This window comes from Paenibacillus haidiansis (genome assembly GCF_036553665.1).
Lineage (GTDB): Bacteria > Bacillota > Bacilli > Paenibacillales > Paenibacillaceae > Fontibacillus > Fontibacillus haidiansis.
In genome coordinates, this window is record NZ_JAZHPZ010000005.1 from 57,672 (window position 1) to 115,342 (window position 57,671).

Consider the following 57,671-nt stretch of genomic DNA (forward strand, 5'->3'; position numbering starts at 1 on the left):
CACGAGTTAATCCATTATTTGTTATCATTGGCAACTGAAGAAAATGATATTGTGCTAGACTTTTTTTCTGGATCAGCAACGACAGCCCACGCAGTAATGCAACTTAATGCAGAAGACCAAGGGAATCGTAGATTCATTATGGTTCAACTTCCTGAAAAAACGACCGAAACCTCCGAGGCTTATAAAGCGGGCTATGTAACCATATGCGAAATCGGCAAAGAACGCATCCGCCGTGCTGCAAAGAAGATCAAAGAAGAAACTGGAGCGAACATAGACTATGGCTTCCGTGTATACCGACTAGACTCTAGCAACATGAAAGACATCTATTACACGCCTGACCGACTTGGCCAAATGAATCTGGATGATATGGCGTCGAACATTAAAGAAGACCGTACTGGGGAAGACTTGCTGATTCAAGTGATGCTGGAGTGTGGACTAGAGCTTTCATTGCCGATGGAATCCAAAGTAATCGAAGGTAAGACCGTCCACTACGTTGCAGGCAACTCCTTAATCGCTTGCTTTGATGACGAGGTGTCCGAGTCGGTTATCAAGAAGATTGCAGAGGATCAACCGCTTCGCGTTGTTTTCCGTGACAGTTCGTTCCGGGATGATTCTGCTCGAATCAATGTTGAAGAACTGTTCAAGCTACTCTCCCCAAGCACTGAAATTCAAGTGCTGTAAGGAGGGTGATCAGCGATGAAGATTAAATTCAAACACCAGCAGTTCCAATTGGATGCAGTAAAGAGCATTGTTGACGTATTTCAAGGACAGCCCAACGAATCCTCTCGCTTCACGCTTGATAAGGGTCGCCGACAAAAGAGTGTGGAAGTCGGCGATCTCTTTCAACAAACAAGCGGTAATGATTCGGAATATGGGTTCAAGAACAATCCTATCAAGCTAGTCGATCATGAAGTTCTGAGCAATATTCAAGCGGTACAACGCCAGAATGGGCTGAAATTATCGGAGCGGCTTGAGGGCAAGTACAATCTGACGGTTGAAATGGAAACTGGTACGGGTAAAACCTATACGTATATTCGGACGATGTTTGAATTGTACAAAAAGTACGGTTGGAGCAAATTCATCATCGTTGTTCCGTCGATTGCGATCCGTGAAGGTGTTCTGAAGACGTTTCAGATTACCGAAGACCACTTCATGGCGGAGTATGGATCGAAGGCACGTTACTTCGTTTATAATTCCAAGCAACTGCATCATATCGAGAAGTTCGCAAGTGACGCTGGCATTAACGTGATGATTATTAACGCTCAAGCGTTTAATGCGAGAGGTAAGGATGCAAGAAGAATTACGATGGAGCTGGATGACTTTGCATCCCGCAAGCCAATCGATGTAATCGCAAGCACCAATCCCATACTCATCATCGATGAGCCACAATCCGTCGAAGGTCAGAAGACGAAAGAGGCATTGAAGGATTTCAAAGCGTTGTTTACGCTGCGATATTCGGCAACTCATCGGGAAGACTACAACAAAGTCTATCGCCTCGATGCTCTGGATGCCTACAACATGAAACTGGTTAAGAAAATTAGCGTGAAAGGCATCTCAGTCAAAGGATCAAGTGGTACGAACAGTTACGTGTACCTCGAAGGCATTGATGTCAGCGACAAGCATGCTCCCGTTGCTAGACTAGAGTATGAAAAACGAACCAAAACCGGATTAACCAAAGTATCCAAGAAGATCGTCACAGGCGATGACCTCTATCAATTGTCCGAGAACTTGGAGCAGTATAAAGGTTACAAGGTATCCGAGATCAACGGACAGAATAACAGTATCAGCTTTATTAATGGAGTCACGCTGTTCGCCGGAGATGTGCAGGGTGATGTCAGCGAGCTTCATTTCCGGAGAATCCAGATTCGAGAGACGCTGAAATCTCACTTCGAGAAGGAGCGGGTGCTGTTTGATAAAGGGATTAAAGTACTCTCGCTATTCTTCATCGACGAAGTTGCCAAGTATCGAAAGTACGATAAAGACGGCAATGAACTGAACGGTGATTACGCGGATATTTTTGAAGAAGAGTACATGGAACTCCTGAATGAACAACTGTCATTGTTCGCAGATGACCCCTATGTTCAATATTTGAATACCATTCGAGTAAAAGATACGCATAAAGGGTACTTCTCCATCGACAAAAAGAGCAATCGGTTCGTTGATTCCAAAGTGTCTGCCAGAGAAACCGACTCCGATGATGCGGATGCATACGACCTGATTATGCGACAGAAGGAGCAACTTCTCAGCTTTGAGGAACCAACGCGGTTTATTTTCTCCCACTCGGCGTTGAAGGAAGGCTGGGACAACCCGAACGTTTTCCAGATTTGTACGCTCAAGCACAGTGATTCTACGATCAAGAAACGTCAAGAAGTTGGACGTGGATTGAGACTCTGCGTGAACAAGAATGGTGAACGGATCGATTCCAGTATTCCAGGCATTGACGTTCACGAGATCAATGCACTAACCGTTGTCGCAAGTGAATCCTATGAGCAATTTGCCAAGCAACTTCAGGGCGAGATTGCCGCGACTTTGTCGGATCGTCCACGCAAGGCAGACAATAGCTTCTTCTTGGAAAAAGTCCTTGTGAACGCCCGCGGCGAACAATTAAAGATCGATGAGCGACTCGCAACCAAGTTGCAAAACGCCTTCATCCGTAATGGCTATACCGATGATGACTACAATCTGACGGATGTCTATTTTGCAGCCGTAGAAGAACAAACCGTTAAACTGCCCGACGAGCTGAACGCACATCAAGAGCAGCTTATTGAACTGGTTAAAACGATCTATGTTGAAGGTAAGTCGGATATGACGAACGATGACCGAAAAAATACAGTTCCGAATATCACGGTAAACAGCAACTTCCATAAGAAAGAATTCAAGGAATTGTGGAGCCGGATCAATAAGAGATCGGTTTACACGGTTCAGTTCGATTCGGAAGAGTTGGTGCGGAAGAGCATCATGGCGATTGATATGAGCTTGGACGTGCCTTCCATTCGTTATTCCATCAAGCATGGGGAAATGAATGAGATCGAATCGCGTGAGCAATTGAAGCAGGGAGAAGCGTTCGTAATTCGAGAAACGGACGCAGACTATGTTCATCAAGCTGCGGCATCGAAGATCAAGTACGACTTAATCGGCAAGCTAATGGATGAAACGAAGCTCACCAGAAAAACGATTGTGGCCATCATGAAAGGCATCAAACAAGCGAAGTTCAAGCTGTTCCAGAAGAATCCTGAGGAGTTTATACTTCGGGCGTCCAGACTGATCAATGAGCAGAAGGCGACGACGATCATTGAATCCATAACGTATGATGTGATCAATGATACGTTCGATACCGATGTGTTCACGAAGAACACGTTGAAGGGACAGCTTGGGCAAAACGCGATAGCGGTTGAGAAGCACATTTACGACTATGTGGTGACGGATTCCAAGATCGAGCGGGCTTTTGCGAAAGAGCTGGATACGAGCAATGAAGTACACATTTACGCTAAGTTGCCGCGGGGCTTCTACATCCCTACTCCAGTTGGTGACTACAATCCAGACTGGGCAATTGTATTCAAAGAAGGCGACGTGAAGCACATATACTTTATTGCCGAGACGAAAGGTTCGTTGGACTCTATGGAGCTGCGTGAAGTCGAGAAAGCGAAGATTGAATGTGCACGACGGCATTTTGCCAAGCTGAACTCTGATCAACTGAAGTACGATGTAGTAAATAGCTATGAGAAGTTGATGGAGATTGTGAAGGGATAGATATTTATAAATTATCGCCGTACTCCGACTTGTTGGTGGAGAGCGGCGAATTTTTTATTTACGAATTAACTTAACATAGGTTAAGATTAGGTGGAAAATGTTTCTTGTAATTGTCATCTTATTTCTGTTGGTTAAGTATAAATGGGAGAGGATACTATGTCTGACGGTGGTAATAATGGTAATTGGGGAGACCACTATCCGGTGTCTTGCCCTCCTGGAAGTGCAAAGTCAAAAGATGTAACCCCGGTTTATAGATTAACATTAAACAATCCTCCACTGGATGAGGATTTTTATAGTCATAAAGAGGCAAATCTCCGCTATCCGCCAGATAAAGAATGTGAAGCCTGTGCAATCTCGGTGTTTACAGATCTAGATCAGATAAAAAAGGCTAAGAAGAAGATTGCTTTGTTCAAGAATAGAGGCCATATCATTGAAGGCCAAATAGTTAGTGAAACAGGCGTCGTCTCAGAACCAGATCATAAATCCCATATTAACTGGTGGGTCTATAGTGGGATTGATGTAAAAAAGTATTTTAAGGATAATTCCTAAGTTAGGGATGGTTTCTATGGATTATATTCTTCCTTTCCCTATTGGGGCCGTTAAAATTATTAACGTATTCGAGTATTACGACGGCCCTAAGGTGTTTGCTTGTGAAAGCATAACAGGACAAAAATACATGGTAAATTGGATCGATACAACCTCCAATAGCGACACATGGTTTTATGTGCCTGTGAGTGGAACGAGGTACCTTCTTATTCTGAATGGGAAGGTCTCTTTACGTGACTGCATTCTTCATTCGGAAAATAACTTGGTATTGGAAGTCCGGACACCAAAAGGACAAGATAATACTGTAGAGATCAATTTTAGAGAATTGAGTAGTATCGTTGAGGAGGAACTACCTGATCCCGATTCATTCTTAGAACTAGATCAGCAAGCACCAACTCTCCCTCCTCGAGAGGACACAACTATGACGGCTACTCGATCTGGAAGAGATGTTCTCGATATATCCTTGAATGTTAGTGACCAACATAGTAACGAAATCGATGCAGAACTATTAGGTGAAGTTCTGATTACTACACAAAATTTGGCTTACTACGTAGGATCTAACACTACAAGCAGCCGCGGACCTGTTGCAAGGGATATTATTAACGCAAATAAGTTGAAGGCAAGCGGTTTTTTTGCAGCATCCTTTGGAGTCCGTTTGAAGTCTGATACAGTACAAGGGCTCTTTGGTGATACTGATGCATCTAGTACTTTGGAAAAACTAATGGAACTCTTTGAGGCAACTCCTGAGGAAGAAAAGTTTAGAACAGTTGTCAAAGGACTCAGTATTAGAGCAATAAAGTCATATTACACATTATTAAATAAGTTAGATAATGAAGATACAAGGATTAAAGTTGAGTGGGCATCTCCTAATCAGAAATACAAGGAAGCTTTACTTGACTCTGGAAATATTAAAAAGGCAATAGACATTCTTATCAAAGAAACAAAAACGGAAATAAAGCAGATTGAGGTAAAAGGTATATTGGTTGGAGTAAATACTGATTCAAATAAGTTTTATTTACATGCAGAAGACGATGAGCACATTAGTGGCAATATTGGTGACGGTTTGAGAGATCAACAGTTTGTGGTCCCTGTTAAAGTGAAAGCAGTAGTTGAACAAAAGACAGAGATTCATGTATTTACCGAAGAAGAAAAGACTACCTACACCTTAATAACACTTGAGTAATCAATAAAAAGACACCCCCATTTCCCAATCGAAGGAAGTGGGGGTGTTGTAGTTAGTTTACCCTATCAATAGATACGGTGAACCGTATCATAAGTAGCGGCAAGTTTTTGGATTTAATGCAATCTATCCATTGTACTCGCTGGCATTTCTTATCCATTGGGGGACGTTGAACCCACAGCGGTTGCACTCTGCTCGCGTCATCGGCTAGCCTTGAATGCGGTTGCGACGACGAGGACTCCAGCGATAAGAGTGACGACGCTTGCCACCTGCAGCGCGGATTCGGCTCCGGTAGTGAAGGAGTCGATGATAGCGATTTGCTGAGCGGGAGCCGTAGTGACGGCTTCGGCTACCGTACGCGGAATCGGATCATCGTGTTGAAGGCTTGCCGGAAGATGCCGGGTGAAGCTCTCGGTCAATACGGTGCCGACAATCGCGACGCCGAGGGCGCTGCCAAGTTCCCGAGTTGCGGATTGAAGCCCTCCTGCGACCCCAGCTTGTTCGGCGGGCAGCGCCGCCGTGAGTTCGGCTGTCAGGCATGGGAGAGCGAGAGCAAAGCCAATCCCGATGAGGACGAGCCAGGCCGCGTAGGCGAGATAAGGCTGGTGTAAGGCAGAGGCTAGGCCGAACAGTCCGACACCGATGGAGAGGAAGGCAGCCGACAGCGTTGCGGGAATACCGACGCGCCTCACCAGGTCGGGAACATATCGAGCGACAAGCAGCATGGGCACCGTCATAGGAACAATCGCGAGCCCGGCTTGCAGGACGGAGTACCCGCGGCCGTACTGCAGGAGCGAAGCGTTGAGGTAGAACAAGCCAAAGCTGCCGAAAAACATTATAAGCATACCCAGGCTGACGGTGCTGATCAGGGGGATGCGGAACAGGCGAGGGTCGAGCAAGGGGTGACGAACTCGCAGTTCGACCACGACCCATGCAGAGCCGAGCAAGACACTGGCTCCGAACGCGGCGATGTCGATGGCACTGCTCCAACCGCTCTCCGGCCCCTCGATGATGCCGATTAAGAGAGCAATGGTTGCTGCGACGAGCAAGGCGGTGCCGGCAGGGTCAAGGCCGCGTGGGCTTCGGCTGCTGCGTTGTACGGCAAGAGCTGTCCAGATCGCGCAGAGAAGCGCAACTGGCACGATGGCCTCGAACAGGGTTCGCCATGATCCTGTAGTCAGCAAAGCCGCGCCGGCGATGTTGCCGACGAGCCCGCCTATGCCGGTGGTCGCGCCCCAGATGGCAAGGGCTCGGCCGCGCCGTTCGGTTGAGGTCGCGTGAACCAGCACTCCCACGCAGTTCGGAAGCGTCAGCGCCGCTCCGACGCCGGTGATCGCGCGGCCGAGGAGTAGGATGGCCACGTTCGCCGAGACGCCTGAGATCGCCGCGCCGGCCGCGAACGTGACGAGCCCAGCGATCAGCACACCCTTGCGTCCAAACCGGTCGCCAGCCGCGCCGCCCGGGATGACCAGGCAGGCGAACACGACGACATAAGCGTCAACGATCCACAGCAGCTCCGAGGAGCTCGGGTGCAGTCCGCTGGCCGCGAGCATTGGAGCAGCCAGATTGATAGCGGCGACGAGGCTCACGACCAGGATGGTGCATGCACACACGCAGGCCAGAACCAGCTTCTGATGCCAGGAAGAAGTCGCGGCATCAGGGGACCTTGTCTTTGGGGTACTCATTGGTGTCCTGCCCCTGTGTACGCACCAGCCATGATGTCATTTACCAATGTTGGTCCGGAAGGTTCCCAAGCGAGTAGTTTGCGGGTGCTCTCACTGGAGCCGTTCATGGAAAGTTTGAAGAAGCTGCCGACAAATCCAAAGTGAGCGCTGGCGTCCTCGTGTGCGACCGATATTACCGGGATGCCGAGGATGCTACCGATGGCTTCGGCAATCGTCCGGGTGGAGACAGCCTCCTCCGCGACCGCATGCAGGCGCGATCCGGCGGGCGCCTTCTCAAGTCCGAATCGGATGAGCTTGGCGGCATCAGAACGATGTACCGCGGACCAAGCGTGGGAGCCGTCCCCGATGTACCCGGACACACCCTGCTTACGCGCGGCGTTCACCAGGAAGTTGATGAAGCCCCAGTCTCCGGCCCCGTGAACCGTCGGCGCGAACCGGGCGATGATGGTTCGCACGCCGCGACCGACATAGTCGAGAGCAAGATTCTCTGCGCCTCCCCGGGCAGAGTCCGGACCCAAAGCTGGCGACGGGTCCGTCTCCAGTACCGATCGCCCCTGAACCAGACCGGACATGCCGTTGGCGACCACGAAAGGCCGGTCAGTACCGACGAGGGCTTCGGCGAGAGTCTCGACTGCGGCCCGTTCGGCGCGATCCGACTCCGACGGATTCGCCCAGTCGTGCTTGTTCGCCAGGTGGACAACAGCTTCGGCCTCGGTCGCTCCGCGGCGAAGAGAGTCGAGGTCGTCAAGATCCCCGCGCAGAGCCGTTGCGCCTTTCGCCTCGAGCGACGCTGCAGAACCATCCGACCGAGCCAATCCGACGACCTTGTGACCCGCTATCAGCAGCTCATCGACGGTGGCTGATCCGATCCACCCTGTTGCTCCAGTGACAAATACTTTCATCTGAATAACCTCCTTGCAGCCCTTTTGCGGGCTGCATCTATTATTTTTGCGGTTACTCGTATCGTCAGAGTGAAAGACGACGTCTGCCCCTTTACAATAACGAGACACCGTGTAACTTAATATACTAAAAACGATACATTGTGTCCAGTAATTAATTTTGAAGCAGGAAAAACGGTGGTGGGTTTGGATTAAGGGGCGATTTCACCGTAGTTTCTAGCCCTCTTAGGGCATCAATTGAAATAGCAGGCGACCGAACTGGCACAAGACGCCTGATGCGGCCTCGCCCAAGTTTCGAGTCACCGTGGAACGAAAATGCAATACATACGAGGCACAGTGTCCATATTTATATTTAAAATAGACAAGGAGCACGATCTCCGTGTATAGTTGAGGCATGAATATGGACAAAGAACACTATCATGGCGGTCGTCCCCGAAGCGAGCAAGCGAGGGCGGCTATTCTGAATGCGGCTGACGATCTCTTGGTCGAGGTCGGTTATGCGGCAATGACGATGAAGGGCATCTCCGAGAAGGCTGGAGTATCCCGGCAGACCGTGTATCGTTGGTGGTCCAATAAAGCGGAGATTCTGTTCGAGGCCAGCGTGGCCGATGCGGAGGAGGAACTAGCGATTAGCCCGACAGGGACTCCCTTGGACGACCTCGCGGCCTACCTGGAAGCGCTTGTGCGCTTCCTAGCGTACTCACCGGCAGGCGCTGCCTATCGGGCGCTCCTCGGCGAAGCGCAGCATGATTCCGCCGTAGCGGAGCTGCTCTCCGCGAAGGATCCGCTCGGCGACAGCGCACGGCTCGTGATCGCTCGTGCGCTCGGGAAGGACACGCTGCCAGTCCCGCTCGATCAGGCTACTGCCTTGCTGATCGGCCCGAGCTTCTTCTGGATTTTGAGCGGACGCGATCCCGTTCAGCTTGTCCCGCGGCAACTGGCCGAGGACTTCATACGCGATCTCCAGTCGCGACAGTCGCGGTGAGAGGGGCTTTTCTCGGAGCCCACCCAAATTTCATTAAATAAGTTGAAATGCAGAAAGACGCCCGAGAGGGCGTCTTTCGTTTTTATGATGACACAGTTAAACCTACCACAAGTGATTCCACCTTGCGTTTGCCGCCGTGCAAATATTACAAAAGGCGAATGTAAAGTGCCTTGGCGCAGAATTTCGCCTAAGTGATGATACGCCGAACCGTATCACAAGTAGGGCGAAATTCTTGACCTTAACCGCACAAGGGAACAGGCAAGGATTCAGTATGGAGAGAAAGATTTGGAGCGAGTTAAATTCCTCATGAAAAAGCCATTTGATCGGATGGCTTTTTTTGTTGTACCGTACGAGATATCTGTATGCGACTTAACGTCTTCGCGTATGTTCTTCAAACTCTAACCTGACATCTTATTGTCCAGTTTTAACGGATATACTGAAAACTAGGGGTGAGCGGATGCAAATCAGCAGATTATTTCAAGTCGTTTATATTTTATTGGAAAAGGGGGCTGTTACGGCCCCAGAGTTGGCTGAGCGGTTCGAAGTGTCTGTCAGAACGATTTATAGAGACGTTGAGGTTTTAAGCCAGGCTGGAGTTCCCATCTATACCAGCCAAGGCAAAGGAGGCGGCATTTCCCTTTCAGACAGGTTTGTCCTGAACAAATCTTTGCTTTCGGACAAGGAGCAGGATGAGATACTCTTTGCCTTACAAAGTTTGTCCATGGTCCAATTTCCTGATTCGGACGAGGTTCTCTCGAAGCTGAGCAGCTTGTTCAGGAAGAACAGCACCAACTGGATTGAGGTGGATTTCTCCTCCTGGGGAAGCGGGCAAAAACAAAAAGAGCTATATGGCCTGCTGAAACAGGCCATTCTGGAGCATAAAGTGATTTCGTTTACCTACTTGAGCGCGGCCGGAGAACAAAAAAACCGGAGAGGCGTTCCAGTGAAACTGCTTTTTAAGAATAGAGCCTGGTACGTTGAGGCCTATAGTTTCGAACAAAATGCTCTAAGAACCTTTAAGATTAACAGGATGTCGAATGTACAGCTTTTAGACGGAGACGAAGGTAAGCTCTTAGAGATTCAACAGGATTGGATGGAGGCTGCCGGGACTTCTCGTGCAGAAGTTAGGGTTAACGAAACGCCTAGAATCCCTCTGGTATTAAAAATAGAACCGGCGGGAGCCTATCGCATCGTGGATGAGTTTAAGGAAGAGAACATTTTGAAACAGGAAGACGGGTCTTTCCGGGTCACATCAGATATGCCTTCCGGAGAATGGCTTTATCAGTATCTTCTTTCATATGGAGATTTACTGGAAGTTATTGAACCGGCGTCTGTGAGGCTGGAGATGAAAAATCGCACGACCAAAATGGCCGAAAAATATTTTAGATAACTGGACACGCAGCTGTCAGGTTCTGTTGTTTAAACTAGCCTTGTATTCAAAACATACTAAGGAGGATTCAGCAGAACGATGGAAAACAGCCCGTACTTATTGGATATGAGCAAAGAATTTGCAGGTAAACGAGCCCTGGTGACCGGCGGAACTCGAGGAATCGGCAGGGCGATCGTCCAACGTCTGCATGCAGGAGGAGCTGAAGTGATAGCTGTGGCAAGATCGCTGCCCGAAGCATTTCCGGAGGGGGTAGGGTTCATTCAGGCCGATGTCAGCCTCCCAGAAGGTGTGGATCATATGATTCAGGAAACGATTCGAATGTTCGGCGGTCCGGATATTTTGATTAACAATGTGGGAGGTTCCTCAACCAGCACGGCAGGGGCTTTAGCTATAACAGATGAGGATTGGCAGACGACGTTTAACGCCAACCTGTTCTCATCCGTCCGTCTCGACCGTGGATTTCTGCCTTACATGGTTGAACAGCAAAGCGGAGTGATTATTCATATATCCTCTATTCAGCGTCAATTGCCGGGCAACATGACCATGCCTTATTCGGCAGCTAAAGCTGCGCTCGTTAACTACAGCAAGAACATCGCGACCCAATTCGGCCCTATGGGGATAAGAATCAACGCATTGGCACCGGGATTTACCGAAACGGAATCGGCGGAACGGTTAATCGAGAGAATGGCTGAACAAGCCGGAACGGACTATTTAGCTGCCCGCCAGCAGTTATTGGATGAGCTTGGCGGTATTCCTCTCGGCCGGCCGGCCAAACCTGAGGAGATTGCCGAGCTTGCCGCCTTCCTTGCTTCAAGCAGAGCCTCTTATATTACGGGCTGTGAGTATGTCATTGACGGCGGAACCATCCGCACAGTTTAACGAAATTACAAAGGAGTTGATCTTATGGAGCCTAGTCTACTTCCGCAAGTTATACAAGATTTTATAGCCGCTGCCAATAAACCCGATCCGGAGGCTTATGTCGACTGCTTTTCAGAAGATGCTCTTGTCCTCGATGAAGGTAAAGAATGGGCAGGCAAAGCTGCTATAAAAAAGTGGAGTGGCGAACATCACTTTGGTGCTAACATAACGCTTGAACTCCAACAGCATAAACAGCATGAGGAAGAAATCGTGGTGGTTTTTAAGGTTGACGGGGATTTCGATAAAACCGGCCTCCCGGATCCTCTTTATTTGGATTTTTATTTTCAGATTCGCCGCCTTAAGATTAAGCAGCTGACGATACGACTGTCTAAAGGATGGAACAATTAGAAGAACGCTAACCAGATAAGGGACGAGGTAAACCTAAAAATGATAGTAAATCACTTGATATTAAAGCTGAAAGACCGGAGTCCGAAGCATATCGAGCAAGTTCAAACCGTTCTGCTGAGCATGAGAGGGAAATAGACGTTCTTCTCGATGTTCAGGCTGAAGCTAATATTCGACCTGGCCCTTCCGCATATGATTTAATCCTGATCACCAAGTTTGCATCCTTAGAGGACATGGATGAATATTGCTGCAATGGGTGCTTGACTGGGGAGCGGGCGTAACCGTGTTGGAACCCGAATCATTCCGAAATCGGATTCGTGAGGAAGCCCAAAGAATTCTAGAACGCTACTGACATAATGTTGTCAGTAGCGTCTTTTTATAATTGGATATGTAAATGTAAAGGAGATGATATCTTGTGAATTTCGCTTCTGTACGCATCATTACTGACGACGTAGATCGTCTCGTCGAGTTCTATGAGAAAGTCATGGGGGTTTCTGCGGAGCGACCCGCGCCCGTATTTGCCGAACTCGTTGTGCCATCATGCACGCTTGCCATCGGCCACTCCCAGACGGCGCAGCTATTCGGCACCGGTTCCGTAGTGGGCGCCAATAATCGCACTGTCATTATTGAGTTCCGGGTCGACGATGTCGAAGCCGAATATGTGCGCTTGAAGCCATTTGTCGATAATTGGGTAATGGAACCGACCATGATGCCGTGGGGGAACCGTTCTATGCTGTTCCGCGATCCCGACGGCAACCTTCTTAACCTCTTCGAGCCGGTGACCGAGGATGCGATTAAACGGTTTAGAGGTAGACATTGACGGGCAGTAAAGGCTGGCCTTCAAACTTGCTGTTACAGACATCGCGGTGAGCCGTACCATAAGTAACGGTAAGTATTTTCGGAAGATCCCGCAGCAGACTTGGAAAATGGAGCAGGCCAACACGATCTGCTCTTCCAGGCATTGATTTTTTTGCCAAAATAGGATATTTTAAAAACAGCTTAGTGATAAGCAAGTTCCTGACACGAAGGGAGATGTGTTTTAATGGCTGCTACTTATATGGTGGTTCGGTCTTAAAACTGAATAGCAGGCATATGCGAAAAAGGCGGGGAAACGCCCGTATTATTTGCTATGCCATCCAAAGTAACCTTTCGTGAATATTGCTGTTTGCAGGATACGATGAAGGTCGTATCTTTTTTGCGTCCTGATGCCGCGCGACAGCAGCTTCTTTAGAGGCTGCTTGTCCGTGGCATTTTTGCGTCCAAAAAACAACATTAAAAAGGAGCTAACAAAAAAACATGATGGATTTGAAAACCTATGGCTACACAGAAATAGAAGCAATTTCCGATGGATTATTGCCCGGCAGGGTGACAGAGCTTCGGCGCGAGCGCTTCACGGTTATGACCGAGCGCGGCGAAGTAACGGCGGTGCTCAAAGGAACTTTCTATCACAGCGCGGAAACGCGCGTAGACTTTCCGTGTGTCGGTGATTTTATCCTGCTGCGCTACAACGAGAGCGGAGATTCTCTCATCGTCAAGGTATTACCCCGCCGCTCCAAGTTCTCACGCGCGGATTACTCAGGACATGCCGCAGGTTACACCAAAACCGTACTGGAACAGGTCGTAGCAACCAACTTTGACTATGTATTTATCCTTTCTTCGCTGAATTGGGATTTCAACGTTGCCCGCATCATGCGATACCTGACACAAGCCAGGCAGAGCGGCGGTCAGCCGGTTGTCATTCTGACCAAGGCGGATCTCGTCCCAGACTATAATCACGCGTTAGCAGAAGTCACACAAAGCATCCCTGATGTGCCGGTCCATGCGATCTGTAGTCATACAGGCCTGGGGTTGAGCGAACTCAATCCTTACTTGATGCCAGGTAAAACAGTTGTCTTCCTCGGCATGTCCGGCGTCGGTAAATCATCTTTGCTCAATGCGTTGATAGAGCAGGACGTAATGAAGGTTCAAGCGATTCGGGAGGTCGACAGCCGGGGGCGGCATACGACAACGCACCGTCAACTGTTTATGCTCCCCTCCGGAGCGATGGTGATCGATACGCCGGGTATGCGTGAGCTTGGGCTTTTTGATGCCGACGAAGGCATACGCGCAAGCTTCACGGATGTGGAGGCATGGTTCCCGCAATGCCGATTTACGGATTGCCGCCATCAGGCCGAGCCGGGCTGTGCCGTTCTCGCTGCGCTTGCCGACGGGTCGCTGCCGCGTGAACGGTGGGAGCATTATATGGCTCAACAGAATGAGAAGAAGTTTGTCCAGGATAAAATGGGCTACCTCATCGACAAGAGGGCTCGAAACAAATCGATCGCCATGTGGAGCAAGCAAACAAAGAAAAATGGGGGGTGGAAGAAATGAATATAAAAATCGAAACGCTGATCCATGCCTTGAGCCAACTATTCAAAAAGGATATCATCTCGGCCGACTGGCAAACCATGCCGTTACAGGGCGGAACAGTGGGAAATGTGTACCTGGTAACGGGCATTGCCGAAGTTGCAGGTGGTGAACAATTGCCCTACCGTATCGTGCTGAAAATCCAGAAGCAATGGGAGCGTTACGGGGATCCGGGTTCTTGGCGCCGGGAATATGACCTCTATGCGTCTGACCTCGGAACGACGTTCTCGGATGCCTTCCGCTGGCCGGTATGTTATCACGCCGAGATCAATGCTGAAGAAAATGAATTTCAGCTGTGGCTGGAATATATCGACGGCGTATCCGGTTTACACTTGACCGGTGACATGTATGAACAGGCCGCGCTGGAGTTAGGGCGCTATCAAGGCAAGCTGTATGCGGAGCAGCCCGCTGTCCTGCAGAGCTTGACCAATCTGAGCCATCCAGATCTCATGAAGAATACGTATCTGCGTTACCGGTCATGGCCGGTCGTCTACGATTATATACGCTCGGAGGATTGCGAATTCCCACAGCACCTGCGGCGAATGCTCATCGACATCGATGAGCACGCAGACGAGATATTCGCCCGCATCGAAAAGTTGCCCCTCGTGCTATGCCACCGGGACTTCTGGGTGACCAACCTGATCTATGCCGACGGGACGATGGTACTTATCGACTGGGATACATCCGGATGGGGCTACCTGGGCGAGGATCTCGCAAGCCTGATTGCGGACGAAGCGGATATCGATCACATGGTCGAATACTACCATCGATGTGTCCCCGCATATTACAAAGGCTATTCGGAGTATGCGGATGCACCCCCTATCTCCGATCATTGCGTCTACGAGATGATCCTTCTCGCATTTGGGTACAGGCTTGTTGAGTGGTATCTTCACACTGAGGACGAAGAGGAGAAGAAGGAGCATGTCCGTACGCTCCAAAAAATCTATGAAATGAAGCCCGGTCCTGCACAGAGTTGACTCTAAAAAAGAAACTCCAAAAACCTTGAATGTAGTGGTTTTTTGGAGTTTCTTTCATCGGCGCCCGTAATATCATATTGATGATGGACAATTGGTGCTGATAAAATAGATATATGTCAACCCCAATAAACACTACCAAATTATATATGCCTGCGCTCCGGTCAAAGGCGGTTATACGGCAACGGTTAACTGAACGACTAAACAAAGGTCTGCACCGCAAGTTGACCCTGATCTCCGCACCGGCGGGCTATGGCAAAACGACGTTAGTCTGCGAATGGCTGGCCGGTTGCGAACGACCGGCCGCATGGCTTTCGCTTGAACAGGGAGATACCGAACTTACGCGCTTTTTGACGTATATGATTTCCGCTCTTCAGACCCTATCGGAGAATATAGGAGAAGGCGCGCGCTCTGTACTCCGCTCACCTCAACCGGCACCGACCGTATCCATCCTGACGGCTCTTCTGAATGAACTTTCGACCATTCCGTTTCCTTTCATCCTTGTCCTTGATGATTATCATGCCGCCAGTTCGAGAGAGGTCGACGAAGCTATATGCTTCTTGCTGGACCACCTTCCTACACAGATGCACCTTGTCCTAACGACCCGCGAGAACCCTGCCATATCTCTGCCGCGATTGCGGGCTCGGGATCAATTAACCGAGCTGCGCGCTGCCGATATGAGATTTACTCTTCCCGAAGCCGAAGTCCTCTTCAACCATGTCATGGAACTAAATCTCTCCATGGACCATATAACCGAGTTGCAATCACGTACCGAGGGATGGGCTGCGGGCCTGCGCCTGGCTGCAATTTCTATACAGGAAGACCACGATGCCGGTCGGCTCCTTCAGTCTTTCACGGGCAATCACCATTTTGTGCTGGATTATCTGGCCGAGGAGGTCTTGCAACGGCAGCCTTCAGCTGTACAGGATTTTTTACTGCGAACCTCTATCCTCGACCGAATGTGCGGATCGTTATGTGATGACATGGTTCCCCATCCTGAGATTTCCGGCAATGAAATGTTAATCGGGCTTGATCGTAAAAACTTGTTTGTTGTTCCTCTGGATCGAGAACGACGGTGGTATCGCTACCACCATTTGTTCGCGGATATCCTCCGCAGACGGCTGCTGGAAAGTATGGACGACAGCGATATCTACGAATTGCACCAACGAGCAAGCATTTGGTATGAAGGTCATGGTTTCGAGATCGAGGCGTTTCATCATGCCGTAGAAGCTCGGGACATCACGCGAAGCTCGCGCCTGCTTCAAGGCGGCGGGATGCCGTTGCATCTGCGAGGGGCTGCTGGAATGGCGCTCGATTGGCTAGATTCGTTGCCTTCCAAGGAACTGGATGTAAGACCGGAGTTATGGGTGTATTATGGTTCTGCTCTATTGATTGCCGGTAAACCGACGGGGGTCGAACAGAAGCTCCGAGCGGCAGAAGCTGCATTGGAAGGCATGGAGCAAGACGCCGGCGTCAAGGAACTGATCGGATGGATTGCGGCTACCCGCGCGACATTGGCCTCTTTGATGTTAGCTGATGATCACCAGGGTGCGGAGTCGAATCTACAAGTGGCCGAAGCGGCAATGCAAGTCTCGGGACTCGAAGATAAGACCGATGAACTTGTAGGATTAATTACGCCTCCTTGGAATGCGGGAAAAAATGAAACAGACGGAATAGTCGAAGTTATCGCCCAATCACGTCGTGCGCTTGCCTATTTAAGACCCGATAACCTACCGGCCCGGACGGCATCCGCTTGGATGCTGGGCGTTGCCTGCCAGAGGCGGGGAGATTATGCCGAGGCTTGCGACGCTTATAACGAAGTCATAGCCAATTGCCGAATGCTCGATCATCAGCTGATGGGGGTAACGGCCATTATTGGAATCGCCCAGATTAGAGAAGCAGAAGGGCGTCACGATCTGGCAGCAGAGCGTTACCGGGAGGCTCTAAGGCTTGCTGACGGTCTGCCGCACCCGGCAATCAACGAAGCTCAAACGGGCCTGGAGCGAATGCGCCGCGTCATCGAATCCGGAATGAAGGGCAACCGGATCGAGCCGCTTAGCCAACGGGAAATCGAAGTACTGCAGCTCATCGCCCAGGGACTCTCCAATCGGGAAATCGCAGAGAAGCTCTTCTTGGCATTGGATACGGTGAAAGGCCACAATCGAAGGATTTTTGAGAAGCTCCACGTCCAACGACGCACGGAAGCGATCGCTCGCGCCCGCGAACTCAATTTGATATGAACACTCCAAAACCACACTAAAGTGTCTACGGGCCCGATCCTCTTCGAGCTATACTGCAAGTAATTAGCTGGGAGAGGAGATCAAGCATGAGAAAAATGGAGAGAGTGGTGGGGGTATTATTTTTATTGTCGACGGGCGCATTCTTGGTGGGAAGCGGGATCCTGGATCCTATTTTGCATCGAACGGACTTGCTGGTCAGTGTAGATTCCGATCGAATGAGCATGTTTGCAGGATGGTTCTTGGAGCTAATTAACGCCATTGCGGTTGTGGGGATTGCCATGTTGCTGCAGCCGACGTTAAAGAAATATCATGAGGCGTTTGCGTTCGGGTACTTCGCTTCCCGGGTCATGGAGTCGGCCTTGTTAATGTTAAGTTTAATCGGTCCGCTCATCCTTCTCGCGTTAAATAAACCGTCTACATCCGCAGGAGTTTCCGGTTCCGGTGACTCATACCTGCAAATGTTAGGGAATTTAGCGGTAGAAGCCCACTATTTGCTATTTGATATGGCCATGCTTGTGCTGAGTTTAGGCAGCTTGTTATTTTGTTATATTCTCTATCGATCGAGACTGGTTCCACAATGGTTGTCCATAATCGGCTTGATTGGGTATACGTGCTTGTTAGCAAGCAGTTCTTTGTCCATAGCCGGCCTAGATCTCGGAACGGTTCTTTACATCCCTGGAGCGATATTTGAAATTGTCTTGCCGGTTTGGCTCATAGTGAAGGGATTTAATCCGCATACGCAAGTTTCCGCGAAATAAAATTGGGTTAAGATCCTTTACCGCGTCGATCTGGATCCGATGATTATATAAATATTGAATTTATGTTGGAGAGGAAGGTAAGGGCATGAGAGTAAAATTAGAAGGGATCACTGTTTTGGCGCTTGATGTTCCTAATTTGACTGGCTTTTATCGTGATGTCCTGGGATTTAAGGTTATTATAGAAGAAGAACATTACACGGAATTTGAAAATAATGGCGTTCGTCTAGCCATTTTCTCGGCACCATTAATGGCAGATAACACAAACGGTCACCCTTCTTTTGGGGAAGAGCGTAAAGGGCAAGCCTTTGAGCTTAACTTCGAATGTGATTCTCCTGCGGATGTCTACATGATGTATGATGATTTTGTTTCCAAAGGGGCTACGGGGATAGCAGAGCCGAAGGTCATGTCCTGGGGGCACACTACGGGCTTCTTTGCAGATCCAGAAGGCAACATCCATTCTCTCTTTGCAGTTAACCCCGTAACGGCGGAGAATGCCTAATAAATTCGATGCTGACAGGGATTGATGATTATATTTAAGGCTTCCCTATAATTTAATGGAATTTTTGACAGGAGCCGGGAAGATATTCTGGCCGAAGTTGAGTATGTGAGATATTTATTCGAGCATGGCGGAAGTGTCTCGGACGTCGTCAGCTCTCGGAAGGGGAACTTGCTGGAAGAGATCATTCATAATCACCATACCTTCTTTACCTGCTTACGAGAAACTGATTCCCGATTCGTTGCCTCTGCTTTGTTGGTTTAAAAAGGTGAAATAGGAAGGGCCACCCTGAAAAGGATGGCCTTTAAACTTACCGTTACTGACAGCACAGTGAGCCGTATCATAAATAATTTGCGATTATCAAATTTGGGTCCTTCTAAAATCTGTAAAAATAGGGCATGGAAAGAGAGGAATAACACCTTATGACCCAAGAAGAAGTGCTGAGCGGCGGAAATGTAAACCATATCGTGCGTGTGGGGGATACTGTTCGCCGTCCTACAGGATATTGGAGTCCAAGTGTTCATGAATTACTCAAACATTTGGAGAAACAAGGATTTGATGGGGCTCCAAGATTCCTAGGAATCGATGACTCGGATCGTGAAATATTGACATTTGTTACTGGAGATATTAATCAGCCAGAACTTGAATCGTACACATGGTGGACGGACGAAACACTCGCGGGTTTTGCGCGCCTTTTACGTCAGTTCCATGATACGGCCCGATCCTTCACTCCCAGTAATGAGGCCAAATGGCAGCTTACATTCCGCTTGGCGGTTTCGCGCCTGACTTTTCTTCGGGAAAAATGGAAGTGATGCCATATCAGCGTGAAAAAAATGCTGTAGAGCGCCGCGAGAGAATCCATCTGTTTTTTGAATCTTACGGAATTCCCGCCCCTAACAATTTGCAGGAGTGGATTATTGAACGATTGACTGTACTGTGCGAGACGATGAAAAACTTTGCCGCTAACGGAAACCAAGCCTTTCAAAAAAAGATTGATGAAGGGCAGTTAGCTCACTATGAGAATGAGATTAAATTTGTAAAAGATCATTTCGAGGATTGGGTATAGAATTCGAATCGACGACCGCCGCTTATTACATTTTTCTTAAATAAAACCTCCATTAACACGGAGAGTTTGTCCCGTAACCCACTGCGATTCATTGCTCGCAAGAAAGAGGATCACGCCGGCAATATCCTCGGTTTCCCCGAGTCTTCCGAATGCGTTCATGTTGGCAAGCCCCTGGATTTGTTCGGGTGTTTTGCCAACCGTGAACAGCTCGGTATTTATAGGCCCAGGCGCTACGGCATTAATCGTGATATTTCTCTTTCCAAGCTCTTTGGCCAGTTGACGCGTGAATTGTTCGACGGCTCCTTTGGAGCCTGCATAAAGACTGTAGGCCGGGAACATCTGACCCGCCACCGAAGTGGAGAAGTTGATGATGCGGCCCCCCGGATTCAGATGCTTGGCGGCAAGCTGGCATGAAAAATAGGTCCCTTTGACATTAATCGCGAATAGCTGGTCATAATCCGCTTCCGTAATATCGCCAATCGGTTTGGTAATGATGATCCCTGCGTTATTCACTACAATATCAAGCTTTCCGAACGTTTTAAGCGCTTCTTGATAAAGTTTTTCCAACTCGCTCAAACGGCTGATATCCGCCTGAATCGCTGTTGCTTCTCCGCCGTTTTTTCGAATGTTCCGAACAACCTCGGCCGCCTGATCGGAACGGTTCGCAAAATTGATGACCACCTTGGCGCCATGATGTGCCAAATCCTCGGCTATCGTCTTGCCGATACCTCTGGATGCTCCGGTGACCAAGGCAACTTTGCCGGCAAGTTTCTTTTCCATTGCAATGATCTCCTTTTTTAAAGTATGGATAAGAGAGTGCGTTAAGCAACCGGGTAATCCATAACGACGATTCCTTCAACAAATGGGCCGATGGATCGTAAAAAAATTTGATGCAGGGGGTGTTGAACATAATCCCGGCAAGCCTGTTGATCCTCAAAAGTAACCCGGATTCCCAGCGTAAAGCCCTGCATGTGCTCTTTTTCCTCCGTCATGTTAATTCCGGCGCTAAGATCCACGATCCCCGGAATGTTCCCTTTAAAGTCATGCGCGCGTTTTACCGCATCTTCTTTCTCCGTATCGGAAACATCGGGCTTGAACTTCAATAGCACAATATGCTCAAACATCTTTCTCCCTCCCAGGTTCCCGTTTTATATTTGTTTTCAATTGCTTCATTTGGGAAATTTCCTTCATCCATCCCGCGAAATTTTCGGCTACGAGATCAAGGTGCTTAACGGTAGGCTCATCGGTCAGCTCACCCATCTCATTAAACTTTTCATGAACAAGGCCGATGTATACTTCATTTCCCGGCAACAGCGGTGAGGAAATGCCGGATGCAAACAAGATGTCGCGCAGATGGCCCTGTGCTTTTACCGACCCCAACAAACCCATGGAAGACCCTACAATCCATGAGGGTTTCCCGATCATGACTCGGTCGACGCGGGATAACCAGTCAATGGCATTCGCCATAACGCCGGGAATGGTCGAATTATATTCCGGAGTAACCCATAACACGGCATCGGCAGCAGCGACTTTGCTTTTAAAATCAATAACCGGCTGCGGCGGAACAGACTCGATATCCTGATCGTAAAAGGGGAGATCCCGAATGTTCAGCACATCCAACTGAAAGAGATGCCGATAACGGTTTTGGATATAGCGGGCTAATTTCAAGTTGTATGACTCTTTGCGAATGCTTCCGACAATGGCGGCTACTTTCATTTTCATCACCTCAATGATATGGTCTGAATGGAAAACCGATTTAAAGGATAATCGTTGTCCTATCCATTCTTGCTATTCTCCCTAAGGAGGACATAGACTAGTGTATATGGGTCTGACGAGGTTAGGGAGAGATCCGGTTATCGTAGGATTAGGAATCCTATGTTCATTAAATAGTAGGGGGGGGATGGAGATCATGTCGAACAGATTGGATCGTTATGAGGAATTGTCCCGTTTTTTACGTTCACGCCGTGAAAGAATGACTCCGAGGGAGGCAGGATTGCCGGAATCCGGACGTAGGCGTACACCCGGACTTCGCCGCAGCGAGGTGGCGCTGCTTGCAGACGTAGGATTGGATTGGTACACCTACTTGGAACAAGGCCGTCATATCAACGTATCCGCTGAGGTTCTGGATCGAATAGCAGAAGTGCTCCGGTTAGATGAATCGGAACGGAGGCATTTGTACCATCTTGCCCGTAAGCAAATTCCCTTGAGCGATACGAAACAACCCTCTAAGGTAACGCCGGAACTTCAACGCTTTTTGGATAGTCAAAACCTGTCCCCTTCAAGTGTCATGGATGCACGCATGAATATCATTGCCTGGAATGAGGCCTACTGCGCATTGAATGGGGATCTCTCGGCTATGTCGGATAGGGAACGAAATTTTGTATGGATGACATTTACGTCCTCCCGTTTCCGCTATGTCAAGGGAGACCAATGGGAACTGCATGCCAGGCGGATCGTCGCTAATTTCCATGCCGGGTATGCGCGTCACGGCGACGATCCTTGGTGGTCTGAGCAGTTTGAGGCGCTGTCACAGGCTAGCGGGGAGTTTCGGGAATTTTGGGATTCGCACGAGGTTCTTGATGCCATGGATGCTCCCAAGACACTGCATTGTCCGAATCTAGGAAAATTAAATTTTGATCTTGTATCGTTTCAGTATTTGAACGATCCAAATTTGACCGTTTCCATTCATGTACCTCACCAAGACGGCACGGTGGAAAAAATGCAGCGGCTGGTAATCGATTATCAGAGCCAGCAGACAGAGTCGCTTGAATCTCGAAGAGTTTAGAATGAGGCAACCGGTCTTAGATAATCTTCCTCAGAATGTTTTGAGGAGGATTTTTTCATTTCTATTCAGGCGGACAAACCGGGTTGGATGTTCTAGCCGACACTCTTTGCTCTATCCGTATTAGTAGAATTGATAAACTGGTGTTGGAAACAAAACAACAAATGCGGATTGTAAAAAAATTAACAGTAACGGGATTTTTTTGAGTCACCAATCGTGTTATATGCAGGAGGCGAAAAAATGGAGAACAATTCTTTATTGCGTACGGATAAAGAATTGGCAGAACTATATCAACGGCATGCAGATCTAGTTTATAGGCTTTGCTATATATATTTGAAAAATTCCGTTGATGCAGAAGACGCTGTTCAATCTGTATTTCTAAAGCTGATTAAATCCCAAATGGTTTTCAATGATCACGAGCATGAAAAAGCGTGGTTGACGGTAACCACCAGAAATTACTGTAATGACGTGCTTAAATATTGGTGGAAATCCCGTCGTGTCGATTTGGATGCTTTACCGGAAGTTGCTGATTGGAGTTACGCTAAGCCATCGGGAAATGTGTTGGAAAAACTGCTGTCGCTTCCCGAAAAATACAAAATAGTTCTATATCTTTATTATTTCGAGGAATATTCGGTAAGAGAAATATCAGAGATGTTGGGACAGAAAGAAAGCACGATCCAAACGCAACTATCCAGAGGTCGCAAGCGCCTTAAAATTGACTTGGGAGGGAATTACTTTGAGTAACAAGAATATCAATCAGCTTTTTGAAGTGCTTACCCCTAAAACCGAACAAAAAGAAAAAATGTTTCATAACATTTTAGTGCAAAGCAAGGATGAAAATAAAAAGTACAGAGGATATACTCTTGCGAAACGTTTAAGACCCGCAGTATTGGCTGCCGTGTTGATGGTTTGTTTGGCTACAACCGCTTTTGCAGCGACATATATGGGATTGGATGAAAAGTTTATGAAGTTTCTTAATCCGGTAAATCATGAGCAGGCAGAATATTTGTCAAATGGCGCTTATGTGGTTGATAAACAGGTAAAAAACAAGAATGGAACGCTTAAAATTAAGCAAGTGATCGGTGACAGTAATCTGACCTATATTTTAATGGATTTTTCCGCACCGAAGGGTACGATACTAGACGCAACACGTTACCGCTTTTTGGACTACGACATAACGGACAATCAGGATTATAGGAGCGTAGGGTTTAAAGTGCTTGACGATGGCAACCGGAGTGACAACAAGATTAGTTTAGTAATGACAATCGTGACGAAAAGTTCCATTGCCGGTCAAGACATTCATTTCCAACTCAAAGATCTACAAGCGGCAGATCCTTTCCCAGGTATTTTTACAACGGTCATACCAGGCGTTTGGGGAACAGATTTTAAGCTGGATTTCAAGGAGTACTCTACTCCTTATGAGGTCAATAAAAACATATCCATGTTTGGTTATGGGGCGGTACTCAAAACAATCTCCGTCTCACCGATTTCGGTTTCGTTAAAGATTGAGAGCAGTTCAATGAAAGAGATTAACGAAGCTGCTGGATCATTAAAGGAAATCGGCCCTAATCAGATCTTGGATAACTACCCTATCACGATAAAGTACCAGGACGGTACATCGGAAACGACAAGCCTGTTTAACGGAATACATTTGATGGAGAATGGTACTCAACTATTTACAGTTAAAATGTTTGAAAAAGTGATTAATGACAAGGAAATCGCATCAATCGTCTTTTTTGATAAGGAAATACCGATTAAAAACTGAATCATAGCTATAACGAGTGAGCAAGAATAAACGTACTTGCTCACTCTGTTTGTCTTTTCTTGAAGGTTAGATTTCCTGAACTCTCCGCTACCAGTGTTCGCCTAGTTTGCAGAAGACAGTGGAAAAGATAAGTACAATGCTTTACCAATGATGTGATTAGGGGAGAACCGTATCATAAGTAGGGCTAAATTTTTTGGGACTGGGCTTTCCGTGAGGTCAAATTTGGTAGTCCCCTCTAAAGGCCTTTCGATTCCTTGCAGTCCCAGTTAGCATAGGAATGGAGATCAGAAGACTGATTACGACCGGAACAATAGAGCCCTCAAGTCCAAAGTCGCCCCCCGTGAGAAGTGCGGCACCGTTCACCTTTACAGTAAATAGACCGTGAGCAGCGTGTCCGGAAACAGGAATGCCAAGCAAGCCTTCAATGGCATTCCAAGCAAATGCAATCCCATGGTAAACCATAAGTTCCGCCGCCACAAGAAAGCGGCTCCGAGCAGAACCCCTGCTTCCAGGGCTATGGCGAACGCGCTCCATAATGTTGCTCCTGAATTGCCAAGATGGGCAACTCCAAAAAATAGAGAGGTCACGGCAAGTGCGAGCGTTTTTCCCCCCAATTTATCGATGGCTTGCAACATAAGTCCCCGGAAGATAAGTTCCTCGACAATGGCTGCTCCTAAAGCTGCTTCAATGGAGGAAACCAGAACAAAACTCGTGTCCGTGGAACCTGCCCACTGAAAGGAGTACCCTCCCAGAGCCATAATAATAAAAGCGGATCCCGTGATAAAAAGGGTCCCGATTAGTACGCCCAGAACCGTTTCAATCCCTGCGCGCTGTCTGGATATCTCCGGAGTGGATTGCCGGGCCAGGTATGTCAGCGTGAGCTTATAAACCAAGATGGCAAGAAACCCCGTTATTAGAGTAAAAATAAGGGAAACAATCCCATCTACTTGCGCTGTCAGCTGCCGGAATAACGTATCTATGAGAATAATGCCGATCGCCCCGGCAATCATCCAGACGATGGGAAAGCCCCAAAATGAACTCCAAGCGCTCAACTTTCTTCCAGGATGCAGCAGCCCTTTATTTTTAGCCCTTTTTTTCTTCATGCCTTTCATCGCCTCTTTTACAGTTTGATGCTCTGAGTATAGGCCGAAAAAGTCATAAAGAGACAGTGCGCTTTGGTCATAATTTATTCTATGGCTATATTCAAAAAAGCGGCTTTTCAATGATCCAAAATTCCCGAATCTCGGGCTTTACGGGCGGCCTCCCGCCGCCCTTTTACGTGAAGCTTCGAATAAATCGTCGAAATATAATTTTTAACCGTTCCTTCACTAAGATACAACACCTCGGCAATATCCTGATTAACGCAGGCCGGCAGCCAGCTTATGCAACACTTCTATTTCACGGCCGGAGAGCCCGAATTCATTATTTTTCGGAGGGGTGGTATTGTTGATGTTCTTGATCATTTTACTCGCCATTTCCTGCGTAATTAAAGTCCCACCCGCCTGAACCACCCGTATGCCTGCCGCCAGGTCTCTAGGATGAATGGCTTTGAGGAGATAACCTTCCGCACCATGGCTTAACGCCGCTAACACATATTCTACTTCTTTATAGGAGGTCAGCATGATGATTTTGGTTGCCGGCATTCGCTCTTTAATCAGGGCCGTTGCGGCGACGCCGTCCATGACCGGCATGTTTACATCCATCAACACCATATCCGGTTTAAACTGCTCGCAGCCCTTTAGGGCTTCTTCTCCATTTTTGGCTAAACCGACAATTTCCAAATCCTCTTCCATGGACAGTACGATATGTAAGCTCTCAAGAATTAACTCTTGATCATCCGCAAGCAGCACTTTAATCTTCGCCATGCGGCATCGCTCCTTTCAGCGGGATTTCGCATCGGACCTCGGTTATCATCGGAATTCCCTCCCCGGATGATAGGTGCAGGCTGCCTCCCAACCGCTCAACCCGATGTTTCATCGTGGTCAAGCCGAAACCATAATGGAGCTTGTCGATCGGTTTGCCGTTATTTCGAACGGTTAATTGCAGACGGCTCTCGGAAAATGTAAGCTCCAGATGCAGTTGAGATGCTTTTCCGTGTTTTAGTGCATTTGTAAAAGACTCCTGGATGACCCGCAGGACCGCTTGCCGTACTTCAAAACGTATGGACCGCTCTGTCTCCGGCAGACTCAAAGTCAGGGCTGTACCCGTGTGCTCCCGGAAACGGACCGCAAGGGATTCAACCTGTCGGATCAGACTGGATTCCTCTTCTTCCCCCATCTCGTGTACGATGCTTCTCATTTCGTCCAGATTTGTCTCAGCCAATGCCCTTAAGCGGATTAACCGGTCTTTGGCCTCGGCGGGCTTGCTATCCATAAGGGCAATAGAAGCATCCAGGCTCAGGATGAGTGAGATAAAGGAATGACCCAGCGTATCATGAAGCTCCTTGGACATGCGGTTGCGTTCTTCAAGCAACGTCATTTTCTCGATCTCGGCCGAGTAGTGAGTTAAGAGCTTATTTTGACGCTCCACTTCGGCTGCCAGTTTATTCTTCTGAGCATAGGCATTGGCGACGAAGCTTGCCCACATACCGATGAAGCAGAACAGCAGATTGTCTGTTCCGATACTTAGGGTCTGCTCCCAAGATATTCTTAAGTGGGACTGAAAGGAAAAAGGAATGACAGCGAGTAGGGGAATGATCCAGAGGCTTTGCTTCGTTAATAAGTACCCCATTGCAAGACTCGGCAGCAAATAATCCGCTTTTGAAGTCAGAGCCGGATCAATGACAGAATGCACATAATAAGAACCGCCAAGCAATAGCTCCAGTATGCAAAACCAGACTTTGTTCATTCGGTGCCCAGGAAACCAGAACAGCAAAGGGACGACAAGGGCTATGCTCAGCCAGGTCGCGTTAAATAACGTCCGGTTCGAAAACTCACTTTCTGCCAGAACCCGGGAATACAGCAGAATATAATGGTATAAACGAAGGACAAATATACCCCAATCCATGAAAGATAAGATTTTTTTCATAGCACCATCATACAGGAAATCCAAAAAACTTGGGTGAAGAATAAAAAAAGATCCCTAATACTGCGCCTATGGCTGATAATAAACGGCATCCATTTTCGCTCAAGGCTTATTCATTTCTTTTGCCATCAAATTAGGAAGGAAGTCGGGGAAGTATTTACCGGCGAAACGAAAAAATTTTGAAAAACCAGGTACTACACGTTTTTTGTTTTTTTCCATACCTTTGATTCCATGCTTAACGAGAGTCTTCAAACTCATATTTGGACCCCCTTTCTGTATGTCCGGTTCAAGATTGGTCTCGGCAACGAGAGGGGGGACAAGCTCCATGACGTGAATATTTTTATTCGATTTCTTTAGCTGTATGCGAAGTGCGTCGGTAAACATATGCACGCCTGCCTTGGTTGCGGAATACACAGGCTGAGTTGGCGAAGTAATATAGGACAGGCCAGAGCTTACGGTTACGATCATGGCTTCTCTTTGTTTGGAGAATAGGGGAAGCAATGCTCTTGTCATCCATATGGTCCCTTTTAAATTTGTTTCGACTTCAGAGGTTGCCTGTTCCAAATCAGCGTTTTCTTCCAGCATATGAAATGAACGCATGATGCCTGCTGAGTTGATTAAGATATTTGCCTCTGGATAGTGTTCATGAATGAATGCTGCCATTGAGCGAACAGAATCCGCATTTGAAACGTCACCTTGAAGCCCGACTAGTTCTTTATTATCTTTTGTTATTTTATCGATGGTTTCTTGATTACGACCAATAACAATGACTTTATTGCCGCGTTTCAACAATTCCTTGGCAAAGGCAAGACCAATACCCGAAGTACCGCCTGTGATGATAATTGTATTTTTATTAAGCTCCATATTGATTCTCCTTCGCTAGTTACAACTTTTAATTTTTGTAACTTAGTAATAATATCAAAATATACTGTTCAGTTACAAAAGTCAACATTTGTAACTGAAAGGGTTTGTAGTTATAATGAATGCATGAAAAGTTTAAGCAGAGAACTAATATTGGAAACCGCTCACCGAATGGTGGCTGAACAAGGCATGGAGAAAGTTAATCTCTCAAAAGTCGCAAATGAACTAGGAACGACTCATGCGGCGATCTATAAGTATTTCGCGGGAAAAGAAGAACTATGGACTGCTCTTGCAAGTTCATGGCTTAATCATGAATTGGCAGTACTTTTTCCTTTTAAAACTGAAAATTATTCATCTAGAAGAGAAATCGTTCATGACTGGTTATGGAGCTTAAGCGAATCCAAATACCAATCTTATTTACGTGAGCCGGAAATGTTCAAGTTATATACTACCTATATTGATGGAAATCCAATTGTATGGGCTAGGCACGTTGAAGATTTGGCGGGAAGCTTGAAGGAGGCAAGCAAAATTGAAGACGACGGGTTTTTACATGCCATTCTGTTGGCATTCTCCTGGTTTTCCGCGCCGGCCTTTGCAGAGAAGTGGTTATTGATTGACATTAAAAGAGAATTTGAAGGGGTCTGGAAGCTGGTTGAAGCGGGAATATTAGAATAACCCATTGGGATAGCGGGGGAACATATAATGAACAAAACCGATCGACAACTCGCCATAATGCTTGAGCTGCAACGGAACAGGGTGTTGAGAGCGGAAGATTTGGCGTCTCTATTTGAGACTAGTGTGCGGACAATATATCGGGATATACACGCTCTGAGTGAAATGGGTGTTCCGATCCTTGGTGCTCCCGGGCAAGGTTATTCCCTAATGAAGGGATATTTTCTTCCGCCGGTCGGGTTTTCTGCTGAAGAGGCCGTAGCCTTGCTTATGGGTACTGACTTTATCGAGCAACGGTTGGATGGTGATTATGGAAGTGTAACCAAGGCGGCCCGGCGCAAAATTGAAGCGATCTTGCCGGAACCGGTGCGCGGCGAGTCGACACGCGTTCGGGAAACGATGCGGCTTCTTCATGCCGGTGAGCCGGTTACCAGTTGGAAGGAAAAGGACTATCTCGGACAAGCGAGGCGGGCGATTATGGAACGCCGAAAATTGCGTATTTCGTATCTGAAGAAAATGCCGGAAGCGGACGGCAATCGGAAGAGCGTGCGCGAGGTTGCCCCATACGGATTGGTGCTTGTTCAGGGGAATTGGATTTTGATTGCGCATTGCGACTTGCGGCAGGAAATTCGGCATTTCCGTTTGTCGCGCATGGCGGAGCTTACCGTATTGGAGGAACGCTTTCTCATTCCACATGGGTTTAACCTTAACAACTACCGTCCGCCGGAGGACCGTCATGAACGAGTACTGGTTAAGGCTAATCCCGTAATAGCGGACAAAATCGCGGAGACTTGTCATTTTTATATGGAATCGACTGAGGAGCGAAAGGACGGCCTTTTAGTTCAATTTCTTGTCCGTCAACCGGAAGAATTGTTGCCTTATATCCTCAGCTGGGGCGGCGATGTCGAGGTGTTGGAGCCGGAGTCTTTCCGACTTCGGATACGGGAAGAGGCCGAAAAAATTTTAAAACGCTACTGACACGCTGTTGTCAGCAGCGTTTTTTTATACTGGGATTATATCCAAGAAAGAATAATGAGGAGTTGTTTGATCCATGAAAAGTACAGCGGAAGCATTGCAGGCCTTTGAGGAGAGCGTAGAGCATTATTTGATCGAACTGGAAAGCCTCAATATGGAGCAGCTGACCAAAAAAACGGATGAGCAGGAATGGTCGATTGGTCAAATGTATATGCATTTGATTCAATCGGCACAATTTATGCATTTGCCTAATGTCGAACAATGCTTGGCTGGAAGTGAAGAAACAGTAGACGTCATGGAGGAAAAGACGGAGAAGGGCAAGGAAGCCTTCGAACTTGGAAGCTTTCCGCCCGTTCGGATTCGGGTCCCTGCTTCACCGCAATACACCCCAAAACAGCCGGAGAGCAAGAAGCAACTGACGGAAGGCCTTCGAGGTGTGGTGGAGCGGATGAAACGTACCGAATCAGCCTTGAATAAAGTGTCCGAAAGCAGAAAGATTCTTCATCCTGGATTCGGCGCACTAAACGCCAAGGAGTGGTTTTTGCTTATTGAGATGCATTACAGGCACCATCTATTGCAACTGGAACGTTTGAAAAATTTATATGAAATAGCACGTAAATGACTACAAGGAGGAGGGCAATAACCTTTTCTCCCATTTATCTAAGAAGGCAGGATCGGAGAGTGCTCTAATCCTGCTTTTTTGCGTGTTATATGATGTTTCTATTGTACTAAGCTTTCCAAATCCGGCTGCAATTTATTCCGCAGCGCATACAACATGACAGCCCCAACAAGGAAAGCAACGGCATCGGCAACGACAAGGGACCAGACCACTCCGTGGAAGCCATTCATACGGTTGGCGATAAACAACACAGGAATTAGAGTAATTCCTTGTATAACAGACATAATAAAAGCTGCGGTTTCTTGCGCTGTTGCTTGGAAGATACCCGTAAACAACGTGGTCATTCCTGTGATGAACAAGGATAAGAACGTCACGTGCAGAATGTAGCTGCCCATTTCAATGAGTTGCGGATCATTCGTAAATAAACCAATTAAGTGGTCGGAAGTCAGATAGACAATGACCCCGAACAAGACTGCCAATGCAACAATCGCTTTGATCGTAAATCCAATGGTTTGCTTCATGCGCAATTTATTCGCTGTGAAAGAGAAGGCGACCAATGGCACGATTCCCTCGCATAAGCCCATCAGAACAAACTCCGGAAACTGTAATAAACGCGATGAAATTCCGTAAGCCGCTACGGCCCGATCTCCATAATCAATAAGGAAATGGTTAAAGATGAGCGACATGGCCCCTAAAAAGATACTCATTATAAAGACTGGAACTCCGATTTTGAATACATTGCCGAGAATGTCCTTGTTAGCCTTGAACCATTGGATGGAGACAGTTAAGAATTGACTCTTGAATCCCATATGGAAGGCGTAGAATGCACTCGCGACCAGGCTAGAAATGACCGTAGCCGATGCAACGCCGATGATGCCCCAATGAAAAACGAAGATGACCAGCGCATCGAGTACAATATTCACGACAACACTCAGAATCATACCCACCATCGACGTGATTGCCGCACCCTCCGAGCGTACGATATTCTCCAGCGTGAAGAATAATATGACGAATGGGGAACCCATTAGCATCATCGTGACATAATCCTTCGTGAAGCCGAAGGAGTCGGGCGTTGCCCCCAGACCATGAACAAGGGGATCGATCAACGGGAGGCCTGCGGCTATGACGACTAGACCGAGAAGTAAACTGCTGTAAAAAGCGAAGGAAGATACATGCTTTACATCATCATATTTTTTCTCCCCCAGCAAACGGGAGATGAAGGTACCGCCGCCAATGCCGATCAAGTTGCCTAGCGCCATGATGAACGCAAATAACGGTAAGGTTAGTGCGAGTGCGGTTAACATGGCGGTATTGCCCAGCGTACCAAGGAAATAGGCATTCAAGATGGAATAGATGACGCTCATTGAAGTACCTAACATCATAGGTACAGCAAAGTGAGCTACGGCTTTGGCGATCGGTGCTTTCTCAAAGTAATGGAGGTTCTCTGCATCCATGTGGGTCACCACTTTCTGTGTATATTTTGTCCTTAATCTAACGGTGTTAGTTTGAACCTTACAGTGTTAGATGATATCATGGACCTATAGATCTGTAAAGCACAAACTTACACTGTTAGTTAAAAGGGCGGATAACGATGAAAAAGCAGCAGCCGCAAATTTCCGAGGATAAGATCTTAGAAGCCTCGTGGGAGCTTCTGGGGGACGAGGGGATCGAGAAATTCAGCCTGAGGCGATTGGCCAACCGGCTGGGGATTCAGGCTCCCTCTCTGTACTGGTATTTCAAGAGCAAGCAGGATCTCTACCAGCGTCTGGCCAACCAGGTTTCGAAGATCATTCTGGAGGAGTTTCATTCCGAGGGAAACTGGAAGGAGCAACTGACGGGGCTTGCGGTAACGATACGGAGTGTACTTAGCCGGTATCCCTGCTCCACGCAGCTCATGATGATGACGCTGCCGCACGAACCGGACATCATCCGGTACACCAACCGTATGCTACTCTGCGTAGAATCGACGCCGCTTGGGCAAGAGCAAAAAATACAAGCGGTTCTTTCTCTTACGAACTATGTTTACTTCTTCGTTCTAGACGATTATCAACATCAGCGCAATGTCTCTGCAATCCTGGAGAAACAAGGTGATCTTCCGGATGGAGAGATGATAGGCCTTCTCGATACTATGAGCGAGAGTGATGCGGGATTGTTCCGGAGGATGTTTAAGAACGGGCTGTTCAAGGTGATGGGGTCCGACGGGGCGTTTGAGTTCGGCTTGAAGCTAATTCTGTTGGGGATTGAGCAGGTGATAAAGGAGCAGGAGAAGTAGAATGAAGGAAAAGCCCATCCGGCAATGAAGCCACCCGGCAGACCTCAAGCTGATTAGTCATTGGGTAACCTGCCCCTTTGTCCCATCGGTGCATTTTTGGTGTATTCCGAAGCTGTTCACTGGTTATCCTAGACATGGGTTCCCAATAGATCATAAAGGAATGATATTTGTGAAAACGGATCAATCACAATTAACCGCAGCGGAGATGGGAAAGCTTTGGGCGACGTATGTTGCAAATACGATGGGGAAATGCGTGCTTAGTTATTTTCTTCAGCATGTGGACGATATAGAGATCGAGAAAATTTTACAATATGCCGAGGGGTTATGTGAAGTCTATATACAGGATATTGAAACCATTTTTAAACAAGCGGACTTTCCAATACCGATCGGGTTTACAAAGGATGACGTAAATTTGGAAGCACCCCGACTGTATGAAGATGATTTTTATCTTCATTACCTACAGTATTTGGGTAAAGCTGGTATGAGTATTTACAGCGTGGCCATCCCTTTAGTGACAAGGAAAGATATCCGGGATTTTTATGTCAAAACCCTTCATGATACGAGCAAATTGATGGTTTATGTCAATGATGCCTTACTATCCAAAAACCCATTACTAAATCCGCCCGTCATCCCTCCTCCGCAAGGAGTCGATTTCGCTACAAAACAGAGTTTTTTAAATGTTTTTTTTGGAAATGGGAGACCGCTGCACGGATTAGAAATTGCCCATCTTTACGGAAACCTGAACAACGACATCACGAGTAAAGCTATTATTGTTGGCTTTGTCCAGGTGGCGAGAAGTGAAGAGGTCAGACAATATTTAGAACGTGGGAAGAAGCTTAATCAAAAGCATATTGATCTGATGTCGGATAAATTGTCTAAAGACGATTTGCCATCCCCTCCGAGTATCGATCATTTGGTCAGACCCTCAACCGAGCCTCCTTTCTCGGATAAATTAATGGTTTATCATAAGATCGACATGTTCTCCATGAAGATAAGGGAATACGCCAACGGTTTATCACTTGATGGAAGAAAAGATATCGGCGCCTTATTTGCAAAATGCCAATTGGACGTTTCGTTATACGTAGAAGATGGTGCCAATATTATGATTAACCACGGCTGGATGGAGCAGCCTCCAGAAGCTATAGACCGAGATAAATTAAATGCTGGACATTAAAGGCTTGGTCAAGAAACAGACGCATAGTAAAATGGTGACAATGAAGTAGGGCACTCGGACGCGAGTGCCTTTTTCGCCGTTTAATGGGTACGGTGAGCCGTATCACAAATAGTGGTAAAGCGAGAGTGGTGGCCGTGATTTAATTAAGAAATTCTTCGCAAAATTCTTGTTCGACACAAGCGAATTCCCTTAACGTATCTGAAACGGCTTGGAAGTTATTCATAACAATGTTGGACTGGCATTGGGGGAGAAATTAGCAACTGTTGAAAGAATATTGAGACTTAATTCTGAGTCAATATTTTTATTGATATAATTTATCACTTTTTAGTATATTTTGGGTGGAGGCACTTGTCTTTTTAATTCACAGACACCGAACGAGGACCCCACCAAATATAAAGAGCAATGTCAGTAAAGGTGTCAGCACATATGTAAAAGAAGCCCCTTCTCTACCTGTCCAATCGGACAGATAAAGAAGGGGTGAGGTACTAGTGTCGTCTTAACCGGTTCGGAAAATAATAAATGCACTGGATTTTACCGGGGTCTGTGTCTTATCAGTAGGCGCCGAAGCGACTGCCTGCGGCCACGCCCTTGGGGGATATGCGTTCAATCTCCGCCAGATCGTCGGGTGACAGCGTCACTTGCAGCGCTCCTAGGTTCTCCTGGACGCGGTCCAATCGTTTCGTTCCCGGAATCGGCACAATCTGCTCTCCTTGTGCCAGGAGCCAGGCCAGACTCAATTGGGCGGGGGTGCAGCCTTTCTGGGAGGCCATTCTCTCGATCAGAGAGACGACTTCAACATTCTTTGCGAAGTTCTCGCCTTGGAACCGTGGGTAGTAACGCCGATAGTCGTCTTCCGGCAAATCCTCGAATTTCTTGATCTGGCCGGTCAGGAAGCCGCGGCCAAGGGGGCTGTAAGGAACTAGGCCGATACGAAGTTCCTTTAGAACCGGGAGGACTTCGTCCTCCACTTCTCTGCTCCAAAGCGAATATTCCGTTTCAACCGCGGTAATCGGATGAACCGCATGAGCTCTTCGGATAATATCGGCTGGTGCTTCCGACAATCCGATGTATCGAATCTTCCCTTGCTTAACGAGGTCGGCCATCGTGCCGACCGTTTCTTCGATGGGCGTATTCGGATCGGGCCGATGCTGGTAATAGAGATCGATATAATCCAGTCCCAGGCTATAGAGGCTGGCATCCACGGATTTCTTGATGTAGGCGGGATCTCCTTTCGGACCTTGACCGTGCGTGATGCCGAATTTGGTTGCAATAACGGCCTTGTCACGCCGTCCTTTAAGGGCACGTCCGACAAGCTTCTCGTTTTCTCCAAAACGCCCGAGCTGGTATTCCGTCCCGTAAAGGTCGGCCGTATCAAACATCGTCACACCCAATTCCAGTGCTCCCTGAATGGTACGCACGGATTCTTCGTTGTCAGGCATCATCATCGTTCCGAGGCTGATGGCCGACACTTCAAGTCCTTCGTTCCCTAGTTTTCTTTGTTGCAGCATAGGGTTCCCTCATTTCTGATCTTAGGATCTTTCGAACATGAGCCCATTCTAAACGATCCCTGCCGAGGCAACCACACAACGCTTTTACTAGTAAAAATATTAACGGCCAGCACCCGGGTCCTCTGTATCCGGTGTATAAATGCAGATATGAATATCCGGGCGGTCGGACAGATTCACCAACGAATGGATATCATAAGGAACAGGTCGATGGACACCGGAAGGTTGTAAAATAATCCGGTTTACTTTTTTGAGTTGAATGTCGTACTGGCTCCAAATTCGTTCGAACTCGGCGCTGTTTCGGATAAGATGCTCCACCGTCGTCTCGAACCAAGGATCATCCCGGTGATTATCGTAGTAAGTTCGGAACACGGCCACCGAATATCTCGCGAATTCTTCAATATTCACGATGCGATTGCGCATTTCCGTATCTTCGAACAACAACCGGATGAAATAACGTTCTTCGACAGGAATGGAAGCAAAGTCGGCAAAAGTCTCTTGGGCTGCTTTGTTCCAAGCGAGTACTTCGCTCCTCTCATTTGTGATATGAGAAGGGTACCCCAACTGATCGATAATCTTCTGCATCTGCTGATTCACTACGGACGGAGTCGCAAAAGGCGTCTCAGATACATGAGGATTCCATAACTGATGTAAATGACTCTTTTCGGCTGGAGATAATCGAAGTGCTTGGGCGATGCTATCGATCACATCTCTGGACGGTGTCAAATCCCGACCTTGTTCCAGCCACGTATAGTAGGTGACGCTTACGCCTGCCAGTACGGCGACTTCCTCACGCCGTAGTCCAGGCGTCTTCCGTTGCCCGCCCGCGAACTCCAGGCCCGCATCTTCCGGCGAAAGCCGTTCTCTGCGTGATTTGAGGAACGATCCCATCACTTTTGCTCTGCTGTTAGTAACCGTCATAGATCAATCACCACCTCAATGTTTGGTACTTGAGTTTCATTTAGTAACACACCATCGCTTTAGAATAACGATAACATTTTCTAACTAACATATCACTTGGCTAATCAGTGGAAAACTTGTTATTTTTATAGTCTCAACCTTCGCTTAAAAAAACAGGGCTCCCTTAGTCCGGGAGCCCTGTTTTTAGATAAGACTGACCTTAATCCTGACTTCCTTGAGTAACCCCATGAACATAAGTTTGCCAAGGGGTATCCAGTGCTCCCTGTCCGGGGTTATAGGTAAAGAAGTACTCGACGGTGTCCCCTTGCTGCAGGTTATTGACCGCATAGGTATAGTTGCCGTTCCCCGTGGAAGTCATGGCTACGTTGAGCTGTACGCCGTTATTGATCTTATAGTGCAAATCGGCGAAGGTTGCGCCGTTGACATAGAACAGCAAGTTATCGCCTGTTTTCTTCAGGCCCTTCACTTCATCGCCAATAACAATCGTGGAGGGCTCCTCCGGCTCCTCGGGATTCTGGCTGCCGTCATCTTTATAAACACGCACATAATCTACCTGGAGCGTCGCGGGGATGTCGCCGGGACCCGGAGCCAGACCGCCGTCAAAATTCCCGCCGATCGCCAGATTCATAATGAGGTAGAACGGCTGGTCGAAAGGAGCGTTCGGATTGTTCGGCGCAGCTGTGGAGTACCATTGATCCCGGGTAGCTTTAAAGAAAAACTTGCCGTCCACATACCATTTAATATTGTCTTCCTCCCAGACTACGGAATAGACATGATAATCATTGGCGATGGTTTGCCCTGCCGGGAAGTGATATTCGCCGGAGCTATAGGTGTTTGCGGGCCACTGTCCGCCAAAATGGATGGCTCCGGAAGAAATGCCGGGCAAACGCCCTCTCGCCTCCATAATATCGATCTCACCGGATGCCGCCCATGTGCCGTAGACCTGATCTTGCGGAAGCATCCAGAATGCGGGCCAGATGCCATTGCCCGTAGGCAGCTTGGCGCGGAAATCGACCCTGCCGTATTTGAGTGAAAAGTGGTCCTTGGTATTAAGCTTACCGGAAGAGTATTGTGCATACCGGCTTGGGTCCTGCGGGAAGGACTTCGGCTCGTTCAACGCCCGGATATTTAGCTTCCCGTCCTGGATAAATACATTTTGCGCACTATTGGTATAGTGCTGCAGCTCCGCATTGCCCCAACCCCAAGTACCCGGGTCGTCATTGAGATAATAACCCAGCTCATAGTTCCAGTTATCCATATCAAGCTGACTTCCGTTAAATTCATCCTGCCAGACGAGCGTCATTCCCTCAATGGCCGGATTACTTGGCGTGCCGAGAGGAATATCCTCATGATCGGCTTCATCCGGCCGGGGTGCGTCGGGATTTCCGATAAACGTGTAGTAGACGAAATTGTCACCGACGTTTCCGCCCGCCTGCCCGTTTAATGGGTAGCCGATACGGATTTGCATATCTTCCTGGATAGGCTGGAACCACAGCCCGTAGATGTAGTCGACCCAATATCCCCACTGATTGGCACTGGACAGGTTATTGTAACCATTGGAGGAGTATACGAATCCGCTCTGCCCGGAATCCCCCAAATTGACCCATTGCCCATTGATATGAATCTGATATACGAAATTCTCCAGCTCGTCGGCGATTGGGGCACTTCCGTCAATCTTGGGCAGAGGCAAACCAATGGCACCGCTTTCATTTGCGGTGTAGGTTGTTCCCTCATAGGGAGTAATGATGTATGAATTTCTTACGGGTTCATTAAAGGTGATGGTATAAACGACGTTAACCAAAGAGGTTTTCGATTCCAATTTGACATGGATCGACTCCGTGACGTTAAACCAGTAGCCGCCGCCGCCTTCGGTGAAATGGCCGAAGTTTTGGTCATAGATCCAGCCGCTGGCCGCATTGTTGTCGATATCGATCCATTGGCTGCCGTTTACGGGTTTGACGTATACTTTCAAATCATCGGCAACCGCTGCAAAAGGGATGGCCGGATCATTGTTGAAAACCGGATAGGTGAAGCCGGCTCCGCCCGTAATTCCCGCTGTGATTTCCGGTCCTTGCGTAGGTGTCATCGCCGTAATGGTTGTTTTGTTGATGTTTTGGAATACAAGGGTGTATTCAAGCGCAATCCCATTCGCCTTGGAGTACAGCTGAATTTCTGTCGTTGCGGAAAGCACAAACCAATAGCCGGTAAAGCCGCTGTCGCTCCAGTGGCCCCAGTTCTGGTTGTAGACAAAGCTGCCGACACTATCAATATCGACCCAGTTGCCGTTCACCTTCACTTTGACGCCCAAGTCTTGGACAACATCGTTCCAGGTGGCGGAGCCTCCATTGAATATGGGCATAACAAACCCGTAGCTGGCCTGCCCGACTCCGGATTTTGTGATGACCGGTCCGTCTGCCGCAGAAAAATAACTCATCGAGGTAATGGTGGTTCCCGTTCCTTCAGCCGCCTGAACCTTCGGAGCCGGCAACAGGCTGACGCCGACCACCATCACTGCCGCCAGAAACAAACTTATTACTTTTTGAACAAGCCGTCTTTCCGAAAACCGAGATCGCTTCATGAATACCCTCCCTCAAATAATGATTTTCTCCCAACCTATGCACACAAAGGAAAATACTTACATAGGGGAGTGTCTTTATTCTATCAAATCTGGTCCTCAGATAGATAGGTGCCATTTTTCGGGTGGGGTCACAAAATTACTGCGATACTAGGTTTAATCAATATCATATTGAGAAATAAATGGTTTTGCTAACCGGGAAGGGTGTATTTTATCTCCTAAACTATAAAAGTCACAGAAGCTCATGATAAGAGGCTTCCATTTTTCAGGATCAATATAATTTTTCTTTCCTTCTACTAAAATAGATTCGTCAATATGGGTTTTTATTATTTCCACTTCTATCGCCTTGATCGCACTAGGTTCATCAAATGAATGAATGTTCTTAACAATTGCCTCCAGCTGAACAGGACATTCATTTACAACCGGTGCTTTCACTAATTGCGCAGGACTTGCAGTAAGACTCGCCCTTCCAAATTTATCTTCTACATATTCATAACCCATATTTCGCTTTTTTTCTGATACTTGTTTCTTTCCAGTTGTTAGAGCTAACTTATCGACAGAACTGACTAGTGCTGCTGAAGGTAAGTTTAAAACGCAGTCTCTTTCTCTTATTAAATTTGTGACAGTCTGGGAATTCCCGCTCATCCCTAGCATACACGACTGATTCAACCACCATGCCGATGACATTGGAGCTAAATTAGGAGTTCCATTTTCATTTAATGTACTAATCAGGACAACTGGGGTTCCGAAATAAAATATTTTAGGTTCAATTGTTTTATGCATGACACCACGTCCTCCGCCTGTTTTTGATGCAAAGTAAGTATATTATTTTCAGGAGGAAGATTATATTCAGATTCTTGCTGTTATATTTTTTCCTAAACACTACAGGGATAAATCCTGTTTCTCTTTTAAAAAATGCACTAAAATAGGCGGAATTTGAAATTAAAATGGATGTGGCTTTCTTTAGGGCCTTGCCTCCAATTTCTATGAACGTCGGACTTGTTGAGATTTTGTCTATTTAGCTGTGATAGAATCTTGTCAAAATTTGCGATGAGGATAAGTAGATTATTGTCTACCACTTCCTGTGTGCTTTCTGAAATGAAAGGCTTACATAAGTCCCTTATAATGGGGTTTTTTGGGTATTTCCAATGCAAAGACTTCTATACAACTTTGAAAGGAACGATTAGAATGCAAAGCTATGACATGAATTTGCGGAAAATTGGGATTTTGTTTCTGATTTTTACTTTTGTCTTCACGGGATGGGGGTAAGTTTAGGAACTCCAGTCAGCTATGCTGCGGATGATGAAATTGGCATCTACGTCGCCAGTGATGGCAAAGACACCGAAGGTGATGGAACTCGGGAGAATCCTTATGCTACATTGCAGAAGGCCTATGAACGGGTACCCGACGGGGGAACCATATATGTCCTGGACAATATCACATTGACAGGTGGCGTTGAAGTAGTTGTTGAAATAAAAGAAGCCAAGCATATTACGATTTCTACTGCCCCTAATGTCGAAAATACCGCGGTGATTAAGCGTGGCCAGCCAAGCGCTAAAGTACTATTTCAACTAACTGATAAGAGCCAGCTAACATTAAGAAATATTATCATTGACGGCAACCTCGAAGGAGGGGCGCTTGATGGGAGATTATTTAATGTCTACTCTGGTTCAAAACTGATCATTGATGAAGGTGCTATTTTACAAAACAGCTACTCCAAACATGTGGGAAGTGCGATATATATCAATGACGCCGATACTGTTGTAGAAATGAAAGGTGGGGAAATTAGAGGCAATAATAGCTTGAAAGCTCCAGGTGCGGCGGTCGTGGTTGATGATGGAACATTTATTATGACCGGCGGCCTCATCACGAACAATAATGGCGGAGGAGTTCAGTTCCGCTATGCTACTGGTCAGATCGTTCTTTCGGGTGAAGCAAATATCACGGGAAATACATCTGCCGGAAAAGCACAAAATGTTAACCTAGCGATTTATAAAAGTCTGATTCTAAACGGTGTGTTTACTGGAGAAGCAGGTATTACCACGAATAGTATGGTACCAGGGGAGCAGTTTGGAAAAGTAGAAGAAGCCGGTATGGGTAGTATCGAAAATCTGCTTGCAGACTCCGGCTCTCTTCTTGCAAGTTATGATGAAAATAATAATCTGGTATGGCGATTATTCAAGAATGAATTGAGCCAACCGAGTAAGGATGACGAGATTTTAGGGAAACGTCCGACCCTGAAAGGTGTAACAGAACCTAATGCTAAAGTAACAATTGAGGTCGTGAGTGCCGAAGATCAGTCTCTCGTCATTACTGAAGAGGTAACCGCTGACGAAAACGGGGACTGGGAACTTGCAGTTAGTGAGGCCTTTGAAATAGGTAAATATGCAGTCACTGTTATAGCCAGTAAAAATAAAACTCAGTCTGAGCCTGTGACTAGACCATTTGAAGTAGGAGACGGTGTTTATGTAGCCAGCTATGGCAAAGACACCACAGGTGATGGATCTCCAGGGAATCCTTATGCTACATTGAGCAAAGCTTCTGCAGAAGTAAATGACGGGGGGACGATATATGTCCTGGACGATATCGAGCTGACAGGCGTTGGAATAGAAGCCAAGCAAATTACGATTTCTACTGCCCCTGAAATCAAAGAAACAGCGGTGATTAAGCGTGGCAAGCCAAGTGGTGCAATAGAAACGCTATTTGGTCTTAAAAATAGCCAGCTAACATTAAAAAATATTATCATTGACGGCGGCTTCGACAATCAACTGATCAATGGAAGAATCTTTAATGTCTTTGAAGGATCAAAACTGATCATTGAAGAAGGTACTATTTTACGAAACAGCAATTCCCAATATCATGGAAGTGCAATCCAAATCAGTGGCAACGGCTCGGTTGTAGAAATGAATGGTGGAGAAATTAGAGGCAATAAGTATGATCAACCGAATCCGCCGGTAGGTGCGGCGGTGTTGGTTGATTCTGGAACAAAGTTTATTATGACCGGCGGCCAAATCACGGACAATATTGGTGGAGGAGTTCAATCCCGCGGTGGTGAGATCGTTCTTTCGGGCGATGCAGTCATAACTGGGAATAAAAATTCGGCCGGAAGAGAGTTCAACGTTAACCTGGATGTCAATAAAACTCTTATTCTAAACGGTGTGTTTACTGGAGAAGCAGGTATTACCACGAAGAGTATGGCCCTGGGGACGCAGTTTGGACGAGTAACAGAAGACGGTTTGGATAGTATCGAAAATCTGATTGCAGATTCTGGCGCTCTTCTTGCAAGTTATGATGAAAACAATACTCTGGTATGGCGATTATTCAAGAATGAATTAACGCAACCGAGTAGCGATGGCGAGATTACGGGGACAAATCCGACGCTGAAAGGTGTAACAGAACCTTTTGCAAAAGTAAAGATTAAGATCGTTAGTGCGACAGATCCGTCTATCGTCATCACTGAGGAAGAGAGAACCGCTGACGAGAGCGGGAACTGGGAGCTCCCAGTTGATGAGGCCCTGAATATCGGTCCATATAAGATCGAAGTTATAGCCGATAAAAATAAAACACAGTCGGAGACTGTGACTAAACAATTTGTAGTCGTAGACAAATCACAATTGCAGGCGAAAGTAACGGAAATCAACGATGAAGAGCTGAAAGCCGAAGACTGGACCAGCGAGAGCTGGATAGAGTTACAAGAAGCGTTAGAGGCAGCCCAAGAAGTGCTGGAAAAGGAAGACTCTACCCAAGCAAAGGTGGATGCAGCCTATGCGGCGCTGAATTCAGCAAGAGAGGCGCTTGAAGAAGTCGCAGCGCCAGCAGTAGACAAAGCCGAGCTGCGAGCGGAAGTAGAACTGTCTAAAGGCCTGACCGAGACAGACTACACGGAAGCGAGCTGGGCCGCGTATCAGGTGAAACTGACGGCAGCCCAAGAGGTGCTGGAAAGGGAAGATGTTACCCAAGCAGAAGTGGATGCAGCCTATGCGGCGCTGAATTCAGCTAGAACAGCGCTGGAAGAAATCACAGCGCCAGCAGTAGACAAAGCCGAGCTGCGAGCGGAAGTAGAACTGTCTAAAGGCCTGACCGAGACAGACTACACGGAAGCGAGCTGGGCCGCGTATCAGGAGCAACTGACGGCAGCCCAAGGAGTGCTGGAAAAGGAAGACGCTACCCAAGCAGAAGTGGATGCAGCCTATGCGGCGCTGAATTCGGCTAGAACAGCGCTGGAAGAAATCACAGCGCCAGCAGTAGACAAAGCCGAGCTGCGAGCGGAAGTAGAACTGTCTAAAGGCCTGACCGAGACAGACTACACGGAAGCGAGCTGGGCCGCGTATCAGGAGCAACTGACGGCAGCCCAAGAGGTGCTGGAAAGGGAAGACGCTACCCAAGCAGAAGTGGAATCGGCACTGAAAGCGTTGGAGAAAGCCAGAAAAGACTTGGCGCACAAGTCTGGATCGGTAATCATCGTACCATCAACCGGTGAGTTGCAGTGGAGCGTCACCGATGACGTTTACACCATGACCGTCAACAATAGTATTAGAGAAATTTCATTTACGGTCACACCAGCGAGCTCGGACATAAAGATCACGATCAATGGCAAGCCCGTTGAGAGCGGAGTAGCCAGTGACCCGATTACTTTGCAAGTAGGAACCAATGAAATCATCGTCAAGGTGATAGAGCAAGACGGCAGTATGAAGGCCTACACCATTCACGTGACGCGGAGGTCTGCGTCTGGAGGTGGCAGCGATAATTCGAATACAGGCGGCAGCGGAAGCTCGAATACAGGTGGAAGCTCGAATACAGGTGGAAGCTCGAATACAGGTGGAAGCTCGAATACAGGCAGCTCGGGCCAGCCGTCTAATATAGAGAAAATCACGGTGGAGGTCGAAGCGAAAGGGGAAGGCGCAGTCGCCAAGACCGAAATCGTGCGGACAACCAACTCCGATGGCACCAAGAGCGACAAAGTAACCTTCAAGGCGGACATAGCGGCAGAATCCGTGAAGAAAACGCTGGAGATGGATGCTTCCGCCGTACGCATCGTCATTCCGGATGACAAGGACGAAGTGAAAGACGTGCGTGTCGATGTGCCGCTGGATGCGTTGAAACTTGTGCAAGAATCGGGTCTCGATCTGGAGATATATACCGATAACGGGCTGATTACGATTCCGAACGATTCGTTGGTCGGCTTGAACGAGAATCTCTACTTCTACCTGGTACCGATCAAGCAGGAGAGCGATCGCAAGCAGGTTGAAGACCGGGCGAAGCAGCAGCAAGTCGTACGGGAAGTGTTGCAAGACGGAAACGTATATGTGGTCGATCGTCCATTTACGATTGAGACGAATATGTCGAGCCGTTCGGTATACATCACATTGCCAATGGACAGCAGTCATGTGCCGACGGACGCAGACAAGCGGAAAGTATTCCTGGCGAATCTGGCTATCTTCATTGAGCATAGCGACGGAGAACGGAAATTGGTAACGCCGGAGATCGGCGACTATACGGAAGGCAAGCTGGGCCTGAGCTTCAGCATTGAGAAATTCAGTACGTTTACGATTCTGAACCTGAATAAGGAAGCGGACGGTATGCATCAGGCCTACATCGTCGGCTATGCGGACGGTACGTTCAAACCGGCTGATTCTCTGTCGCGTGCTCAAGTTGCGATGATCCTGTATCGCTTACTGGGGCAACAAGCGAACGGAGAGGCTGTAGTTTATCCGGATGTGCCGGAGCATCACTGGGCACGTGAATCGATTGAATTCGTAACGAATGTGGACCTCATGAAGGGTATGCCGGACGGCAGCTTCCAGCCGGACAAAGCGATCACAAGAGCGGAACTGGCCGCGATCATTGCGCGTTGGAAAGGATTGACGGGCGAAGCGGGCCATCCTTTCAATGATGTCGCCGGACATTGGGCGGAAGAGCAAATTGCGCAGGTGTTCGAAGTCGCGTTTCAAGCTATTGAGGAAGCGTCTCAGGATCATTATTACAAGCTTCGGTTGGAAGGCGGAGAAATCATCCTGGAGTAGATAAACAGAAGTACGGGGACTAAAATCAGAAATGGCGATGCAGGGGCACTTCCCTTACATCGCCATTTTTGTGCAAAGAGTATGAATGTTGCCGAGAAGTTTTTGTCATTGCCCTTACCATGCCCTTGCATCCCTGTAGAGAATTTGTAGAGACTAGGCTTTTAAACTATGAAAAAGAAAGTTGTGGAAATTTGGGTGAACGTGTAGGTATCCTGAGCCGATTATCCAAGGTATTAACGTAAGTTTTTTGGGTCTTGTCGAAAAAAGTCTAATAATTTACACTAATTAGGTAAATCTTCTCAATTTTTAGATATTAAAATTAGAACTAAAGTAGGCTGGTCATATGTAGCTATCCTATTGTCGATGTCTTTCATGGGAGAAGATTTTGTGAGAAGAGAGCACTACTACATATGCCAACAAGCCAATCAGTTTCTATAGAGGAGGTGAAAAAAAGAAGGAACTTCGCAAGTTACATCTCGGTAGATGACCTTGCTGTAGATAAGAGATTTAATAATTTCGTGAATGGAGGGGCTTTTTGTATTGAAGCGAAAACGCAGTGTAAGTAAAACAGTGCTATCTTTCTGCTTGGCGATATTGCTTGCATTGCAGGCGGTGACGCTCCCTGCCTCCGCATATGCGGGGAGTGCGCAAGACGGTTTCGGGACGGCAGCCGGACCGTATTCGGTAACCGAGGCCGTGTATGACGATCCGTCGTCGGTGACTGAAGCGGTGTACGAGATGCCGCCCGATTTCCTAATGATGGCGGTAGATCCGGCGGACAAAACGTCGGTCATAGAGGCCGCCAATTCGCCTTTTCCACTGGAAGTCATACAGGACGAGAAAACTGTGCCGGATGATGGTACTGGTATCATTAACGGCAGACAGCCATTCACCCTGAGTCTGACCAATCTCAAAGTGCCGGTGTATGGCGACGATCAAAGCGCCGATCCTGAGTCGATCATCCAGAAGGGCGACAAGGTGATTTTTGACAAAGCCACTTACTTCCCCAGGGTAAACCTGACGGCAACAGGCAGCAAGGCGATCATGGTGGGAAGCCAGAAAATCGCGACCGCTACTTTTAGCGAGGCTGCCGTCACCATTACTTTTGATGGTGATGATGTGTTTTTTAACGGTATCAAATTCGGTGTTCTAATCAACCTAACACTCGCCGCAAAAGGGGATCTATCGGAAATAGACTACGGGGAGGATGGAACAGCAGACATATTCGGCAAGCAATATACCATGAATAATCCTCCGCTGACCCCTAAGTACAGTATAGCGATAAATGCTCTGGACAGTGTTAAACCGAGCCAGTACGGCTATGTTAACCTAGGTAAGAATTCCTTTGCAGACGGAACAATTACGTGGAAGGTCGATATTGCAGCAACTGACCTGAATGATAACACTATTCCGCTGTCGCTGGAAGGAACGACATTTTATGACGACCTTAGCAAGGATGTCAGCTACAACGCTGCCGGTGTCTATGTGGAAGATTCGTTCACAGTCAACGAGCAGAAGGTGACTCCGGTTTATGCAGACGGTGCGCTGTCCTACACCTTCCCGCCGGGCTCTGACGATAAGGCGACCATTACTTTCAAGACGTGGATTCCAAAGGGATTATACTATTATGAGTACCAGCCTGTCCCTGGAAATGATGGCGGTCAGAAGATCGCTACTACCGCTCAGTTGAAGGATGAGAACGGGAATGAGTTGATCAAGGCAAGCTCTTATCGCGTCAACATTTATCCCGATTGGATTCAACAAACCGGTGTGGTGAGCAAGCAGGGGGAAGACACCTTTGTGACATGGACCATCGATGTGAACCGAAATTACAACAAGCAGGGTCTAAAGAACTTCACCATCACTGATGCTCTGCCGAACGGGCTGATTTTTGAATCGGCCGCTTATCAACTGTGGGATACAAACACGAATAATTGGTCTGCGTCAACAACAATTACCCCGACTGGCGAAAACAATGATACTTATTCTATTCCTGGAGGGGAAAACAACGCTGTTAGGCTAGTCATTTTGTCCAAAGTTGACAGTGGCAGCAACTTCAAGAATTGGGCTCGCGCCAACTGGAAGCTGGAGAATCCTCCGGGGGGCCTACAGGACAACGATGCGACTGTAGGGGATAACCCCCAAACCGTGAGTGCTTTCGCAGAGATCACCGTTGGCGCGCATGGTTTGACCAAGAGCGGCACATTGACCGCTGACGATCTCAAGATCGGTGCCGCCACATGGACGGTGACTTTGACACCGCAGTATGATGATCCCGGCACAGTGGTGTATGACCTGCTGGTGCACAGCAGAACCCCGAACTTCATCGATCCCAGCAAGCTGGATTCGAAGGGTAAGGTGGATTCAACGGTTTTGACGACACTTGCAAACGGTGTTAAGGGGAATACAGATTTGATCGGCCTGCAGTTTCTTGAGGATTCCTTTACTACTGCCAGCGATGATTTGGAATGGGAAGTGATCCCCCTGTATCAGGACGATGTTCAGGTGGCGGATCTATTGAAGGTCAGCGGTTACACGGACAAGCAAGCGAGCTTCACCTTCCGTACATTGATGACCGACCCGAAACAATTCGCAGGGCAGTATTCGACTTCGGGTTACGCAGCCCCTAGATACAACCGTGCATATTTGTTTGACGGTGTTAAATATTCAAATATTTATGCACAAAATTATGTAAATCGTCACGGAAATATGCTTGATAAGGGGATGCTCTTCGCATCCATACCTTTGAAAGCGGACGGCACACCTGAAAAGAACGTTACGTCTAACGATATCAACAGCTACATTACGAACGATAGTAACGAGGCATGGACGATCGCGGGCTATGACCGGGTGACGAAAACTGCGACTTTCCGTCTCGCAGTTAATCATAAAGGCTTGGACACTGAAGAGATGGCTAAGTACGGCGCAAATCGGGTAGCCAGCGACATTCAGCTGGTGGACACCTTGCCTGAGGGCTGGGAATTTGTCCCCTATGATGCGAGCGGGAAATTCTATGAGCTTTATCGAGGCTATTCAAGCAATAATTCGGATACGGGGTACGGTACCCAAGTTAAGGCCGAGAGCCCTATTCCGCCAGACTCTGATGCCCATGTAGTCAGCTTCTCTCGTAACCAAAGCGGCAACGTAGGCACCTTTACCTTCTCCAAGCTGGAAAGTCCTTACGTCATTTTTGTGAAAGCAAGCCCTACGGCGGAGAAGCTAAATGCAGAGATCGCGGCGGGCAAGACGAAATATGAGGGAGTTAATGAAGCTGAGTTGACGATCAAGTGGGGCGACGTTGAAATCAAGTATACGGATAGCCGCAAAGTGATTGTTCCGCTTAGTTCATTGACCAAGACGGTAACCAAGCCTGCCCCAGGCATTCAGGAATGGACGGTGAACTACGCCCCGTCCTTCGCAATGACGGATGAAGTCTATTTGCAGGACACCCTAGGGGCAGGGTTGAAGCTGCGTGAGGATGAGAACGGCAAGCTATCGCTGACATCTCCGGATATCGCGGTCTACCGTGCCACGATGACCCCGAGCGGAGCTCTCGCAAGGGATGGCGCGGCGCTCGATTTAACCGGTCCCGACCCTGAGGTCAGAGTGGAGATGCAGAAATCCGATGGCAATCCCACCAAGCTGATTTTCAAGATGAAGGACCCGAACCAGTTCTACCAATTCGTCTATCAGACCGAGTCGAGCGGGATGTCTCCCGGAATAGTCGGCAACAAAATCGAGCTGTTAGGCGATGACAGCCTGCCGCCCGTCGAGGCAAGCGAGCAAACCACGTTGGATGCCAATGACGTAAGCGGCGCCGCAGGGTCTAACGGCGTGCTGTATATCCAAAAGGTGGACCCCGCAAACAAGTCGCTGCCGGGCGTTGAGTTTACGCTGTATGAAGCCGATGGCGTAACGGAGGCGAAGAATCAGCAGGGGAATACCATCAAAGGAACTACGGACGCCAACGGTAAGCTTATGCTGCTGATCCCGACACCGGGGCTCTACCAGTTGAAGCAGACCTATATCGACGAGAATACTTATCTGCCTACCACAACGGTTTACACGGTGCGTGTTGCCGACGTGAAGGACAGCCCGACCTTTGTGGACGGTGAGCTCGTGACTTTGTCTGACCCGGTGGTTGTGCCAACCCCGGTATGGGTACCCGGCGATTTGCAGCTGAACACGGCGATCGAAGGACAAGGAGCGGACCCGGACAAGGAATTTGAGTATACGATTACTTTCAGCAACCATAAGTCGTATTCCTATACCGGCTCCATAACCGGCACCGTGGCCGATGGCGGAACCGTTAAGCTGAAAGGCGGCCAGTCCATCACCATCGAGGATATTCCGGACGGCATCACTTATACCATCGTCCAGGAAAATTACGCGGTAGAAGGCTACACGACCGATCCGGAGAATCGGACGCGTACCGGCAGCATCGTGGCGGAGCAAACGGTCGAAGCGAATTTCGTTAACGCCAAGTACCTCCTCGGCCAACTGACGATCGGGAAGACGGTCGAGGGTAATGGCGGGGACAAGAACAAGGCGTTCGATTTCACCGTAACTTTCGGTGGTCCGGGTGCGGACGGAACGTATACGTATACGACGTCGGACGGTATGACGGGAACCATCCAATCCGGCGGCCAAATCTCCCTCAAGCATGGAGAAACCGCCGTGATCGACGGGATTCCTAGGGATACAACCTATACCGTTACCGAAGCCGATTATACGAGCGAAGGCTACACGACAACTTGGCCGGACCGGAAAACGACGGGCACCATTACCGAGGGAGGCGACCATGAAGAGAGGATCGTCAACACTCGGATGGTGTACGGCGGACTGCTGATCGGCGAGACGGTGGAAGGCACCGGAGCGGACAAGAGCAAGGGGTTTGTATTTACGGTTGAATTCCCGGACGCCGCTGCAGGTGACGCTTACGCCTATACGAAGTCGGACGGTACTACGGGAACGGTCAAGACCGGCGGGACGATTACCCTTAAGCATGGGGAAACCGTCGGCATTGAAGGCATTCCGAGCGGTGATCGCTATAAAGTCACCCAAACCGATTATTCGGACGAGGATTACACCGCTAACCCGGAGAACCGGGAATATAGCGGCACGATCGTGGAGAAAAAGATTGAAGAAGCGCGCTTCGTCAATGCGAAGTATCTCCCCGGCAACCTGACGTTGACGGCAAATCCGGATACCGTTCCTGGAGACGGCGAGACGCCTTCGGAACTGACGGCCATTTTGACCGATTATGCAGGCAAACCGGTTGCGGACACCGAGATCGTCTTTACACTGCCGGATAACACCGAACGCAGAGTAACGACCGATGCGGAAGGGAAAGCCGTCATCCTTTATATACCGCCGAAACTGGAAACTGCAATAACTGAGAAGCACACCATTATAGCCAAAGTGGACAGTCTGACGGAAGGGAAATTGAGCGCCGACACGGAAGTAACTGCCGTTCCGGCGGCGATCATCGGAGTGTTGCGCGACAATGAAACGGGCGAAGTGATTCCGAATGCGACCATTGTCATTACCGACAAAACGAATGGCAACGAGCAAGTGATCACGACCGACGCCTATGGCGCGTACTTCCACCCTGTGACGTATGGCGGCGACTATACGATCAGCTACACGAAAATGATTAACGTAAACGGTGTTGAGAAGCCGTTCATCTTCACGCAAAAAGCGTATGTCGATGGCGATGTGAAAGGCGGCAAACTGATTCCGGCGGACATTACGGCTGTAGGCGTCGTGCTTCTGAAGCAGTCTGGAGGACAGGATTCGCTGCTGAGCAGCGAGCTCGCCGACAAGATGCGCATTTATTTGAAGGATGCGGACGATAATTATATTGAAGAGAACGGCCATCCCAAGGCATTTCCGGTGGCTTCGAACGGCAGCTTCTCCGTGGATGGCTTATCCGCGGGGAACTACAAAATGGAAGTGCGTTACGAGTTTGCGCCAGGCATGGAACTGACAGTCATTCGGGATGCGAATCTGGATGTCAAGGCGACTGGGGAATTAAATATTTCTCAGGAGCTCGTTGACCCGTACGGCATCATTACGGACGAAAAGACCGGCATGGTGATCGAGGGCGCCGAAGTGACGCTGTACTATGCCGATACAGAGCGGAACAGGAAGAAAAACATCGTGCCGGGCACGAAAGTGACATTGTCTGAAATTCCGGGCTTTGAACCTAACAATAACGCCAGCCCAAGTCAGAACAGCGACGAGAACGGCGCCTACGCGTACATGGTGTTCCCGGACACGGATTATTATCTGGTTGTAACGAAAGCCGGGTATAAAACTTATACGAGCCCGATTATCTCGGTCGGAACCGACATCGTACGCCACGATATAGAGTTGAATGCGGTAAGTTCCGGCGGTGGCAATGGCGGTGGCAACAACGGATCCAGCGGCGGTAATAACGGATCCGGCAACAGCAACAACGGATCCGGCAATGTCGACAATGGAACCGACACCAGCAACAACGGAACTGACAACGTCGACAATGGAGCCGACACCAGCAACAACGGAGCTGACAACGTCGACAATGGGGCCGACACCAGCAATAACGGAGCCGATACCAGCAACAATGGTGCTGACACCAGCGACAACGATGCTGGCAACGTTGATAATGGAGCCGATAACGGAACCAACGGAGCGGATAACGTTGATAATGGAGCCGGTAACGGCAACAACGAAGTCGGCAACGGCGACACTGAGCTGGACGATGCTCCGAAAACCGGAGACAATAGCGTATCGCCAATCTTCTATATGGCTTTGGCGCTAATGTCCTTGATGACGATCGGGTTCTGTCTAGCAGGTAACAAGAAGAAGAAACACATCCAATGACCGGAAAGGCGGTAAGGAAATGAGTAAAACTAAAAAATTTCTTATCGCCGTTTCCCTCCTTGTGTTGGTATTTTCTCTCGCCAGTCTTGCGAGAGTTCTCTTGCGAGATTATGCTGAGCGGCAGAAAATCGAAGAGCTGACAAAAGTTTGGGAGGAAGGGTCGGACAACGGCGGAGGGGATGCATTCCCCTCCCTTTTGTTCAATAAGGCGAATGAGCCGGTCATGCTTCCCGAATTTCGAGAGCTTTACGAGAGGAATCCGGACATCGTGGGTTGGCTAAAGATTGACGGCACCCGAATTGAGTACCCGGTCATGCAGAATCCACAGGATGCGGAGTACTATCTCAATCATGATTTCGATAAAAAGGAAAACAAAGGCGGCCTCCCCTTTTTGGACGAGCACAGCCGGATCAACGGTTCGGACATTTTGCTGATTCACGGGCATCACATGAAAAGCGGCTGGATGTTTAAAGATTTGATGAAGTACAAGAACGAAAGCTTTTATAAAGAGCATGCTACGTTCCAGTTCAGCACGCTTTACGAAAAGGAAGAGTATGAGATTGTTGCCGTTATTCTGTCACAAGTTTATCGCAAATCGGACGACGGTTTTAAATACTACCAGATTGAGAATGTAAGCACGCCAGCCGAGTTCGATTCGTATGTTCAGAACGTCAAAAATCTTGCTCTTTATGACACGGGCGTGACAGCCCAGTATGGCGATCAGCTTATTGTACTGTCAACCTGCGAGTATTCGACCGACAACGGTCGATTGGCCGTGGTCGCCCGAAAGCTGCAATAATATATCGAAACACGAAATCAATCTGCTTCCTGTCGCGTTCTCCCGTTGGAGGACGCGATTTTTTCCAATTTGGTTGCTATACGGCAAGCTATATGAATAGCAAATCCCGTATCAATCTCCACCGATCTATGATATAGTAGATGAAACCCATAGGCATTCCACTCTTCAGAGTGGGGTGCCTTCGTCTATATTTGCGGGTTTTTTACATTTAATGTATTGCTATCTATCTGAAAGGATGGAGGTCCGGATGCTATGTTTCTCTATTAATCCCCGATCAGGGGAGATTCGACGGCTGCTGTTACAGCGCTAAGATCACTCATGTAAAGGAGAGGTAGAGCATGGCTGCATGCATTCATACAGAAAGACGTCCGCGATTAAATTCTTCGGGACTACGCAATTTACGTCAGGGGGGGCGTTTGCCGGGGGTTGTGTTCGGTAAAAACGCAGATAACGAAATCATTCATATTTCCACTAAACAATTTGAAAAGTGGCTAAAGCAAGGGACATCCGGCTTCATTGAGCTGCAGATGGAAGGTGACCGGTCAATGACCGTGCTGCTGGAGGATCTTCAGCGGAACCCGGTAACCGGAGAGCTTGTCCATGTCGACTTTCAGCTCGTTCAGACGGGTGAGATCATTCGTACGAAGCTCGGAGTGAAATTCGTAGGTACTCCGATCGGAACGAAGTCGGGCGGAGCTGTGCAAATCCAGGACCCGTTTGTTGAAGTGGAGGCTTTCCCGAAAGACTTGCCATCTACCGTTGAACTGGATATCAGCGCGATGGAAATCGGAGATACGCGCTTTGTGAAGGACCTGATCCTACCGCCTAATGTGACGGTCATCTCCGGGGATAACGAGCTTCTCATATCCGTGTCGAAGCCTTAATGATCATAAAGTGAGAAAGGCTATCACAATAAACATGTAATCGAATAGAACCACTCTGTTCCCCGCTGAAGCGGGAAACGGAGTGGTTCATTTGCTGTTATTTATTCTGGAGGATCCTGCCCTTTACCTCACCAATTTTGATTTCCCCATTACCTGATTGCGTAATAGATACATCTTTCGCTACGTGGTCGACATCCAGGCTGCCGTCACCGACTTGTACCTCGACTGATCCGCCTACCTGATCGGCCGAAATATGGCCATTGATATTGCTAATAACCACATCCGAACCGATTTCGCGAATAGTGATGTCGCCGTCCCGGTTATCAATTTCAAGTGATCCTGACAGGTTCGACACTTGAATATCTCCATTGATGTTGTCAATCTTGGCATTAGACGATAGCTCTGAAATGCGGACATCACCGTCACGATGTGACTTAATTTCCAGGTCAAGCTGCTTCGGGACTTTGATTTCCAAATCGACTGCTCCCGACCCCGTAGCAAGGAATTGCCCTCTAAACCGTGCATCTAAATAAGCGGTGTCTTCCTGTGCCTCCAGCCTTAGTTCCAGTTTATTCACGCTGACCCCATCGGCTTTGGCCAAAGCATCGACTTCAATCTTATCCGAATCAGAGCTCCCCAGAATCTTAATATCCCCATTCCGATGATCAATGACAAGCTTCGTCAGACCGTCCGCTTGTAGTTTCAATTTCTCCGCCGCTGATTCCCCTTTTGCTCCACAGGCCGTAACCAGCAGCAATAGCGCTACAAGTAGAAAGCCATGCATGATTTTCACTCTATTCATAATGATTCTCCATTTCCTTTGCAGAATTTTTGTCCTTTAAAAATCTGCTAATCTCAGACCACATCGCGCTTTACAAACAAAGGGTAAGATATTAAATGCATGATTGCGAGATGGAGCAAGATAAACGCAAGGGAGAAGCCTAACGTTACCCCGTCAATAGAAGGGTTTCCGTAGATGAACGGCGTAAGGTCGGTGTGGGAGAAGATGAAATACTTCGTCCAGGCCCAGCCGTCCATAGCGATCGCGATAACGAACCCAGCCAACGAGACGAGCAGGGAAATCACGATGGAGAAGGTGGTGCTTCGAAAGGCGGCGGAAATCATAAATGCCAACGTAATCGCGATAAGCAGGAATGGGATATTAAGCAGATACCCTGCAAGTAAAGCTTGCAGCATCGGAACTTCTCCAACCGCATGATCTTTAACATAGAAATAGCTGTCCGCCAATCCATCGAAACCAAATATGAGGCCGCCAAGGAGAATCGATGCGAGTACTCCGACTGCCGATAGCATAAGCCCGAACAGGATGGTGGTGATATATTTGGAAATGTAGATTTTGGTGCGACTAGCCGAACGGGTCAATAGAAACTTAATCGTGCCGGATACGAATTCTGCGGCCACGATCTCGCCGGCGATAATGACGGAGATGAGGGACACTGCAAAAATGATATTCCGCACCTGACTTACCGCAAAGTTCCACGCATTATTACTTGGTTGGGTGTTTTGATCCAAATAGTATTGATTGAGCAAGATGTTTTTCTCGGCTTGTTTGATTTCTATCTTCAGCGCATCCGGCTCGGCGGCTTCCTCGCGGAATTGCATATTTTCTTGTTCCAGCTGAGTTCTCCAATCGTCACTTGTAGTGCCGCTCCCGGCTGTCTTCAAATTCACGATTTGGAGCAGTACGTACACCAGGGCTATGGCAATCAGCACCCACGTACGCTTCCGTTTATAAATCTTCATGTTTTCATTGCGAATTAATGGAATCAATGTCCTTCTCCTCCCGTTATCTCCATGAATTTGTCTTCCAGGGTCTTCTTGACCGAATGAACGCCGTACACGTTAATTCCGGAAGCCATCAGCTTCCGGCTGACCTCCGGAATTTTCGCCTTGGGGATATGAACTTGTATGTTCTGCTGATCGGTCGTGATTTCTTTGCCGGACATGATCGATTGCAGAATCTGTACCGCCAAATCGGGACGGTCGACCTCGAATCGGACTTGGGTTCGTTCGTCATCGGCCATATCCGATATTTTATGAACGCCAACCAGCTTACCCTTTTGCAGAATCGCAACGCGGTCGCACATCATTTCCATCTCGGACATGAGATGACTGGAGATCATAATGCCGACACCTTCTTTGTGCGCCAGATCCTTCAAGTGGCCTCTAAGCTCGCGGATACCCGCCGGATCGAGTCCATTGGTAGGTTCATCCAGCACAAGCAGGGAAGGCTTATGGACGAGAACGACGGCAAGGCCTAAACGCTGCCGCATGCCCAGGGAGTAGGTCGCTACTTTATCATGGATGCTATGCTCCAATCCAACGAGAGCAATGACTTCCCGGATCCTCGCTTCTGTCACACCCGGAGTCATACGGGAGAAGTGAATCAAATTGTCATAACCTGATAAATATTTGTACAAATCCGGATTTTCCACGATCACGCCTACATGCTTCATCACTTTTTCAAAGTGGGCATGAGCATCTGTGCCATCAATCAGTACTTGGCCTCCCGATTTGGAAATAAGGCCGACGATCATCCGAATCGTCGTTGTTTTTCCTGCCCCGTTCGGACCAAGGAGTCCCAGGATTTCTCCTTTATCCACTTCCAGCGTCAACTGATCGACAATGGTCTTGTTTCTTACCTTTTTCGTGAGACTACTCACTTGCAGCAGCGACAATGCAAACACTCCTTTTAATAGCAATTGGAATAAGATATAATTTCCGTATTCTGGCGGATTCATCTCAGCCATCCTCAAACTAACAGAACGGTTGTCATAAAGCCGAGTGACAAGGAGTCATGACCTTGATATGACAAGGAAAAACGGGCTTTTACCGCTCATTTCAATAAGAGTGAACGGAGTTGTGCATATGCGCCTTCCTAAACAAAACCGGTGGTCGTGGCAGGAATGGACCATGCTTGCCATCCGTACCCTATGGGTCTTCGCCGTTATTATTTTGATGTACCGGGATCAGCCCAGCTTTCCTTTCTGGATGGTGCTTGTCCCTCTTTTACTGTGTAATCTCATCCCCTTTTTATTTGTGAAAGGACGCTACTACCAATATCTGATTGCGGAGTGCTTGTTTGCCGGTGGAGTATCCTTGTTTCTCGCCTACGACCTTGGCTTAATAAGACTGTTCCCGCCCGTTCTCTTTACGATTGCATTCTATAGCCGGGGCCGTTCCCGCTGGTACTCGCTGCCCATTGCTGTGATGCTGTTCGTTTTGAGCGCAGGGAATTCCATCAGCTCGTCGTTGTCGCATTCTGTCATATGGCAAAGCATATTCGATGCGATGGTCATTTATGGCGTGAGTTTTGCATTGCAAAAAGGAGCGTTGGCAATCAATGCCATCAAACAGAAGCTTGCGTTGATCAAAAAGCAATATACGATTTTGGAGCAGTATTCCTCGCAAATTGAAAGAATGACGCTGCTGGAGGAACGTTACCGTATGGCTCGCGAGCTGCATGATACGATGGGTCATACTTTTACTTCCTTAATTCTCGGGATGGAGACATTGAAGTCCCATATTCATTCGAATGAGGGAGACGCCAAACTGCAAGGTATGCTCAAGCTGGCGAGAACGGGGCTGGACGATATTCGCCGTCAGGTGCATCAGATGGACCCCATTGAGGAGGCACTGCCTTTGGATCGATCGCTGCTTCAAATTATGGATGAGTTCAAGATGAACACCGGGATTCGGGTTATATTCCGCACGATTGGCGAGCCGTACCCTGTAATGAAGCAGGCCAAGCTTGTCTTGTACCGCTGCTTGCAGGAGACTCTAACCAATGCGAGTCGCCACGGGCAGGCCAGCGTGATTCAAGTTCTTCTTCAATATGAACATGCGCAGGTAGTGCTGCAGGTGCAGGATAATGGCAGAGGCGACGATCATCTTCAATTTGGATTCGGTCTGACAGGCATGAAGGAGCGACTGGCCCCATTGCAAGGTAAGCTCTACATCCATTCGCAAGCGGACTCAGGTACGATGGTAACCTGTACGATCCCCAATACTTCTAATGAAGGCGTACAGAAGATCAAAATTCTGCTGGCGGATGACCAACCCTTGATCCGTGAGAGCTTAAAGCTGCTGTTAGGAGAAGAGAAGGACTTTGAAGTAGCGGTTGTTGGCGACGGCAAGCAGGCCGTTGCCCAATGCGGGGAGTATAGCCCCGATATTGTATTAATGGACATCAAAATGCCGGAAATGGATGGTATCGCGGCTACAAAGTCCATTAAAGAAATGTGGCCGGACATTCGGGTCATCATGATTACGACAATAGAGGATGTCTCTCTGG

46 protein-coding genes and 2 pseudogenes (2 of these 48 cut by a window edge) are annotated in these 57,671 nt (G+C 48.1%); 30 read left to right on the forward strand and 18 right to left on the reverse strand.

Annotation, left to right across the window (positions count from 1 at the left end; genetic code table 11):
* From V3851_RS11880 to V3851_RS11895, 4 genes are all read left to right on the forward strand, one after another.
* Positions 1-681 carry the final stretch of a site-specific DNA-methyltransferase gene (locus tag V3851_RS11880; RefSeq protein ID WP_331846754.1) on the forward strand. The gene continues 1,212 nt to the left of window position 1, outside the view, so only the last 681 of its 1,893 coding nucleotides appear in the window; the start codon falls outside the window, past its left edge; its stop codon occupies positions 679-681.
* Between the two features lie 15 nt (positions 682-696).
* A complete protein-coding gene (locus tag V3851_RS11885; RefSeq protein ID WP_331846755.1) occupies positions 697-3,750 on the forward strand; it encodes a type III restriction-modification system endonuclease in 3,054 nt (1,017 codons plus the stop codon).
* Between the two features lie 156 nt (positions 3,751-3,906).
* Entirely contained in the window at positions 3,907-4,299 is a 393-nt protein-coding gene (locus tag V3851_RS11890) for a hypothetical protein (RefSeq protein WP_331846756.1), read from the forward strand.
* Positions 4,300-4,315: 16 nt separating this feature from the next.
* Positions 4,316-5,479, forward strand: coding sequence for a DUF6575 domain-containing protein (locus tag V3851_RS11895; protein WP_331846757.1), 1,164 nt, complete (start codon positions 4,316-4,318; stop codon positions 5,477-5,479).
* A gap of 197 nt (positions 5,480-5,676) precedes the next feature.
* On the opposite strand, the gene V3851_RS11900 is transcribed toward V3851_RS11895, so the two are convergent.
* A complete protein-coding gene (locus tag V3851_RS11900) occupies positions 5,677-7,161 on the reverse strand; it encodes an MFS transporter (protein ID WP_331846758.1) in 1,485 nt (494 codons plus the stop codon).
* On the reverse strand, positions 7,158-8,063 hold the full coding sequence (locus tag V3851_RS11905) for an SDR family oxidoreductase (protein ID WP_331846759.1): 906 nt from the start codon (positions 8,061-8,063) through the stop codon (positions 7,158-7,160). The genes V3851_RS11900 and V3851_RS11905 overlap by 4 nt, the downstream gene beginning before the upstream one ends.
* 397 nt (positions 8,064-8,460) lie before the next feature.
* Between V3851_RS11905 and V3851_RS11910 the strand changes: the two genes are divergently transcribed.
* The 13 genes and pseudogenes from V3851_RS11910 (at position 8,461) to V3851_RS11965 (ending at position 19,638) form a co-directional block, all read left to right on the forward strand.
* Positions 8,461-9,045 (forward strand): TetR/AcrR family transcriptional regulator, encoded by a 585-nt coding sequence (locus V3851_RS11910; RefSeq protein WP_331846760.1) that lies wholly within the window; start codon positions 8,461-8,463, stop codon positions 9,043-9,045.
* A 457-nt stretch (positions 9,046-9,502) separates the two neighbouring features.
* On the forward strand, positions 9,503-10,435 hold the full coding sequence (locus tag V3851_RS11915; RefSeq protein WP_331846761.1) for a helix-turn-helix transcriptional regulator: 933 nt from the start codon (positions 9,503-9,505) through the stop codon (positions 10,433-10,435).
* A gap of 78 nt (positions 10,436-10,513) precedes the next feature.
* Positions 10,514-11,314, forward strand: a complete 801-nt coding sequence (locus tag V3851_RS11920; RefSeq protein ID WP_331846762.1) for an SDR family oxidoreductase — start codon at positions 10,514-10,516, stop codon at positions 11,312-11,314.
* Positions 11,315-11,338: 24 nt separating this feature from the next.
* Positions 11,339-11,701: a nuclear transport factor 2 family protein gene (locus tag V3851_RS11925; RefSeq protein WP_331846763.1), complete on the forward strand. Its 363-nt coding sequence runs from the start codon at positions 11,339-11,341 to the stop codon at positions 11,699-11,701.
* Between the two features lie 280 nt (positions 11,702-11,981).
* Positions 11,982-12,050, forward strand: coding sequence for a hypothetical protein (locus V3851_RS26975; RefSeq protein WP_414859306.1), 69 nt, complete (start codon positions 11,982-11,984; stop codon positions 12,048-12,050).
* A gap of 63 nt (positions 12,051-12,113) precedes the next feature.
* The gene (locus V3851_RS11935; protein WP_331846764.1) at positions 12,114-12,518 is read left to right on the forward strand and encodes a VOC family protein; all 405 of its coding nucleotides are present in this window, start codon (positions 12,114-12,116) and stop codon (positions 12,516-12,518) included.
* A gap of 476 nt (positions 12,519-12,994) precedes the next feature.
* Positions 12,995-14,068, forward strand: a complete 1,074-nt coding sequence (gene rsgA, locus V3851_RS11940; protein WP_331846765.1) for a ribosome small subunit-dependent GTPase A — start codon at positions 12,995-12,997, stop codon at positions 14,066-14,068.
* A complete protein-coding gene (locus V3851_RS11945; RefSeq protein ID WP_331846766.1) occupies positions 14,065-15,081 on the forward strand; it encodes a phosphotransferase in 1,017 nt (338 codons plus the stop codon). Before rsgA ends, V3851_RS11945 begins: the two co-directional genes overlap by 4 nt.
* 1,580 nt (positions 15,082-16,661) lie before the next feature.
* Positions 16,662-17,024: pseudogene (locus V3851_RS26980) on the forward strand (tetratricopeptide repeat protein); the annotation flags it as partial.
* A 99-nt stretch (positions 17,025-17,123) separates the two neighbouring features.
* A pseudogene (locus V3851_RS26985) lies at positions 17,124-17,318 on the forward strand (response regulator transcription factor); the annotation flags it as partial.
* 86 nt (positions 17,319-17,404) lie between these two features.
* Positions 17,405-18,076 (forward strand): DUF4386 domain-containing protein, encoded by a 672-nt coding sequence (locus tag V3851_RS11955; protein ID WP_331846768.1) that lies wholly within the window; start codon positions 17,405-17,407, stop codon positions 18,074-18,076.
* Between the two features lie 85 nt (positions 18,077-18,161).
* The gene (locus V3851_RS11960) at positions 18,162-18,575 is read left to right on the forward strand and encodes a VOC family protein (protein WP_331846769.1); all 414 of its coding nucleotides are present in this window, start codon (positions 18,162-18,164) and stop codon (positions 18,573-18,575) included.
* 745 nt (positions 18,576-19,320) lie between these two features.
* Complete coding sequence (locus tag V3851_RS11965; protein ID WP_331846770.1) at positions 19,321-19,638, forward strand: hypothetical protein; 318 nt, start codon at positions 19,321-19,323, stop codon at positions 19,636-19,638.
* Positions 19,639-19,674: 36 nt separating this feature from the next.
* Here V3851_RS11965 and V3851_RS11970 read toward each other — a convergent pair whose 3' ends face one another.
* Genes V3851_RS11970 through V3851_RS11980 form a run of 3 tightly spaced genes read right to left on the reverse strand, consistent with a single transcriptional unit; the run spans position 19,675 to position 21,354 of the window.
* Complete coding sequence (locus V3851_RS11970) at positions 19,675-20,418, reverse strand: SDR family oxidoreductase (protein WP_331846771.1); 744 nt, start codon at positions 20,416-20,418, stop codon at positions 19,675-19,677.
* A gap of 41 nt (positions 20,419-20,459) precedes the next feature.
* Complete coding sequence (locus V3851_RS11975; protein WP_331846772.1) at positions 20,460-20,762, reverse strand: Dabb family protein; 303 nt, start codon at positions 20,760-20,762, stop codon at positions 20,460-20,462.
* A complete protein-coding gene (locus tag V3851_RS11980; protein WP_331846773.1) occupies positions 20,755-21,354 on the reverse strand; it encodes an NADPH-dependent FMN reductase in 600 nt (199 codons plus the stop codon). The genes V3851_RS11975 and V3851_RS11980 overlap by 8 nt, the downstream gene beginning before the upstream one ends.
* 193 nt (positions 21,355-21,547) lie before the next feature.
* Between V3851_RS11980 and V3851_RS11985 the strand changes: the two genes are divergently transcribed.
* The 3 genes from V3851_RS11985 to V3851_RS11995 all read left to right on the forward strand — a co-directional run bounded on the left by V3851_RS11985 (position 21,548) and on the right by V3851_RS11995 (position 24,185).
* Positions 21,548-22,423, forward strand: coding sequence for a helix-turn-helix transcriptional regulator (locus V3851_RS11985; RefSeq protein ID WP_331846774.1), 876 nt, complete (start codon positions 21,548-21,550; stop codon positions 22,421-22,423).
* Between the two features lie 237 nt (positions 22,424-22,660).
* Positions 22,661-23,164: an RNA polymerase sigma factor gene (locus tag V3851_RS11990; RefSeq protein WP_331846775.1), complete on the forward strand. Its 504-nt coding sequence runs from the start codon at positions 22,661-22,663 to the stop codon at positions 23,162-23,164.
* Positions 23,157-24,185 carry a hypothetical protein gene (locus tag V3851_RS11995; RefSeq protein ID WP_331846776.1) on the forward strand — a complete coding sequence of 343 codons (1,029 nt, stop codon included), beginning with the start codon at positions 23,157-23,159 and terminating at the stop codon, positions 24,183-24,185. The genes V3851_RS11990 and V3851_RS11995 overlap by 8 nt, the downstream gene beginning before the upstream one ends.
* A 365-nt stretch (positions 24,186-24,550) precedes the next feature.
* Here the strand turns inward: V3851_RS11995 and V3851_RS12000 are convergent, their stop codons facing one another.
* The 5 genes from V3851_RS12000 to V3851_RS12020 all read right to left on the reverse strand — a co-directional run bounded on the left by V3851_RS12000 (position 24,551) and on the right by V3851_RS12020 (position 28,073).
* The gene (locus tag V3851_RS12000; protein ID WP_331846777.1) at positions 24,551-25,408 is read right to left on the reverse strand and encodes a CPBP family intramembrane glutamic endopeptidase; all 858 of its coding nucleotides are present in this window, start codon (positions 25,406-25,408) and stop codon (positions 24,551-24,553) included.
* Positions 25,405-25,527: a LuxR C-terminal-related transcriptional regulator gene (locus tag V3851_RS12005; protein ID WP_331846778.1), complete on the reverse strand. Its 123-nt coding sequence runs from the start codon at positions 25,525-25,527 to the stop codon at positions 25,405-25,407. The genes V3851_RS12000 and V3851_RS12005 overlap by 4 nt, the downstream gene beginning before the upstream one ends.
* A gap of 16 nt (positions 25,528-25,543) precedes the next feature.
* On the reverse strand, positions 25,544-26,050 hold the full coding sequence (locus V3851_RS12010) for a response regulator (protein WP_331846779.1): 507 nt from the start codon (positions 26,048-26,050) through the stop codon (positions 25,544-25,546).
* Positions 26,037-26,978 (reverse strand): sensor histidine kinase, encoded by a 942-nt coding sequence (locus V3851_RS12015; RefSeq protein ID WP_331846780.1) that lies wholly within the window; start codon positions 26,976-26,978, stop codon positions 26,037-26,039. Before V3851_RS12015 ends, V3851_RS12010 begins: the two co-directional genes overlap by 14 nt.
* Before the next feature lie 333 nt (positions 26,979-27,311).
* Positions 27,312-28,073: an SDR family oxidoreductase gene (locus V3851_RS12020; protein WP_331846781.1), complete on the reverse strand. Its 762-nt coding sequence runs from the start codon at positions 28,071-28,073 to the stop codon at positions 27,312-27,314.
* A gap of 123 nt (positions 28,074-28,196) precedes the next feature.
* Between V3851_RS12020 and V3851_RS12025 the strand changes: the two genes are divergently transcribed.
* The 3 genes from V3851_RS12025 to V3851_RS12035 all read left to right on the forward strand — a co-directional run bounded on the left by V3851_RS12025 (position 28,197) and on the right by V3851_RS12035 (position 30,339).
* Positions 28,197-28,745, forward strand: a complete 549-nt coding sequence (locus V3851_RS12025) for a TetR/AcrR family transcriptional regulator (RefSeq protein ID WP_331846782.1) — start codon at positions 28,197-28,199, stop codon at positions 28,743-28,745.
* Positions 28,746-28,772: 27 nt separating this feature from the next.
* A complete protein-coding gene (locus tag V3851_RS12030) occupies positions 28,773-29,720 on the forward strand; it encodes a helix-turn-helix transcriptional regulator (RefSeq protein ID WP_331846783.1) in 948 nt (315 codons plus the stop codon).
* 73 nt (positions 29,721-29,793) lie between these two features.
* A complete protein-coding gene (locus V3851_RS12035) occupies positions 29,794-30,339 on the forward strand; it encodes a DinB family protein (RefSeq protein ID WP_331846784.1) in 546 nt (181 codons plus the stop codon).
* Between the two features lie 98 nt (positions 30,340-30,437).
* Here the strand turns inward: V3851_RS12035 and V3851_RS12040 are convergent, their stop codons facing one another.
* Entirely contained in the window at positions 30,438-31,790 is a 1,353-nt protein-coding gene (locus V3851_RS12040; protein ID WP_331846785.1) for an MATE family efflux transporter, read from the reverse strand.
* A 137-nt stretch (positions 31,791-31,927) separates the two neighbouring features.
* Between V3851_RS12040 and V3851_RS12045 the strand changes: the two genes are divergently transcribed.
* On the forward strand, positions 31,928-32,608 hold the full coding sequence (locus tag V3851_RS12045) for a TetR/AcrR family transcriptional regulator (RefSeq protein ID WP_331846786.1): 681 nt from the start codon (positions 31,928-31,930) through the stop codon (positions 32,606-32,608).
* Positions 32,609-32,777: 169 nt separating this feature from the next.
* Positions 32,778-33,782 carry a DUF3231 family protein gene (locus V3851_RS12050; protein ID WP_331846787.1) on the forward strand — a complete coding sequence of 335 codons (1,005 nt, stop codon included), beginning with the start codon at positions 32,778-32,780 and terminating at the stop codon, positions 33,780-33,782.
* A gap of 551 nt (positions 33,783-34,333) precedes the next feature.
* Here the strand turns inward: V3851_RS12050 and V3851_RS12055 are convergent.
* The 4 genes from V3851_RS12055 to V3851_RS12070 form a co-directional block, all read right to left on the reverse strand.
* Positions 34,334-35,287 (reverse strand): aldo/keto reductase, encoded by a 954-nt coding sequence (locus tag V3851_RS12055; RefSeq protein WP_331847052.1) that lies wholly within the window; start codon positions 35,285-35,287, stop codon positions 34,334-34,336.
* A 102-nt stretch (positions 35,288-35,389) separates the two neighbouring features.
* Positions 35,390-36,208 carry a helix-turn-helix transcriptional regulator gene (locus tag V3851_RS12060; protein ID WP_331846788.1) on the reverse strand — a complete coding sequence of 273 codons (819 nt, stop codon included), beginning with the start codon at positions 36,206-36,208 and terminating at the stop codon, positions 35,390-35,392.
* A 199-nt stretch (positions 36,209-36,407) separates the two neighbouring features.
* Positions 36,408-38,786 carry a glycoside hydrolase family 16 protein gene (locus tag V3851_RS12065; RefSeq protein WP_331846789.1) on the reverse strand — a complete coding sequence of 793 codons (2,379 nt, stop codon included), beginning with the start codon at positions 38,784-38,786 and terminating at the stop codon, positions 36,408-36,410.
* Between the two features lie 153 nt (positions 38,787-38,939).
* Positions 38,940-39,566: a flavin reductase family protein gene (locus V3851_RS12070; protein WP_331846790.1), complete on the reverse strand. Its 627-nt coding sequence runs from the start codon at positions 39,564-39,566 to the stop codon at positions 38,940-38,942.
* A 476-nt stretch (positions 39,567-40,042) separates the two neighbouring features.
* Here V3851_RS12070 and V3851_RS12075 point away from each other — a divergent pair, with 476 nt between their 5' ends.
* From V3851_RS12075 to V3851_RS12090, 4 genes are all read left to right on the forward strand, one after another.
* Positions 40,043-44,806: an S-layer homology domain-containing protein gene (locus V3851_RS12075; RefSeq protein ID WP_331846791.1), complete on the forward strand. Its 4,764-nt coding sequence runs from the start codon at positions 40,043-40,045 to the stop codon at positions 44,804-44,806.
* A 540-nt stretch (positions 44,807-45,346) separates the two neighbouring features.
* Positions 45,347-51,673 (forward strand): MSCRAMM family protein, encoded by a 6,327-nt coding sequence (locus V3851_RS12080; RefSeq protein WP_331846792.1) that lies wholly within the window; start codon positions 45,347-45,349, stop codon positions 51,671-51,673.
* Between the two features lie 19 nt (positions 51,674-51,692).
* Positions 51,693-52,472: a class B sortase gene (locus V3851_RS12085; RefSeq protein ID WP_331846793.1), complete on the forward strand. Its 780-nt coding sequence runs from the start codon at positions 51,693-51,695 to the stop codon at positions 52,470-52,472.
* A 338-nt stretch (positions 52,473-52,810) separates the two neighbouring features.
* Positions 52,811-53,356: a 50S ribosomal protein L25 gene (locus tag V3851_RS12090; protein ID WP_331846794.1), complete on the forward strand. Its 546-nt coding sequence runs from the start codon at positions 52,811-52,813 to the stop codon at positions 53,354-53,356.
* Between the two features lie 97 nt (positions 53,357-53,453).
* On the opposite strand, the gene V3851_RS12095 is transcribed toward V3851_RS12090, so the two are convergent.
* The 3 genes from V3851_RS12095 to V3851_RS12105 are packed head-to-tail and all read right to left on the reverse strand — an operon-like array spanning position 53,454 to position 56,055.
* Complete coding sequence (locus tag V3851_RS12095; protein WP_331846795.1) at positions 53,454-54,158, reverse strand: DUF4097 family beta strand repeat-containing protein; 705 nt, start codon at positions 54,156-54,158, stop codon at positions 53,454-53,456.
* 53 nt (positions 54,159-54,211) lie between these two features.
* Positions 54,212-55,147: an ABC transporter permease gene (locus tag V3851_RS12100; protein ID WP_331846796.1), complete on the reverse strand. Its 936-nt coding sequence runs from the start codon at positions 55,145-55,147 to the stop codon at positions 54,212-54,214.
* Entirely contained in the window at positions 55,144-56,055 is a 912-nt protein-coding gene (locus tag V3851_RS12105) for an ABC transporter ATP-binding protein (protein WP_331847053.1), read from the reverse strand. The genes V3851_RS12100 and V3851_RS12105 overlap by 4 nt, the downstream gene beginning before the upstream one ends.
* 190 nt (positions 56,056-56,245) lie before the next feature.
* Between V3851_RS12105 and V3851_RS12110 the strand changes: the two genes are divergently transcribed.
* On the forward strand, positions 56,246-57,671 hold the 5' portion of the coding sequence (locus tag V3851_RS12110) for a hybrid sensor histidine kinase/response regulator transcription factor (RefSeq protein ID WP_331846797.1). It continues 359 nt past the right edge of the window; 1,426 of the gene's 1,785 nt are visible here — the first part of the coding sequence; it begins with the start codon at positions 56,246-56,248; its stop codon lies off the right edge, out of view.

What these genes read in the sequence shown, in the direction of transcription:
- V3851_RS12030 (WP_331846783.1), top strand. Translation starts at nt 28,773, where the DNA reads ATGAACAAAACCGATCGACAACTCGCCATAATGCTTGAGCTGCAACGG.
- V3851_RS11910 (WP_331846760.1), top strand. Translation starts at nt 8,461, where the DNA reads ATGGACAAAGAACACTATCATGGCGGTCGTCCCCGAAGCGAGCAAGCG.
- V3851_RS11920 (WP_331846762.1), top strand. Translation starts at nt 10,514, where the DNA reads ATGGAAAACAGCCCGTACTTATTGGATATGAGCAAAGAATTTGCAGGT.
- V3851_RS11980 (WP_331846773.1), bottom strand. Translation starts at nt 21,354, where the DNA reads ATGAAAGTAGCCGCCATTGTCGGAAGCATTCGCAAAGAGTCATACAAC.
- V3851_RS12010 (WP_331846779.1), bottom strand. Translation starts at nt 26,050, where the DNA reads ATGGCGAAGATTAAAGTGCTGCTTGCGGATGATCAAGAGTTAATTCTT.
- V3851_RS11915 (WP_331846761.1), top strand. Translation starts at nt 9,503, where the DNA reads ATGCAAATCAGCAGATTATTTCAAGTCGTTTATATTTTATTGGAAAAG.
- V3851_RS12065 (WP_331846789.1), bottom strand. Translation starts at nt 38,786, where the DNA reads ATGAAGCGATCTCGGTTTTCGGAAAGACGGCTTGTTCAAAAAGTAATA.
- V3851_RS12035 (WP_331846784.1), top strand. Translation starts at nt 29,794, where the DNA reads ATGAAAAGTACAGCGGAAGCATTGCAGGCCTTTGAGGAGAGCGTAGAG.
- V3851_RS11960 (WP_331846769.1), top strand. Translation starts at nt 18,162, where the DNA reads ATGAGAGTAAAATTAGAAGGGATCACTGTTTTGGCGCTTGATGTTCCT.
- V3851_RS12025 (WP_331846782.1), top strand. Translation starts at nt 28,197, where the DNA reads ATGAAAAGTTTAAGCAGAGAACTAATATTGGAAACCGCTCACCGAATG.
- V3851_RS11905 (WP_331846759.1), bottom strand. Translation starts at nt 8,063, where the DNA reads ATGAAAGTATTTGTCACTGGAGCAACAGGGTGGATCGGATCAGCCACC.
- V3851_RS12020 (WP_331846781.1), bottom strand. Translation starts at nt 28,073, where the DNA reads ATGGAGCTTAATAAAAATACAATTATCATCACAGGCGGTACTTCGGGT.
- V3851_RS12095 (WP_331846795.1), bottom strand. Translation starts at nt 54,158, where the DNA reads ATGAATAGAGTGAAAATCATGCATGGCTTTCTACTTGTAGCGCTATTG.
- V3851_RS11945 (WP_331846766.1), top strand. Translation starts at nt 14,065, where the DNA reads ATGAATATAAAAATCGAAACGCTGATCCATGCCTTGAGCCAACTATTC.
- V3851_RS12070 (WP_331846790.1), bottom strand. Translation starts at nt 39,566, where the DNA reads ATGCATAAAACAATTGAACCTAAAATATTTTATTTCGGAACCCCAGTT.
- V3851_RS11895 (WP_331846757.1), top strand. Translation starts at nt 4,316, where the DNA reads ATGGATTATATTCTTCCTTTCCCTATTGGGGCCGTTAAAATTATTAAC.
- V3851_RS12085 (WP_331846793.1), top strand. Translation starts at nt 51,693, where the DNA reads ATGAGTAAAACTAAAAAATTTCTTATCGCCGTTTCCCTCCTTGTGTTG.
- V3851_RS11975 (WP_331846772.1), bottom strand. Translation starts at nt 20,762, where the DNA reads ATGTTTGAGCATATTGTGCTATTGAAGTTCAAGCCCGATGTTTCCGAT.
- V3851_RS11985 (WP_331846774.1), top strand. Translation starts at nt 21,548, where the DNA reads ATGTCGAACAGATTGGATCGTTATGAGGAATTGTCCCGTTTTTTACGT.
- V3851_RS12075 (WP_331846791.1), top strand. Translation starts at nt 40,043, where the DNA reads ATGGGGGTAAGTTTAGGAACTCCAGTCAGCTATGCTGCGGATGATGAA.
- V3851_RS12060 (WP_331846788.1), bottom strand. Translation starts at nt 36,208, where the DNA reads ATGACGGTTACTAACAGCAGAGCAAAAGTGATGGGATCGTTCCTCAAA.
- V3851_RS12090 (WP_331846794.1), top strand. Translation starts at nt 52,811, where the DNA reads ATGGCTGCATGCATTCATACAGAAAGACGTCCGCGATTAAATTCTTCG.
- V3851_RS11925 (WP_331846763.1), top strand. Translation starts at nt 11,339, where the DNA reads ATGGAGCCTAGTCTACTTCCGCAAGTTATACAAGATTTTATAGCCGCT.
- rsgA (WP_331846765.1), top strand. Translation starts at nt 12,995, where the DNA reads ATGATGGATTTGAAAACCTATGGCTACACAGAAATAGAAGCAATTTCC.
- V3851_RS11970 (WP_331846771.1), bottom strand. Translation starts at nt 20,418, where the DNA reads ATGGAAAAGAAACTTGCCGGCAAAGTTGCCTTGGTCACCGGAGCATCC.
- V3851_RS12040 (WP_331846785.1), bottom strand. Translation starts at nt 31,790, where the DNA reads ATGGATGCAGAGAACCTCCATTACTTTGAGAAAGCACCGATCGCCAAA.
- V3851_RS11955 (WP_331846768.1), top strand. Translation starts at nt 17,405, where the DNA reads ATGAGAAAAATGGAGAGAGTGGTGGGGGTATTATTTTTATTGTCGACG.
- V3851_RS11890 (WP_331846756.1), top strand. Translation starts at nt 3,907, where the DNA reads ATGTCTGACGGTGGTAATAATGGTAATTGGGGAGACCACTATCCGGTG.
- V3851_RS11965 (WP_331846770.1), top strand. Translation starts at nt 19,321, where the DNA reads ATGGCAGCTTACATTCCGCTTGGCGGTTTCGCGCCTGACTTTTCTTCG.
- V3851_RS12045 (WP_331846786.1), top strand. Translation starts at nt 31,928, where the DNA reads ATGAAAAAGCAGCAGCCGCAAATTTCCGAGGATAAGATCTTAGAAGCC.
- V3851_RS11990 (WP_331846775.1), top strand. Translation starts at nt 22,661, where the DNA reads ATGGAGAACAATTCTTTATTGCGTACGGATAAAGAATTGGCAGAACTA.
- V3851_RS11900 (WP_331846758.1), bottom strand. Translation starts at nt 7,161, where the DNA reads ATGAGTACCCCAAAGACAAGGTCCCCTGATGCCGCGACTTCTTCCTGG.
- V3851_RS11885 (WP_331846755.1), top strand. Translation starts at nt 697, where the DNA reads ATGAAGATTAAATTCAAACACCAGCAGTTCCAATTGGATGCAGTAAAG.